Source organism: Arthrobacter sp. sptzw32, from assembly GCF_059089735.1.
In genome coordinates, this window is sequence record NZ_JBNHEZ010000001.1 from 396639 (window position 1) to 454309 (window position 57671).

The window sequence follows — 57671 nt, forward strand, 5'->3', positions numbered from 1 at the left end:
GCCTCAGACCGGCGGATGATTTCGCCGAGCCAGGCGCGCTGCTGCTCTTCGGTGTCAGGAATGTGGTCGTCCAACTGCTGCTGCAGCTTGAACGATTCGGTCATGTGGCCCTTGGCTTCTTCGAGTGCCTTGGTGAAGTTGCCGACGGCGGAGTCGCCGTACTGCGCCTGGGCGAACATGAGTTCCTGCTCGCTGGACTTGATGGCGTCGTCGGCCTCGATGAGGAGGGAACCGCTCTTGCGGCGCAGCTCCTCGATGGTGTGTGACGCCAACGGATCAACTTCGGCACCCTGCGGACCGTAGCTCGCGCTGGACGCCTGAGTGGCAGCTTTCCTGCGCTTGTTGCGGAAGTACAGGTACGCGCCGGCACCGCCAGCAGCCACGACTCCTGTTCCTACCAGGACAGCTGCGCCGGCACCGTCACCCGAGGGGACGTTGCCGCTGCCGCCGCCTGCTGCATCGCCGACTGCCGCAGCAGTGTCGATGGCTGCCTGCGCGAAATCACGCTTTCCGGCACCGAGGTTGGCGGCAATGGCGTTTTGCGAGATGTTGGAGCGCTTCGAGTAGATGGAGCTCGCCGAGTTCGGGGCGAAGTAATACCGCCCCTGATCTGTTGCTATGGCGAGAATGACATCAGCACGGCCCATGCCTTTTGCCTTGGCTACTTCCTGGCCCCAGGCGGCAGGATCGGCCGGGTTCTCGAAGGACTTAACCGTGACAACGTAGAGGTTGTACTTGTGGTCCTTCAGAAGCTTTTGTACGGCTTCCTGAACCTCGCCCTTGCGGCCGCCAAGGACATTGGCGTTGTCAACGACGTTTGTTCCGGACGGAATGGTGACCGGCGGCTCAGCCGAGGCCGCACCGGCAGGCACTGCCAGCAGCCCGGTAAGGCCGATCACGGCGAGAATACGTATGAACTTTGACCGCATGTGCAACCCTTCAGCACGCCTGACACCGATTCGGGACGAACCGGTCGTCTCAGAATGCAGCAGCGCCCCCACGCATGTGTGTAGCCGCAGGTCGCTGTGGCAATCATCTTGATTCTATGGTGCACCCCACAGGCCGTCCATTGAGCCGAATATGCCACCAGCGAAACGGTCGGAAACCGGAGGAACAGGCATAGGAACTCCAGCAAGCTCTCAGCAAACATCCGAGCTTGTTACAGGCAGGGAGTCCATAGTTAATTCAGACGAGGATGAAAGGAAGTCCCATGACTGAGAACCAAACCCCCGGCGTGTCTCCTGAGGGCCGCGGACCGGGCGGCCAGGATCCCTGGCAGCAGCCCACCGCCGACGCCGGACGCAGCGCCGGGCAGGTTCCGGGTGCGGATGACGCAGTAGCCTCAAGCCGCGGGAACCCCACCCAGGAACTTCCGGGAGCGCGCCCGGCCTACCCGCAGCGCCAGCCGTATCCCCAGCGCCAGCCGTTTTACGGACAATCCGCTGCAGAACAGGCAAGCCCGGACCAGTCAGCGCACCACGAAGCCCCGGGGTCCCAGACCCACTACGGCTACTACGGCCAGGGCCAGTACAACGCCCAGTACACCGCACCCGGCGGTTATGGAGGCATGGTTCCAAACCCGAAGGACGCTCCGCGCAGGAAGGCGTCTTTTGGCGTCGGCACCCTGGTGGCCAGCATCTTGGCTGCAGGCCTGGTGGGCGGGGGAGTAGCAACCGTTGGCGCCGGTGAATTCTTTGACAACTCCGGTTCCACGGCTGCCACCAGCAGCAACAGCCAGCCTGGAACCGTCATCGTCAACAACCAGGATGACGTGAACGCCATAACGGCGGCCGCCTTGAAGGCCTCGCCCAGTGTGGTGACCATCAGCGCTTCAAGCGGCGGCGCGGGGGGCACGGGTTCCGGCATCATTCTGGACGACCAGGGCCATGTCCTCACCAATACGCACGTGGTCACTTTGGATGGCCAGTCAGCCAACGCCGCCCTCGAAGTCCGGACCAGCGATGGCAGGGTTCTTACTGCCAAACTGGTCGGCACCGACCCTTTGTCAGACCTCGCCGTTATCAAAGTGGATAACGCCTCCGGCCTTACACCTGCCACGCTGGGCGACTCGGGGAAGCTCAACGTCGGCGACACTGCCATTGCCATCGGCTCACCGCTGGGTCTGACGGGCACGGTAACTGACGGTATTGTCTCCACGCTCAACAGGACCATCAGTGTCGCCTCGGCTGCAGCCCCCAAAGAGGGAGACAGCGCCGAGGGCGACGACGAAGGCGGGTTCCAGTTTGCTCCCCCGGGGGGCGGCCAGAGCCAGCAACCGACGGCCCAGAACGACATCTCCATCAACGTGATCCAGACCGATGCCGCCATCAACCCCGGCAACTCAGGCGGTGCCCTGGTCAACAGCAGCGGCGAGATCATCGGCGTCAACGTGGCCATCGCCTCGGCCGGATCTGACTCACTGTCCTCCTCCAGCGGCAACATCGGTGTGGGCTTCAGCATCCCCATCAACCACGCCAAACGGGTTGCGCAGGAGATCATCGATACCGGGAAGGCGTCACATGGGCAACTGGGCGTCAGCGTCAAAGAAAAGCCCGCCTCCAGCAACGGTTCGGGTTTCTCCGTCGGCGCGGATGTCGCCACCCTTGAGCCCGATTCGGCTGCGGCCAAAGCCGGAATCAAAGTGGGCGACGTCATCACCAAGTTCAACGATCTCGCCATCGGTGAACCGGAGCAGTTGACGGCAGCCGTACGCGAACAGCCTGCTGGTGCAAAGGTCAGGATCACCGTCCTGCGCAGCGGTGCAGAGCAAACCCTGGATGTCACCCTGGGGGCCGCAGCCAGCTAGCACCGCGCTTGCAGCAAGGACAGGAAACCAGGGAAGGCTCGACGGCGGTGTCCCCACTTCGGCGGGGACGCCGCCGTCGTCATTTGGGAACACCAGCGGAAAAGCTGATGGCCCTGACACAGGCGTTAACGGAAGTCGGCGCGCGGGCGCGCCTATGTGGTTAGCTAGGACCTACCCGTACGCCGGGCATTCCGCGGCCATGACCTCACCCGGCTGGCTGTCCACAAGCATGGAAGGCTGCTGTCGATACAGTGGAGAAGACATTGAAGATCATCGTCCTGGTCAAGCATGTACCGGACGCCCAGTTCGACCGTCACCTCAACGGGGAGGGGTACACGACGGACCGTGACGAAAGCATTTTGTCCGAACTGGACGAGTATGCGCTGGAGGCCGCCTTGCAGCTGGCCGAGGCGCGCGGTGGCAGCAAGGCAGGCAACCAGGTCATCGCCCTCAGCATGGGTCCCGCCGGTGCGGTGAACTCGGTCAAGAAGTCCCTGCAGATGGGTGCAACCGAGGGCGTGCACCTGTCGGACCCCGCCCTGGCGGGCTCGGACGCAGCCGCTACATCGCTGGCGCTTTCCGCAGCCGTCCGGTACCTGGGCCAGGACGCCCCGGTGGACCTGATCATCACCGGTATGGCCTCCACCGACGGCGAGACCTCCCTGGTACCGGCGCAGCTGGCCGAACGCCTCAACCTTCCCCAGGTCACGTTCGCCTCGTCCTTGGAGGTGGACGGCGGACGGCTCGTGGCCCGGCGCGATGCGGACATGAGTTCCGAAACGGTGGAGGCCGACCTCCCCGCGCTGGTCTCAGTGACCGACCAGATCAACGAGCCGCGCTACCCCAACTTCAAGGGCATCATCGCCGCCAAGCGCAAGACCATCACCACTCTGTCCCTCACCGACATCGGAGTCGATCCTGCCCAGGTGGGGCACGCCGGTTCCTGGACCACTGTGACCAACGCCGAGGAGCGGCCACCGCGCACCGCCGGCACCATCATCACCGACGAAGGCGACGCCGGCATCAAGCTGGTTGACTTCCTGGCCGCCCAGAAGCTGCTCTAAGAGGGAACACCAACATGGCAAAAGTACTTGTTTTCATAGACAACCCCGGCGCCGGGCTCAAGAAGAGCAGCCTTGAACTGCTCACCCTGGCACGTTCCCTTGGCGAAAGCGTTGTTGCCCTTAACGGGGAACTGCACCAGGAAGTGTCAGCTGCGTTTGCGGAGTATGGTGTCAGCGCTGTCCTTCGCCCCTCTGTGCAGGACCTGGACGACTACCTGGTGGCGCCCAAAGCCGCCTACCTTGCGGCCGCAGCCCAAAGCACCGGGGCCACCATCGTGCTGCTCGACAATTCCCCGGAAGGCAAAGAAATCGCCGCCCGGCTGGGAATCCGACTCGCTGCCGGTGTCATTACCGACGTCGTGGGCGTGGATGCCGACGGGACAGCCCACAAATCCGTCCTTGCAGGCTCCTACAACACGTCGTGCAAGGCAACCACACCCGTGTCCGTGCTGACCATTAAGGCCAACAACATTGTTCCGGAGCCGGCCGCCGCACCCACTGCGCCGGAAACCCTTACGGTCGACGTTCCGGTTGGAAGCGCTGAGGCGGCAGCCCGGATTACAGCCCGTGAGCAGAAGGTTGCCAGCGGCCGCCCGGACCTGACGGACGCCCGCATCGTGGTGGCCGGCGGGCGTGGCCTCGACGGCGACTTCGGTCCCGTCGAAGAACTGGCAGACGCACTGGGAGCGGCCGTGGGAGCCTCACGTGCAGCCACAGACGCCGGCTGGATCAGCCACGATGCCCAGGTGGGGCAGACCGGCAAGACCGTTTCGCCGCAGCTGTACATTTCTGCCGGCATTTCCGGTGCGATCCAGCAGAAAGCCGGCATGCAGACGGCAAAGGTGATAATTGCGGTGAATAAGGACGCCGAATCACCGGTGTTCGAGATCGCGGATTTCGGCATCGTCGGCGACCTCTTCGACGTCCTTCCGCAGGCGACGGCAGAGATCAAGAAGCGAAAAGGCTGATTATTGGCTGCCTTCGCTGCGCCCTTCGAGAGCCCGTTCGACCCGGCCACGGACCGGGTTGGGCGGGTGCTCTGTTTTGCGGCGCACCCGGACGACATTGACTTCGGCGCCGCGGGTACCATTGCGGCCTGGACGGCGGCTGGTGTCCACGTCAGCTACTGCATCATGACCGACGGTGACGCCGGTGGTTTCGATCCGGCCCACCGCGCAAACATTATTGCCATGCGCGACGCCGAGCAGCGCCGTGCCGCAGAACTGGTGGGTGTGTCCGACATCCACTACCTGCATCAGCGCGACGGCTACCTCGAACCTTCGCATGAGGTGATGCAGGGCGTGGTGAAGCTCATCCGCGAACTGCGGCCCGACGTCGTTCTTTCGATGCATCCGGAACGGAACTGGCGGCGGCTCCAGAAGAGCCACCCTGACCATCTTGCCGTGGGGGAGGCCGTGACCCGCGCCGTGTACCCCGCCGTGGAGAATCCGTTCGCATACCCGGAACTTGCCGGGGCCGGGCTGGAGGCGTACAAGCTGCCGTGGCTTTGGCTGTACGCCGGCCCGGACGAACGGGAAAACCATTTCGTTGACGTCACCGTGCACGTGGAGGCAAAGCTGAAGGCCATCCATGTCCACGTAAGCCAGCACCCGGATGTCGAGGCCATGGAATCAGCAGTCCGCCAGGGGATGCAGGCGAATGCTGCGCGGGCCGGACTTCCCGAAGGACACAGCGCCGAAGCGTTTCACGTTGTTGCGGTGAACGGACCCGGAACGATCGCCGGTTTTTAGCGTCCGCAGGCCACGAAAAAACGCCCCGCGGCTTTCGTTTCCGGAAGCCGCGGGGCGTTTTTTGCGCGCTGAGCCGGTGCTACGCGTCCAGGCGTGCGGCAGCAACCGTGGGAAGAGTGGGGGACTTGGATCCGCCGGCAGGCTCCACGGTGATCCCGAGAGCGGCGGCAGAGGCAATCCCCTCCACGACAGCAGGCTTGGACAGTGCCTCCGCATCCATGAGCCCCTGTGAGACTGGAGCTGAACCGTCCTTGGGGATCAGCCACATCTGGTAAACCTTGCCCTCGGGCGGGGCAGGAACGTCTTTCATCCTCACCACCGCGGCGTCCCGGGACGAAGAGACCTGGACGGTGGCAGTACCGCCCCCGGCCACGTCCACCGAAGCTTCCCGCAGGTCTCCTGCCCGGACCACCTGCTTCAGGGGGTCATTTTGGTCGGCGATGTAAGACCCGACGCCCACTCCACCCAGCGCCAGCGCTGCTGCCGCCGCGATCCCGGCAAACCAGCGCCGGGCACCGGCCGGACGGCGCCGTTCCTCCCGGCGCTGCCGCGCCTTGGCGAGTTCATCACCAGCGCCCCGTGCGCCCGCTTGAGCGCCGGCCCCGGCTGAGACGGCGGAATCAGGGGACGGCGCTGCACCAGTATCCTGGCGCGCGTCCGCCAGCGGGGTCTGGGCCGGCAGCTGTGCGACGATCTGGTGGAAAAGGTCCGTGGGGGGCTCTTCCTCGGCCGTAAAAGTCCGGGAGAGTGTTTCCCTGGATTGGTTGACACGTTCGTAGAAGGAGTCCCGTTCCGCTGCCGGTGCCGTTGACATGTACTGCTCTATGGTCCGGCGTTCCCCGTCCGTTACCGCATCCAGCGCATACAGCTCGGCGAGGTCAACAGCGCGGCCCGAAGCGAGGTCGGCGGCAACGGTGTCGCCGAAGGCGCCGGGTCGGCCGTTGTGTCCACTATTCATTTCGGTCATCTCAACTCACCCCCAAACAGGTCTTCAAGCGGATCAGTCCGTCGCGGATGCGGGACTTTATGGTGGGAACTGCGGTATTCAAGCGCTCTGCGACTTCGCGGTAGGTCAGGCCTCCGTAGTAGGCGAGGCGGACCGATTCCTGTTGCGTCTCGGTCAGCGTGCCCAGGCATCGGACCACGGCCTCCGCTTCGAGCCTGCTGTCCACCTCGTCGGACACGCTGTCGTGGTCGACGTCCTGGGTACTGGCACCGTAACGGGCTTCGCGGTCAGTGGCCGATTGTGCTGACCGGACTTTGTCCACTGCACGCCGATGCGAGATGGTCATGAGCCAGGAGAGCGGGGTGCCGGCAGCCCTGTCGAACTTCGCCGCATTCTGCCAGACCTGAAGGAACACTTCCTGCGTGGTGTCCTCGCTGAGTTCGGCATCTATCAGGACCCTGCGCGCCATGCCGTACACACGGCGGGACGTCAGCTGGTAGAACTCCGCGAATGCTGCACGGTCGCCCTGGCCTATCTGCTCCAGCAGCGCAGCGAGGCGGTGGCTGGCGTCGGCCGGTGTGTCTGTCACCGTGGCCGGAGCCTCCGAATGAGGTGCGTTGGGAGTTTCCATCACTGACAAGCATAAGTCTCCAAGGGACGGATTCTCTGCGCTCCCACCGGGGATGCGGCGGGATCTCCTGGAATCTGCCCGGAGAAGTGTCACCTGCCGCTCCTTCACCACTGTGGACTGTAATCAAAAGGGATTCGGTACGGCGGCGGTGGTGGATGGGTCGGGGTCCGGAATTGTTTGGCTGGCAGGTCCTGCGGAACGGCAAACGGTACGGCCGCTCTCAGCCAGGTCCCTGGCGTCAGAGCCGCGCCCCGGCGAAGCCCTGCTGACGCCAGGCTTCGTACACGGCAATGGAGGCGGCGTTGGCAAGGTTCAGCGAGCGCAGCGCCGGCAGCATGGGCAGCCGCACGGTGGAGGTGACGTGCGGATCGGTTTTCAGTTCCGGCGGCAGGCCCACCGATTCCCGGCCGAACATCAGGACGTCGCCGGGCTGGTAGGCAATGTCCGTGTAGCTGGCACTTCCGTCAGAGGTAAAGGCATAGACGCGCTCCGGCTGGAGATGCTGCCAGGCCTCCTCGATGGTCCCGTGCACGGTGACGACGGCGAGGTCGTGGTAATCCAGGCCGGCCCGGCGGAGTTTCGCATCCGAAAAGTCGAAGCCCAAGGGCTCCACCAGGTGCAGTTCGGCGCCGGTGATGGCGGCCAGGCGGATGGCGTTGCCGGTGTTGCCGGGAATTTCGGGGGCGTGGAAGAGGATGCGGAACACGGTCCCATCCTAGTCAACGCGGTCAGTGCATGCCGCGCAGCAGCCTGGCCAGTACCGGCACGTTGACAGTGTTGGGAGCCGGCCCGGACGCCAGGAACTCCTTCAGGCCCCGCACCATTCCGGCTGCGTTAACGATCCTGACCGTCTCCAGTGCGCCGGCTGAGCGGCGGTGCTGGTCGATCACCGGCTCGTGCAGGTTTCCTCCCGGGCTGTGCACAACAGTCCAGCCGGTGACATTGAGTTCCGGGAAGATGTCCTGCATGGCCCATACAACGTGTGCCAGTTGCGGCGGGGCTACCGAGCGTCCGCCATGGTTCAAAGTCCTGCCGTCCCAGGCATAGGCGCCCTTGGGCAAAAGCATGGAGCCAATCAGCGCCAGCCGGTAGCCGGACAGCACGGCGTGGTCGATGTGGCTGTTGTCCGCCGGTGACTGGAGCCCGTTGATAAGACGCGCCGCCGGGATGGCGGGCAGCACCTGGCGGGTCAGCAGCTGGACGGTGCGCATTTCCCGTTGGATCCGCGCTTCAGCGCCGAAGATCCCGCGCTTCCGCGGCATGCCGTGGACCTGCTGACTGGCTTCAGACAGCGGGATCAGGGGGACCCCGCCGTCGGCCGTGGAACCGAAGGGCGGGACGTAGACCGGAGGGTCACCGGCGGTGTTGCGGCTGCCGCCCGGCCTGTGGACGGTGGCGGAGGCCCTGCTGCCCGCCGGCGGTGCGTCAAAGTGCGGCTCCGCGTCCGTTTTCGCCCCGGCCGTGCCGGCCGCGTAGGAGCGGTCGTAGGCTTTCCTGCGCTGGGGATCGATAAGGGTTTCGTAGGCGCTGGTTACGCGGCGGAAGGCGGCCGCGTCCCCGCCGTGGTCCGGGTGGGCGGTGCGTGCAGCACGCCGATAGGCCACCTTGATTTCTTTTTCCGTGGCAGTGACTGCCACGCGAAGCACCTGATAGTGGGAGCTGCTCTCGGTCAAGCACTCATCCTTCTGTTGGTGTGGCCATCCGCCGGGCAGCCCTGTGGGCCCAGCTTATCGGCCTTTGCCCTGACAACGATCGCCCCGGTGTTGAGGGTTCCCGGCCTCCGATTCAGGCGGGGCTGCGTCTGGACTCGTCAAGGTTGCGGCCCGCGGCGGCGGGGCATTGGAACGAATCGGAGTGGGGGTGGAAGAGCGGACGACGGCGGGGCGGGCCCCCAGTGCCTGGCCGGGAAAAGCGCCGGTGACGGCATGCGGATCAACCAGTCGGTGCTGGTAAAGGGTGATGACCGCGCGTCCATGGTGGCCCCCCCGCCGTCCAGCCAGCGTGGTGTCGCTAGAATTGGAGGGTGCCCGTTTACCTCGACCACGCAGCCACCACGCCACTTTCTGCCGAGGCGCTGGCTGCCCTGACGCGCGAGCTGGCCCGTACCGGAAACCCGTCTTCCCTTCATGGCTCCGGCCGCAGGGCGCGCAGAGCTGTGGAAGATGCCCGCGAAGACCTCGCCGCAGCGGCGGGCGCCCATCCTTCGGAAGTCATCTTCACCTCCGGCGGCACCGAAGCGGACAACCTTGCCGTCAAGGGCCTCTATTGGTCCAGGACGGGGGAGAACCCGGCACGGCGGCGCGTCCTGTGTTCCGCCGTCGAACACCACGCGGTGATGGACACCGTCGAGTGGCTGGAACGGCACGAAGGCGCGGAGGTCACCTGGCTTCCGGTTGACGCAGAGGGAGTGTTGGATCTGGCCTTCCTCGAAGCGGAGCTATCCCGGGACCCGGACACCATTGCCCTGGTGACCGTGATGTGGGCCAACAACGAGGTGGGAACCATCCAGCCCATCGGGCGCGTAGTGGAACTCGCGCACGCGGCCGGTGTTCCCGTCCACTCCGACGCGGTCCAGGCCTTCGGATCGTTGCCCGTTGACTTCAAGGCCTCGGGCCTGGACGCCATGTCCGTCTCGGGACACAAAATTGGCGGACCGGTAGGAGTAGGTGCACTGCTGCTGGGAAGGTCGGTGATACTTACCCCGGTCCAGCATGGCGGGGGCCAGGAACGCGACGTCCGCTCCGGCACCCTGGACACCGCTTCCATCGCCGCGTTCGCGGCTGCGGCCAGGAGTGCCACTGCGAGCCTCGGCCACGAATCCGCCCGGATTGCAGCTCTTCGTGACCGCCTGATCGACGGCGTCCGGGACCGGGTGCCGGAGGCAGTTTTGCGCGGCCCGGCCGGGAACGGCCGCCTCCCGGGAAACGCCCACTTTACCTTTCCCGGCTGCGAAGGCGACTCTCTGCTGTTCCTCCTGGATTTGGCGGGCGTGGAGTCATCCACCGGGTCCGCCTGCACAGCGGGGGTGCCGCGTCCCTCGCACGTGCTGCTCGCCATGGGGCTGGATGAGGAGACCGCGCGCGGGGCGCAACGCTTCACGCTGGGGCATGCCTCACGGGATGAGGATGTGGACGCGCTGCTGGCGGCGCTTCCCGATGCGTATTCGAGGGCGCGGCAGGCAGGCATGGCCGGCCATGAGTCCTCCATCCAGACCGCCGGCACCGTAGCCCGACAGGGTTTGGGCAGCCGCTGACATTGCCTTCCCGGCAGGCCGTAGAATAGATAGGCGAAGATCGTTTCCGCAAGCGTGCCTGCCTTTCCAACAACCTTTTTGGCAGCACCGGTAAAGCGGTCCGCAGCGCCGGCCACGAGCCGGAAAAGAACCCCAACAGGAAGCCAAAATGCGAGTTCTAGCAGCCATGAGCGGCGGAGTTGACTCCGCCGTCGCAGCCGCCCGCGCCGTCGAGGCGGGACACGACGTCGTCGGGGTCCACCTGGCGCTGTCCCGCATGCCCGGCACGCTGCGCACCGGAAGCCGGGGCTGCTGCACCATCGAGGACTCCCGTGACGCGTGGCGCGCCTGCGACGTCCTGGGAATTCCGTACTACGTGTGGGACTTTTCCGAACGCTTCAAAGAGGACGTTGTCCAGGACTTCATCGACGAGTACGCTGCGGGCCGAACGCCCAATCCGTGCATGCGCTGCAACGAACGGATTAAGTTCGCGGCGCTGCTGGAAAAGGCCATAGCCCTCGGCTTCGACGCCGTCTGCACCGGACACTATGCCAAGGTCATCGAGGACGCCGACGGCAACCGTGAACTCCACCGTGCCGCAGACTGGGCCAAGGACCAAAGCTACGTCCTGGGCGTCCTGACCCACGAGCAGCTTAAGCACTCGATGTTTCCGCTGGCCGAGACCCCCTCGAAGGCTGAAGTGCGTGCAGAGGCGGAACGGCGGGGCCTCTCGGTGGCCAACAAGCCGGACAGCCACGACATCTGCTTCATCCCGGACGGCGACACCGCCGGCTGGCTGGCCGAAAAGATCGATATGTCCACCGGTGACATCGTGGACGAAACAGGCACCAAAGTCGGGGAGCATCCCGGCGCCAACGCCTTCACCGTCGGCCAGCGCCGCGGCCTGAAACTGGGTACTCCAGCAGCCGACGGCAAGCCGCGGTTCGTCCTGGAGATCCGGCCCAAGGAAAACAAGGTGGTGGTCGGTCCCGAGGCCCTGCTGGCCATCGACGAGATCCGCGGCATCAAGGTGTCCTGGGCGGGACTGCCTATCGCGGAGGTGGAGACCGGCGCGGAGTTCGACTGCTACGCCCAGGTCCGCGCGCATGGGGACCCTGTCTCGGCGACCGCCCGCATGGAACTTCCCGAAAACGGGCCGGACGCTGCCGGCGGACAGTTGGTAGTCAGGCTGACCAACCCCCTGCGCGGCGTGGCCCCCGGGCAGACCGTGGTCCTTTACCAGGGCAGCCGGGTCCTCGGCCAGGCAACCATCGACGCCGCGCGCTCCCTTCAGCGAGCCGAACTCTAACCGCACTGGCAGACTCAAACGCCGCCCCGTTCCGCCGGGGCGGCGTTCTTTTTTGCGCCGGTCGCCGGGAAGTGAACAGGGCCCAGGTAAATATTGTGTCTCAACTCACTAAATTAGCGCTTGTGGGGGTTGACTCTCTGATTGAATCTAGCCATCAGCACAGCCCGCTCCCGCCTCAGCAGAGGCACCCTACAGGGGTCGGCGGGGCGCGCACTCATCGAACAGAGAGTTCACAGATGACGAAGAGCAACAGGACACTGCACGGCGCGATCGCGCTGGCAGGTATCTCGGCACTTGCACTGACGGCCTGCACGGGCCCCTCAGGCGGCGGCGGAACATCAACCGGCGAGGCCGGCGGCGGTGCCATCACCTACGGAACCACTGACAAGGTCGTCACGCTGGATCCAGCCGGTTCGTACGACGGCGGCTCGTTCATGGTGATGAACCAGATTTACCCCTTCCTGCTTAACTACAAGCCCGGTACCGCCGACGCCAGCCCCGACATCGCCGAGTCAGCGTCCTTCACCAGCCCCACCGAGTACACGGTGAAACTGAAGCCGGGCCTGAAGTTCGCCAACGGAAACACCCTCGACTCCTCGGACGTCGTCTTCTCCTTCAACCGCGTGAAGGCCATCGACGATCCCAACGGCCCCGCCTCGCTCCTCTCGAACATGGAGAAGATTGAGGCGACGGACGCCAACACTGTCGTGTTCACCCTCGCCGCCGGAAACGACCAGGTGTTCCCGGGCGTCCTTGCCTCCAACCCGGGACCGATCGTGGACGAGCAAGTCTTCCCCGCGGACAAAATCATGGACGACGACGCGATCGTTGCCGCGAAGCCGTTCGCAGGCCAGTACACGATCGAAAGCTACAAAAAGAACGAGCTGATCAGCTTCAAGCCCAACCCTGACTACCAGGGCCTTCTGGGTGCGGCCGCCAACGACGGCGCCACACTTAAGCACTATGCTGACCCGAACAACCTGAAACTCGATGTCCAGCAGGGCAACATCGACGTCGCCGGCCGCATCCTCACCGCCACCGACGTCTCGGACCTGGAAAAGGACTCCAAGGTCAAGGTCCACAAGGGCCCCGGCGGTGAGCTCCGCTACATCGTCTTCAACTTCGACACCATGCCCTTCGGCGCGAAAACTCCGGAGGCTGATCCGGCCAAGTCCCTGGCCGTCCGTCAGGCTGTCGCGCACCTCGTTGACCGCGATGTCATCGCCTCCCAGGTTTTCAAGAACACCTATACTCCCGTGTACTCGTATGTCCCCAAGGAATTCGAGGGAGCCACGGAGCCGCTGAAGAGCCTCTACGGTGACGGCAGCGGCAAACCCAGCCTGGACAAGGCCAAGAACGTCCTGGCCGACGCCGGCATCACCTCGGTGGTTGACCTCAAACTGCAGTACACGGACCGCTACGGCACATCCGCCGCGGACGAGTACGCCCTCGTGAAGGAACAGCTCGAGAAGTCCGGCCTCTTCTCCGTGGACCTCAAGTCCACGGAGTGGACCACGTACACCAAGGAACGCCGGGCTGACGCCTACCCGGCCTACCAGCTCGGCTGGTTCCCGGACTACTCGGACGCGGACAACTACCTGACCCCGTTCTTCATTCCCGGCAACTTCCTCGGCAACCACTACGAAAACGCCGCCGTGACGGACATTGTGAAGAAGCAGCTGGTGACCACCGACAAGGCGGAGCGGAGTGAACTGCTGGGCCAGGCCCAGGAAGCCATCGCCAAGGATCTGTCCACGTTGCCACTGCTGCAGGGTGCCCAGGTGATGGTGGCGGGAACGGATGTCCAGGGAGTCGAAAAAACCCTTGACCCCTCGTTCAAGACCCGTCTTGGCGTGATGTCGAAGTAGGTCAACCGCCGGCCGGTTATGACCGCACGCGGGGCGGGACGCCTGCACGGCGTCCTGCCCCAACGTGCTGGCTGCGGTCCCGCACTCCTGCGCCGCTGTGCCGGCAACCACAACCTTAGGTACCCATGACAACACTTATCGACGCGCCCCCAAACGCGGACGGCCTGCTCCCGCCCACAAAGAAAACTTCCGGCGGAGGGCTGGGCCAGTACATCCTGATCCGGTTCCTGCTGATCTTCCCTACGATCTTCATCCTCGTGACCATGGTCTTCTTCCTGATGAGGATCACCGGTGACCCCATTACGGCAGCGATGGGAGGCCGGCTCCCCGAGGACCAGCTCCAGGAGCGCATCCAGGCGGCCGGCTACGACCGGCCCCTCCTGATCCAATACTTCGAATACCTCGGCCAGCTGGCCACCGGCAACTTCGGCCGCACCCTCACGGACAACCGGGCTGTCGTCGAAATGCTCACCACCTATGGCTCGGCGACCCTGGAACTGACCATCAACGCACTGCTCGTCGCCCTCCTGGTGGGGATCCCCCTCGGAATGGTTGCTGCTCACCGCCGGGACAAAGCACCCGACGCCGTCCTGCGGGTTTTCGCCATCCTTTGCTACGCCACTCCCGTGTTCTTCGCGGGCATGCTGCTCAAGCTCACCTTCTCCGTCTGGCTGGGCTGGCTCCCGGTGGCAGGAAGGGCTAAAACATCCAGCGAGCTCGCCCTGACGTCACTCGAGGCGCCCACCGGGATCTACTGGCTGGACGCGCTTCGCAGCGGAAACGTGGCTGCGCTTACGGACGTCCTGGCCCACGCTGTCCTTCCCGCGGTGGCACTGGGACTCCTGACAGCGGGAATCTTCCTCCGCCTTGTCCGGACCAACGTGATCGGAACCCTCGGCAGGGATTACGTGGAGGCCGGCCGGTCCAGGGGAGTCAGCGAATTCCGCCTGGTCACCAAGCACGCCTACAAGCCCGCCCTGATCCCCATCATCACCGTGATGGGCCTGCAGATAGCCGTCATGCTCGGCGGCGCGGTGCTGACGGAAAAGACGTTCGAATGGAAGGGCCTGGGCTTCCAGCTGGCCAACTACCTCACGGCCCGCGACTTCGTCGCCGTCCAGGGCATCGTGGTGCTGCTCGCCATCATCGTGGCCATGACCAACTTCATCGTGGACATCATCGCCGCGCTGATCGATCCCCGCGTGAGGTACTGACCATGAGCATCCCAGCTGTACCCGTCCCCATGGAAAGTCCCCGGGCCCCCTGGTACCGGCGCCTTCCGGTCATTTCGCATTACAACAAGAGCGTCGGGCTCCAGCGCGGCATGCTGGTGGCGGGACTGGTCCTCACCGGAGCTTTCATCCTGACCGCTCTCTTCGCCCCGCTGCTCGCGCCTTACGGCTTCTCCCAGCTTTCCGACGCCGACGGCAACTTCCCCACGCAGCAGGCACCGGGCGGCAAGCACCTCCTCGGAACCACCGTAGGTGGCTACGACGTCCTCTCCCGGGTGGTCTGGGGAGCGCAGACGGCGATCCTGGTAATCGTCGTCGCCGTGGCCATGTCCATCGTTGTGGGTGTCGTGCTTGGGTTGGTCAGCGGCTACCTGGGCGGGTGGCTGGACCGGATCCTGGTAGTAATCGCCGACGCCGTTTACGCCTTTCCGTCGCTGCTGGTGGCCATCGTGATGGCCATCGTCATCAGCGGCGGCCAGTCCAGCCTCATCGGCGGCATCTTCGCCGCAGGCACAGCCATCACGCTGGTATTCATCCCGCAGTATTTCCGCGTCATCAGGGCCGAGACCGTCAGGTTGAAGGCCGAGCCGTTCGTTGAGTCAGCCAAGGTGGTGGGGGCCTCAAACGTCCGCATCATGAGCCGCCACATCTACCGGAACGCCACCCGTACCCTGCCGCTGATCTTCACGCTCAACGCCTCCGAAGCCATCCTCACCCTTGCCGGACTGGGGTTCCTCGGGTTTGGTATCGAACCCAGCTCCGCCGCGGAATGGGGCTTCGACCTCAACAAGGCGCTCGCCGACACCACATCCGGGATCTGGTGGACCGGCCTGTTCCCCGGCCTGGCCATCGTGCTGAGCGTGGTGGGCCTGACCCTGGTGGGTGAGAGCATCAACGACCTCAACGATCCGCGCCTCCGTGGCCGCAAGAGCACGGGCGGCAGCCCACCGGCGCCCGCGGACACCAACGCTATTGAAACAGAAGTGAGGGCATCATGACCGTCAACCTCGACCCGTTGTCCGGCAGGCAGCCTGGCGAACACGATTCCGGTGGCGGCCGCCCGGTCCTCGACATCAACCACCTCCAGGTCACTTTCGCCACCGACGGCGGCCCGGTTCACGCCGTCAAGGATGTCAGCCTGGAGGTTCGAAAGGGGGAGGTGCTCGCAATTGTGGGAGAGTCCGGCTCGGGAAAAACGGTCACAGCCAAGACGATTCTGGGGCTGCTGCCGGAAACCGCCAGCAGTTCCGGTGCCGTTGTGATCAACGGGGCTGACGTCATCAGCGTCAGTGCTTCCCGCCTGCGCCAGATCCGGGGCCGTGACGTGGCCATGGTTTTCCAGGAACCGTCCACGGCGCTGAACCCGGTATTCACCGTGGGCTGGCAGATCGCCGAAGGCATCCGCGCGCACGCGGGTGGCGGCGGGAAGCGTGTTTCGGCCAGGGACGCCAAAATGCGGGCCATTGAAGCGCTGCGCAAAGTCGGCATCCCGGATCCGGAGCGCCGCGTCAACTATTACCCGCACCAGTTCTCGGGCGGACAAAAGCAGCGGGTGGTCATCGCCGCGGCGCTGGCCCTGAATCCCGGGCTCATCGTCGCCGATGAACCAACCACCGCGCTGGATGTCACCGTTCAGGCCGAGATCCTGGAACTCCTCCGGGACCTGCGGGACAAGTACGGCACATCCATCGTGCTCATTACCCACAACATGGGGGTGGTGGCAGACCTCGCGGACCGCGTGGTGGTGATGTACCAGGGGGGCGTTGTGGAGGAAGCGCCTGCCCGGACCCTGTTTGCGGAACCGCGGCAGGACTACACCCGGAAGCTGCTGGCCGCGGTACCGCACCTGGGGCACCACTCCGCTTCGAAAGGCCTGACCAGCCGGGCGCACCAAAATGAGGAAGTCCTGGTGGAAGCGGGCAACCTGACCATCGAGTACCCGGGCCGGCTGGGAACACCGGCTTTCAAGGCCGTCGAGGGGGTCAGCTTCACCCTGTCCAGGGGAGAAGTGTTTGGACTGGTGGGGGAGTCCGGTTCCGGAAAGACCACCATCGGCCGCGCCATCGCAGGGCTCAACAGGACCACCGGCGGCAGTCTGCGCGTGCTGGGCTACGAGATGCTGAACCTCCGCGAGCGCACCTTCAAGCCGCTCCGCAAGGACATCGGCTTCGTGTTCCAGGATCCGGCGGCCTCCTTCAACCCGCAGCTGACCATCGGGGACTGCATCGCCGAACCTATGGTCATCCACACCAGACCCAGCCCGGCGCAGGCACGCAAACGCGTCGGCGAGCTGCTTGAATCAGTCCAGCTGCCGGCGTCGTACGCAGGACGCTACCCCCATGAACTGTCCGGCGGCCAGCGCCAGCGGGCCTCCCTTGCACGAGCGCTCAGCCTGAATCCGCGGCTGCTCATAGCCGATGAGCCCACTTCGGCCCTGGACGTCTCGGTGCAGGCCAAGGTCCTGGAGCTGTTCAAGGACATCCAGCAGGAGTTCGGGTTCGCCTGCCTGTTCATCAGCCATGACCTGGCGGTGGTGGACACCCTGTCCTCCTGGGTGGGCGTGCTGTACAAGGGCAGGATGGTGGAGCAGGGGATCGGCAGCGACGTCATGGGCAGTCCGCAGCACGACTACACACGGCGGCTCATCGCGTCCCTGCCCGTACCGGATCCGCAGGAACAGGCCAGGCGGCGGGAACAACACCGGGCGCTGCTCGGCATCTGAGGCGCTGTTGCCCCGGGTTCAGGTCAGCGCCGGTGCCGGGCCCCGGCGCCGGCGCTTAACACCCGGTCGAAAGCGGAGCCCTCCCATAGACTTGAACCATGACGCAGCACAACCTTCACACTCCTGGCTCCGATGACTTCGACCCCTCCGCCAGCTCACTGGCCGGCCAGGTGGACAACTCGGTGATGGCTGAACTGCTCTCCATCCGCTCCAGTATCGACAACATCGACGCCACCCTGGTCTATCTCCTGGCCGAACGTTTCAAGGCCACCCAAAAAGTGGGGTTCCTGAAAGCAACACACCGGCTGCCGGCCGGCGACCCTGGCCGCGAGGCAGCCCAGATCGCCCGGCTCCGCAGGCTGGCAGAAGACGCCCACCTGGATCCCGCGTTCGCGGAGAAGTTCCTGAACTTCATCATCGGTGAGGTGATCCGGCATCACGAGGCGATTGCCGAGGACCATGAAGCCGCGTCCGGTCAGCACCCGCAGGCATCAGCGCTCGCGTGAGCATCAGTGAACGGCATCAGGCAGGTCCCCGCGCCGCCGGCGGGAACCAGGCACCGCCGCAGGAAGTAACAGCAACCGGGCTGGGGCCGTGGCCAGGCGAAGATCCGGTGGAGGCAGCGAAAATCATCCGCGGGGAGCTGGGCAGCCCCCACTTGCCGTTCCTCGCCGAACTGCCGGACCGTGGCGTCGGTTCAGATGCAGTGGGGCGCACCGCCAGCCTCCTGGTGGAGTTGGCGGTGGACGTCCAGCCCTACGGTTGGCGCCTGGTGGACCGGCCCGGCAAGGACTTCCGCCGCGCCGCTTCAGCCCTTGCCACTGACATCAACATTCTGGCCGATGTAGCGGGGGCCGAGGAAAAGCCGGCGGACGAGGTCAAGGTCCAACTGGTGGGTCCGCTCAGCCTCGCGGCCAACCTCCACCTGCACAGCGGCGAGCGCGCCCTTCTCGACTACGGGGCACGCCGGGACCTGGCTGCTTCACTTGCTGCCGGCGTCGGGCTCTATCTGTCGCGGGTGTCGGCGGCTGTGCCTGGTGCCCGGCTGGTGGTACAGGTGGACGAGCCTGATATCGCAGCGATCCTGGCCGGCACCATCCCCACCTCCAGCGGTTACCGCACCCTGCGCGCCGTAGGGGCTTCGGAGGCGCGGGAGTCCTGGCGGGTGGTACTTGACGCTCTGCGGTCCGCCGGTGCCGCCGAGATCGTTATGGCTGTTCCTGAGATTGAGGCGCCCTTTGAACAGATCCTGGCGGCCGGAGCTGACGGTATTGCCGTTCCGTTGAAGGCCCTGACTTCCCGGCAGTGGGAACAACTGGCAGGCGCCGTGGAATCCGACAAGCGTCTGTGGCTTGGCGCCCTGGACGTCACGGGGAGCTCCCTGCCGAGGGTGGCCGACTGCGTGGAGGCAGTGTGGCGCCCCTGGCGGCAGTTGGGCCTGCCGGCAGAATCCCTCAGCGCCCTGCGCGTCACGCCGTCTGCCGGACTCGCCGGGGGCAGCCCGGCCCAGGCCCAGGCAGTCCTTGGCCGCCTCACCCAGCTGGCTGACGGGCTGAACCAGGTGGCCCAGGGGTAGCGGCAAAACACACTGCCAGTGCAGGCAGGGGAGCGGGGCTCAGATCCGGTTTTCCCAGCGGTCCGGCTGGGCGTACCACGGCAGGAAGCTTTCCGCGGAGCTGCCGCCGGTGTAGCGGCGCAGACGGTAGTCGAAGCTTCCGGCGTAGACCAGCACCAGGCCGATCTGGGGCTGGATCACCTTGACCTGGATATGGTGCCTTCCGTTGTCGCCGTCGGCCGGGTCCCACCACTGTTCCGCGTAGGCTTTGGCGTCCAGGGCCGCGGGAAGGGGAATGCGGAGGGGGCCAAGGAAAAGCCGGGAAGCTTCGGAAACACCGCGGAGCCGCCCCTCCGGCGTTACGCCCAGATTCAGGTCCGTCACGAGCCGCCGGTACCGGCCCACGTAGTCCACGAGCTGCGGCTCCCCGTTCCTGCGGGTCACGCTGGTGGTGTCCTGGAAGATCCTTTTCCGGCCGGGGAAACGGATCTCACGGCGGGCCGTCAGGCTGGAACGGCCGAAGGGGTCCTGGTGGGCGTGGTTCTCGATCCGGAACGGAATGTTTTCACCGTACTCGGGGAAAAACGCTTCTTCTCCGCCGGTGAGCCGCAGCAGGGGACGCAGCCAGTCCTGCCTGCAGCCGACGACGTCGAAGGTACCCTCGCCTACGCCGTAGTGGCCGCTGCCTGGAACCAAGGAAAAGTACTCCTGCAGTTCGGGCTGCAACCGGTGGAAGTCCGTTCCCAGGGCCTGCTGGTAAATCGGTAAGTTCATGAAGACCTCCTTCTAAGGGGCACGGACAGCAATGGTGACTTCACAATCTACCTGCAGCCTTGAGCCTGATGTACATGTCAGCCAGCCGGGGCGGCAGTTCCTGCGGCTCGGCGTCGACCACCTCCACGCCGTGGTGCCGGAGTTCGGCTGTTACCGCGGCGCGCTGCAGAAGGGTCCGCTCGGCAGCGGCGGCGCGGAAGACGCCCGCGGCACTGTTCCGCTCCCGCAGCATCAGCCCGAGCTGGGGGTCCCGGACTGCTGCGACCACCACAACGTGCCGTCGGGCCAGTTGCACGGCCGTTGGAATGAGGCCTTCCTCGGGCGCACCGCCATCCAGGGCGGTCAACAGCACCACCAGCGACCGGTGGACGGTGACGGCGCGGATCTGGCCGGGGATCGCTGACCAGTCCAGTTCAATGAGTTCCGCCTCCAGGGGGGCCATGGCCTGGACCATTTGACCGAGGAGATTACCCTGTCCTGCAGTACCCGCCCTGGCCCGGGTTCGGCGGTCAAAGGCCAGGAAGTCCACCCGGTCACCGCCCCTCTCCGCGAGGACTCCCAGCAGGAGGGCCGCTTCCATGCCCGTATCAAGCCGCGGCTCGTCGTCGATCCTTGCCGCAGACGTCCTGGACGAATCGAGCACCATCACTACCCGACGGTCCCGCTCCGGCCGCCAGGTACGCACCACCACCCCAGACCGGCGCGCTGTTGCCCGCCAGTCGATGGAGCGGACGTCGTCGCCGCGGACGTAGTCACGCAGGGAATCGAACTCGGTGCCGGCGCCCCTGATCTGGACGGCAGCCTTGCCGTCGAGTTCGCGCAGCTTACGCAGTTTGGACGGCAGGTGGCGCCGGGAATGAAAAGGCGGCAGGACCCGCAGTAACCCGGGGCAGTCGAGGGTCCGCTGGCGGGCGGCCAGCAGCAACGGGCCGAAGGAGCGGATGGTGATGTGCGGGGCTTTGAGGTCGCCGCGGCGGACGGGCTGCAGTCGAACGGTGACGCGCCGGCCTTCCCCGGCCGGAACGTTGATGGCCTGCAGAGGATTTTGTGCCCCGGCGGAGGGCTGCCAAGCGTCCCGCAAAGTCCCGCGAACCCGGCGCCGTCCCTCGTTCCGGACAGTGACCCCCGGGACCGCTGTCCCATGCAGGGTCACGTTGCCGGCATCCTGGCGCGCAACGTGGACCTGGCGAAGCGAGCCGGCCAAAATTAGGTCCCCGGCCGCCAGTGCCAGCAGAAGGCCGGTTGTGAGGAGGACAGTTCCCCACCCGGGCAGCAACAGGACCGGCACCAGGCCCAGCAGCACCAGAATTACAAACCGCCCGGAAACGGCCATCAGCGCGGGACGGGCACGGAGGCGAGGATGGTGGCCAGGACGTCGTCTATCCGGACCCCGTCCATCTGCGCCTCGGGCTGCAGCGCCACCCGGTGCCGGAGGCAGGGCAAGGCCAGCGCCTTAACGTCATCCGGGGTGACGAAGCCCCGACCCGACAACCATGCCCAGGACCGGGAGGCGTTAAGCAGCGCAGTCGCGCCGCGGGGTGAGACGCCCAACTGGAACGAGGGCGCCGAACGGGTGGCACGCACCAGGTCCACAATGTAGCCAATGATTTCGGGCCCGACCGCAACGGTAGCCACAGCGTGCCGGGCCCGCTCCAGCGCCGCGGCCCCCGCCACTGCCCGTACACCGGCGGCGGCCAGGTCCCGGGGGTCGAATCCGGCTGCGTGACGCCTGATGACTTCCATCTCATCCCCGCGCTCCGGCAGCGGCATGGTGAGCTTGAGCAGGAACCGGTCCAGCTGCGCTTCGGGGAGGGGATAGGTGCCCTCGTACTCCACCGGGTTTTGGGTGGCGGCCACGAGGAAAGGTGAGGGCAGCGGGCGGGAAACGCCGTCCACTGAAACCTGCCGCTCCTCCATGGCCTCGAGCAGCGACGCCTGCGTCTTGGGCGGTGTCCGGTTGATCTCGTCAGCCAACAGGAGGTTCGTGAACACGGGTCCTTCCCGGAACGAGAACTCCGAGCTGCGCGAGTCGTACACCAAAGACCCCGTGACGTCCCCCGGCATCAGGTCCGGGGTGAACTGCACACGCTTGGTGTCAAGGCTCAAAGCTGCGGACAACGCCCGGACCAGCAGGGTCTTTGCCACGCCCGGCACTCCTTCCAGCAGCACATGCCCCTGGGAAAGCAAAGCAACCAGCAGGCCGGTGACGGTTGCGTCCTGCCCCACCACAGCCTTTGCCACCTCATGGCGCACGTCCAGCAGCGCCTGCCGCGCCGCATCATGGGTGTTGTCAAGGACCCGGGGGCCGCCGCCTTGTTCGCTCATCGGCAGTTGACCTCTTTCTCTAAGGCGTCCAGTTCCTGAGACCAGGCCATCAGCCTGGACTCGGTGCCCGGACGTTCGTCAAGGAGTTGTTTGATGTCATGGGGCGGCCGGTCCAGGAACCGCGCCGTGGCCTCCGCCGCCTCATCGGCGGTAGCACCCGGCCCCAGCCGCAGCTTCCGCGCCAGCCGCACCAGGGTTCCGGCCCGAAGGTTGTCCCGTGCCTGTTCGACCGCATGCGAGTCGTGGTACAGCCGCGCCCTGCCCTCTGCAGTCTCCACGGCCTTGACCACCACCGGCAACGGCTCGAACACCAGCGGGCCATGGCGCCGGCCCCGCCACACGATCGCAGCCAGGGCCACCAGGGCGAGCCACAGGCCAAGGAAGCGTGCCCAGGCCGGCGCGAGCTCATCGAGCGTTTTCGGGGATACCGGGGTATCCAGGTCCGCCACGGACGGCAGGTACCAGACCAGGTCCTGTGAGCTGCCGAGGGTCCGGATTCCGAGGGCTGCGTTGCCCAGTTCATCCAGCCGTTCGTTACTGAGGATCGCCGTGCTGCCCAGGACTGTAACGTGCCCGTCCCCGCTGACGGCGAGCAGCCCGGCAGGGGACGCGGCCGGCCGGTAACAGGACGTCCCGCCGTCATACACAAAACCTGACCCGCTGTGAACCGGGCCCGCCGCTTCCGCATCAGCAAAGGAACAGCCCGGTTCCAGCACCGAGGACGCCTCAGGTACAACACCGGCCTGGCTGATCCCGGTGCCGAGCGCGGCAAGTGTCTGCAGCCGGGGCGTCACAACCACCAGGCGCTTCGCCGCGGCGGACAGTTCGCGCAGGCGGGAGTCATCAAGGAACCCATCCGGGTCGTACAGCAGGAGCGTGGGGGAATCACCGGCAGCCAGGGCGCTCATCGCTTCTTCGAACGTGGCAGTGTCCTGGATATGGACTCCGTGACGGCCCAGGATTTGGCCGACAGCCCGAGCCCCGTCCGGTCCGGGGTTATGGATGGACAGTGGAGTTCCGTCGCCGTGAGGCGCCAGTTGCCCCCAAATGACCAGTCCCAGCGCCGCGGCCACAACGGCTGCGAAGGCCCAGCACCGGCGGAGCCACCCGAACGTACTCCGGCGGGCAGTTCCGGATCCGCTTGTGCTGCTTTCTGTGCCGGGGACCGTAGAAGTCATCACAGCGCCGCCCGATCCTGCTGCCTGATGTCATCCTGCCGGCCGAGGCTTTTGGCGGGCCTCTGTACCTCGAGATCCTGGTCGAGGCCGGCCATGGCCTGGTAATCATCACTGGCCGCTGCCCAGTTGCCGTAACGGACCGCGTCAAAGATGCCGGCGGCCTGGTTCAGGCGGGCCGCTTCCGCCGGGAAAGGAACGGACAGGGCGAGCACCACCTCATCGGCGGTGCGGCCCGGCTGCGGATCCAGCACAGTACGGTCTTCCGCCGAGCGGACCAGCGCACGGAAACGGTCGACGACGGCGTCCCCCCACTTGCCTGCCGCGGCTGAAGTCTCCGCACACTTCCGGTAGTCCGCAGCGGTCAGTTCGCTGTCGGGCTCGAACACTTCCGTCCGGTGCCGGGTTTTTGGGTTTAGGCGGGGCCGGGCCAGGATCACGGCGGCGGCGATAATTACTGCGATGACGATCCCGATCACCGGGCCTGGTACCGGACCCGCTTCGCCTGAAGGTCCGTCCAGGGTCAGCAGCCAGTCAAGGAAACTGCGCCACAGCGAGTCGAGCCAGCTTGGTTCAGCGTTACGGTATTCGGCTTTGGCAAGTTCCTCGACCGCCCATCGCCGGGCTTCCCCGGCGTCGGGGAGCACCGGAGCTTCAGCGTCCATCCGGCCAGGCTCCGCCGCGGCCCGCCCCGGGAAACATGCCCGGCCCCGGTGCAGCCATCCCGCGCCCCGGGATGCCTACAGGATCTGCGCCCGTTTCGAGCAGCCGGAGCAGGGCGAGGTCCAGTCCGTCCTTCCGCATCCGAAGATCCATGTAGAGCAACGCCATCACCGATGTCTGGAACGCAAAACCGACGGCACCGATCAGTGCAGCCAGGACGGCAGTCGCCACCCCCACCGCAACCGCCATGGCGACTTCCTGTCCCGTGCCGCCGTGCGGGGAGATGACGCCGCCAAGGAAGGTTGGCAGCAGGCTCACCGGAATCATCACCACCTGCCCGATGACGCCCACCATGATGCCCACCACCAGGGTGATGCCGAAGATCCGCCACCAGTTTCCCCGGGTCAGGGACCAGGAGCGGCGCAGGGCGGCAACCGCTCCGAGCTCTTCGATGACGACGGCGGCCGGCGCCACCATCAGCTTGATATAGACCCATACAAACATGGCAAAGAAGGCCGCCACTACGGGAATGAGCAAAAGGGCGCCGGTGCCTTCCAGGCCGGCGGCCAACGCAACTGCCATGCCGGCCAGCACCAGGAAGGAAAGCAATCCCGCCGCCATCATCAGGGCGGCCAGACGGACCAGCGCCCATGCACGGGAACGGGCAAGGCCCCACATCTGCCGGAACCCTGTAGGGCGGTTGAGAATGGACCGGGCCACCGGTACCACCATCGCGCCCTGGAGCACTGCCGAGATAAAAAGCGTCAGGACTACCACCACCAGGACGGCGGCCACAAACCCCAGGGCGAGTGACGCGAGGCCTGCGGGGCCAGCGTCCTGCGCCCAGGCCTCGACGGAGACCAGGGATGTGGCTGTCACGGCCGTGATGACTGCGGCGAGGATGGCGGCGAGCGATTGCGCCAGCACGGCCGCGCCCAGCATTGCTTTTGCGTTGCGCCGGATTGTGTGGAAGGACCCGTCCAGGATTTCGCCGAACATCAGGGGGCGCAACGGGACGATGCCGGGTTTGGGCGGGGCCATATAGCGGGGCTGCCCGTAGGCCGGTCCTTGGTATGAGGGCCGGCCGTAGGGTGGGCTCTGCTGCGGGGGCAGGGGAGTGCCCTGCTGCCCTGGCTGCAATCCCCAGGAAACCTGGCCACCCCACTCAGGCTGACTGCCCCTGGCCTGCGGCGTTCCCCACTCCGGCTGACTCCGCGCTGCGGGCGGCACACCCCACCCGGGGTGCCGGCCCCACGCTGGGGGCGTACCCCATTCCGCCTCCCTTGCGGGGCGCGCGGGCTGGCCGTTTACGCCGGAAACACGTCCGTCGTCGTCGTGAGCATCGGCGCCAGGGCGGCCCTTGAAGCCGGGGTCCGTGCTGTGCGGGCCGCCATTGCCGGCCGGCCCCTCCCCGCCCAGGGGCTGCTGCGCGCCCGGTTCCTGTTGTGACACCCGTGTTCCTTCCCCCTGTACCAGTACCTCAGCCGCCGGCGCCCATGGATTAGCAGGCAGGGACGCCGGGGAATACCCAGGCATGAGGCCAGCCTATAGTTCGGCAGGCAGGCCTACCTAGCGTTCCGCCATGCCGCAACGCCCTGAACAGGACAAAGCCTGCCTGATAAGGGAATATATAACTATGAAGGCACGCATTCTGGTGGTAGACGATGACGAAGCGCTGGCCGAAATGATCGGGATTGTTCTTCGCAATGACGGCTTCGAGCCGGTCTTCTGCGCCGACGGCGCCAAGGCGCTCGACATCTTCCGTTCATCCCGGCCGGACCTGGTGCTGTTGGACCTTATGCTTCCCGGCGTGGACGGTATTGAGGTCTGCAGGCAGATCCGCTCGGAGTCTGACGTGCCCATCGTGATGCTGACCGCTAAGGCGGACACGTCGGACGTCGTCCGCGGCCTGGAATCCGGCGCCGACGACTATGTGCCCAAACCGTTCAAACCGGCCGAACTCGTGGCGCGCGTCCGCGCGCGGCTGCGGCCCGGCGACCAGAAAGCCCCGGAAACGCTGCGGATAGCCGACATCACCATCGATGTCGCCGGTCACACCGTGAGCCGGGGCAGCGAGCGGATTTCCCTGACGCCCCTGGAGTTCGACCTCCTGGTGGCATTGGCCCGCAAACCATGGCAGGTTTTCACCCGCGAACTGCTGCTCGAGCAGGTTTGGGGATACCGCCACGCCGCCGACACCCGGCTGGTCAATGTCCATGTCCAGCGCCTCCGTTCCAAAATCGAGCAGGATCCGGAAGCGCCGGAAGTTGTGTTAACGGTGCGTGGTGTCGGCTACAAAGCAGGGGCCTGACCCCGCAGTTCCCCAGGGGGGACCTGCCAACGCGCCCGGAGCGGAACAATCCTCGGAACCGCACGGCGCACCTGACGGGCCCGAGCCCGGCACGTCTCTGGAGCACAAGGCCCTGCACAACGCTGCGGAGCACACCGACGCCGTAACCGGCAGCTTCCACAGGTTGTCTTTCCGTACCCGGATCTGGCAGCGCCGCGCTTTGATCGTGACCCTCAGAGTAGCCCGGCTGGTCCGCACAGGATTCCGGCGGTTCCTTCCGGCACTCCGCTACCTGGGGCAGGTCCTGCACCAGCGGTGGCGCCGCTCCCTGCAGTTCCGTACCGTTCTCACCACGCTGCTCCTCGCGGTCACCTCGTTTGCGGTGGTGGGCGCGTACCTGTCGAACCAGATCGCCAACAACCTTTTCCAGGAGCGGCTAACCCAGGCCGAGTCGGAGACACGCTACAACGTCAAGCAGGTCCAGGACACGTTCGACGGCGCCCAGGTCACCGACCAGTCCAGCGTGATCACCCTGGTGTACGACACCCTCAACGCCGTGGAGGGCCGCGGCTCGGTGATCCAGCGCAGGTATGTCTTCGAGGCCATGCCCGAACAGACAAAGCCCCGGAACCGGTGGGTGGAGTCACGGGCCTCGGATCAGCTGACGGTCAGTGTTATTCCGCCCGAACTGCGCAAAGCCGTACAGGAGTCCGGAAAGGACCAGTACTGGGCCTCCACCGTGATCCCGGTTGGAACCGAGGACCGTCCCGGCATCGCCGTGGGCAACAAAGTGACCTTCAACGGAACCGTGTATGAGCTGTACCTGATTTACGACCTCAACACCGCCCAGCAGACCCTCGACGAAATTCAAAGCGTGCTGTGGGCCGGCGGCGCCGTGCTGGTCCTGATGATCGGCGCCATCGCCTGGTATGTCACCCGCAACGTCGTCAGCCCCGTCAGCCACGCTGCCATGGTCTCCGAGAAACTGGCGGCAGGCCAGCTGCAGGAGCGCATGGTGGTCCGCGGCGAAGACGAGGTGGCCCGCCTGGGCGCCTCCTTCAACCACATGGCAGCCAGCCTCCAGGAACAGATCACCCAGTTGGCCACGCTGTCCCAGATGCAGCAGCGCTTTGTGTCCGATGTTTCCCACGAACTCCGGACGCCGCTAACCACCGTCCGGATGGCCGCGGAAGTGCTTTACGACGCCAGGGAAGAATTCGATCCCATCAACAAACGTTCCGCCGAACTCCTCTACAACCAGGTGGAGCGGTTCCAGTCCCTCCTCTCCGACCTGCTGGAGATTTCCCGCTTCGATGCCGGCGTGGCCATGCTCGACGCCGAGCCGGAGGACATCCTGCAGGTGGTGGCCCACGTGATTGAAGGAGCGGCTCCCGTCGCCGCCGAATACGGCTCCGAGATCATCCTGAGCGCCCCTTCCGGTGCCATCATTGCGGAAATGGATGCCCGCAGAATTGACCGTATCCTGCGCAACCTCATCCTCAACGCTGTGGAACACGGCGAAGGGAAACCGGTGAGGGTCACCGTGGCAGCGAGCCAGACCGCCGTCGGAATAGCCGTCAGGGACTATGGAATTGGCATGGCGCCGGCTGAAGCGGCCCGCGTCTTTGACAGGTTCTGGCGCGCAGACCCTGCCCGTGCCCGCACCACCGGAGGAAGTGGACTCGGCCTGTCCATTGCCATGGAGGACACCAAGCTCCACAACGGCTGGCTGCAGGCGTGGGGGAAGAAGGGCAGCGGAGCGAACTTCCGGCTGACGTTGCCCCTCCGCCAGGGCGAGGACATCGATAAGTCGCCGGTCCAACTGGAACCGGAGGACATCACTATTCCCGGCGAAAGGGACAACCGGAACATGCTGGTGCTGGAAGCCGGCGGAGCGCCGCTTGCTCCGGCGTTGCCGTCGAAGGAGACCACATGACAGGCCACGCCCCCCGCCGGGCCAAGCCCGTAGCTTTACTGCTGGTCCTGCTGGTGGCACTGCTGGCCGCATGCGCCCGCATTCCCACTTCCGGGCCGGTGGGCAAAAGCAGCGAGGGAAGCGCCGGCAACCTCAGCGCGCCCGTGTTCCTGCCGGCGGCGCCGCAGGCAGGCGCTGCGCCCGAAACCATCATCGACTACTTCTACCGGGCCGGCAGCGGCTACGAGGACGATTACGCCGTCGCACGGCAATACCTGACCCAGGCATCGTCGGTTTCCTGGAAGCCGGACCAGCGTGCCCTTGTCTACCGCGAGGCCAGGGTGGTGGCAGCGGAGGCCGAGAATGTCTACAACTACGAACTCGACGTCGCCTACACGGTCGACGCGGACGGCATCGCCACCCAATCCCCGCAAGGAACGGTGGAAAAGATCCCGGTAACGGTCACCCAGGTGGACGGGGAATGGCGCATCTCCGCCCTTCCGGACGGGACGGCTATTGCTGAAGAGACGTTCAAGGTTATTTACGGCGCCTACCCCATTTATTTCTATGACCCGAGCTTTACGTACGCGGTGCCGGACGTGCGCTGGTTCATCAAGAACAAGACAGTGAAGGCCATGACCAGCGCGCTGCTTGCAGGGCCCGCCCCGTACCTTCGTGGTGCCGTAGTAAGTGCCTTTCCTTCGGGGATAAAGCTCGCCCGCGAGTCCGTGCCGGTCGTCTCAGGGGCGGCCCAGGTGGACTTGACTGCCAAGGAACTGACAGAATCTTCGCCCGAGGACCGCCTGCGGATGCAGATGCAGCTGACCCTGACCTTCCGCAGCCAGCCGGACGTGGTCAACGTGGAGCTGCGCGCAAACCAGGACCTGATCCGCGTGGAGGACAACGGCTCGGTGCTGCCGCCCACGTTGGACAAGAGCGTGCCACCGCGCCAGATCGCGGTCAGCGGCAACGAACTGGTGCGGTACGAGAACAACCGGGTGTCGCCACTGCCGGACATACAGCCGGTGTCTTCCCTCAATCCGCGGTTCCCCGCAGAATCCCAGGTATCGCAGACCGCGGCCTTCCTCAACGACAGCCGTACCACTCTTTACAGCATCAGTCCCGGCCAGCCCGCACGGGCCCTGACCACGCGGAGCACCCTGACCGGGCCGTCCTTCGGGCCGAATGACTGGGTGTGGTCTGCGGGGCCGGGAGCATCGGGGGAAACCGAAGTTGTTGCCTACCGCCCCACCGGTGTGGCCGAGGGAGCCAACGTTCCGTCAGTGACCCTGGCACCTGCCTGGCTGGCTGGACGAACCGTGAAGGACCTCCGGATTTCGCGCGAAGGAGTGCGGGCGCTGGTGATTTCCGAACAAAACGGGAAAACCCGCGTGCAGGTGACCGGCATTATCCGGGCCGGGGACGGAACTCCCCGTGAGCTGACACCGCCGGTCACCCTGGCCACCGACAGCGAGCCGGACCAGGGCGTTTGGGTCAGCGACACCACTATCGCGGTGATGAGGGGGGCGGCGGCATCAAACGTTACTCCCGAACTGCTTTCCCTCACGTCGGGACAGCCCCAACAGCTGGCCCCGTGGCCCGGACTCGTGGCACTGAGCGCCGGCAACGGTCCCGAGGAGATCTACGCCCAGTCCGCCGAAGGCATCTTTCAACGGTTGGGCAACGGCTGGTCCCCGCAGATCAAGGGTCCCATCGACCCGTCCTTCCCCGGCTGATGCCGTAACCCCAGCGGGCTTTGAGACGCCCGTCACCCAGGGCGTTGTCCACATGGACGGGGGAACGGACTGTACTGGGAGCAAGTTTGGGCCGAAGCTTGTCCGCGTGAGGAACACAACCATCGTGGCGGCCGGAGCGCGAACAAGGATGCGGCTGGACCCGGACCTTTTACCCGCAGAACCGTCTGCTGCCCACCGCGCCGAGTATCAGAGCCCCCTCCTGCGACTGGTGGATTCCGCCGCCGGAGCCGTGACAGACCTGCTGGCGCTCGCAGTACCCGTGGACTGCGTGTGCTGCGGAGCCGAAGACCGGGCCCTCTGCGTACAGTGCGACCGCCACATCCGCCACCTGACGCGCCACCCCTTCCGGGCTGAAAGCGGAGCACCTGCCCTGATGGACGTCGGCGGGACCGTCCTGCTGCCGGTCGTGGCTGCGGGTGTATACCGGGACGAGCTGGCACAGGCCCTGTTGTCCTTTAAGCGGCACGGCCAGTTTCAGCTCAGGCGCAGTCTTGGCCGGGCGCTCGGCGGCGGCGTCCGCTCGGCAGCGCCGGGAAGGGAGGTGGCATGGCTGGTTCCGGTGCCGAGCAGCAACGCCGCCTTCCTGAAGCGCGGATTCAGCCCTGTCCACCTGCTCCTGCACGAAGTGTCACGGCAACTGCCGGGTTTCAGCGTGCAGGACGTGCTGGAAAAATCCGGATCAGGCAGCCTGCAGCTGCCCGGAGGCCAGAAGGGGCTGGACCGCGGAGGCCGCGCCAAGCGCGTGCGCGGTTCCATGCGGGTTCGCCGCCGCCGGAAGGAGGACATGGTTGGAAAGCGCTGCATCATCATCGACGACGTCCTGACCACCGGCGCCACACTCGCCGAAGCCGCCCGCGCGCTGCACCTGTCAGGAGCCATTGTGGCCGGCGCTGTGGTTCTGGCAGCGACACGCCCGCCTGACTCTTATGGGCCGGTGCCGCCTCCGCTGAACTTCGGGTAACCGCGCATGACTTTCGAAAAAAATAAACCAGGAAAGGATGAATAACATGTGGCTATGAACTAACGTCGGGTGTGGGTACCAAGAACAGAATGTACCTGTCGATGGCGGCTCGGAGAGGGGCTCGACTGTCAAACAGATCGGCCCCGGGAAGTGCTGCCATCGTGTCACCGAAGTCATTTGGAGGGCACCATGGAGTTTATGATCAGCGGACGAAATCTGACAGTTTCAGACCGGTTCCGCGAGTATGCCGGGGAGAAGATCTCGAAAATCGAGTCGCTGGGCGACAAAGTCCAGCGCGTTGATGCCAAAGTTTCCAAGGAGACCAGTTCACGGCAGACCGGCGACCAGTTGACAGTCGAGGTGACAGTTCTGGGCAAGGGACCGGTAATCCGCGCCGAAGCTAGCGCCGCTGACAAATTTGCTGCATTCGACCTCGCGTACAACAAGCTGCTTGAGCGGCTCCGCCGGGCCAAGGACCGCAAGAAGGTTCATCACGGAAGGCACACGCCTAAAGCTGTCCGTGAAGCAACTGCAACACTGGAGCCCGCCAGCACCCACGAACCCCTTTATGTCGAAGCGAGCCACCGGAACGAAACCACCGAGCCCCCTGCAGAGACATCACCCTACGATGTTGACAACGACATCCCCGCCGGTGATTCCCCGGTCCTGATACGGCGCAAGGTTTTCCCCGCCGCCCAACTTTCCCTCGACGACGCGGTGGACAACATGGAGCTCGTCGGCCACGATTTCTACCTTTTCGTGGACAAGGCTACGAATACGCCGTCCGTCGTTTACCGGCGCCGCGGCTGGACGTACGGCGTCATCACCCTGGACCATGAGTGCGAACCGGGTGACACCGTGGTCGAAGAAAAAATCATCGCGTACCGTTCGGATGACGCAGCAGCCAACGCCTAGGGTGGTGAACACCATCCGCAGAGAGGACTGACGTGCCAGCGACGCTGAGCCTGAACCAGGCCCGGCGGATCGCCCTGGCGGCACAGGGACTCGACAAAGGACGGCCCACCGGCCCCGTGACTTCACGGACGGTGGGCCGCACCTTTGCCCGGCTCCAGCTCGTCCAGATTGATTCCGTCAACGTGTTAGCCAGGAGTCACTTCCTGCCTTTCTTCTCCCGGCTGGGGAACTACGACCGCACCATCCTTCAACGGATGTCCGGTACCCATCCCCGGCGCATGGTGGAGTACTGGGCGCATGAAGCCAGCTATATCCGCCCCGAACACTTTCCGGACCTCCGGCTGTGGCAAAAAAGGGCCTGGGTAGGCGCCGCCGGAATGGACCCGGGCGTGCGTTCCGCCATATCTGCCAGGATCCTGGAAACGCTCGCTTCCTCACGCCCCATGACTGCTGCCCAAATTGCGGCCAGGATCGGTCACGTAGAGGAGAAACAGACGGACAACTGGGGCTGGAACTGGAGCGCCGTCAAGCGCGTCCTGGAACACCTGTTCGAGGAGGGCCTGGTTTCGGCGGCCTCCAGGACTGAGCAGTTTGAGCGTAAGTACACACTGACTGCCAGGGTGCTGCCGCATGTGTCCCTTGCAGACGATGGTGAACCCGATCCCGGCCCAGCGCTGCATCGGCTCATCGACGCGGCGGCCCAAGCACACGGCATCGGAACCGTGCGCTGTTTCGCCGACTACTTCCGCACTCCCGTCAAGGCCGCGGCCGCCTCCGTGGAATATCTTGTGGATTGCGGGCGGCTGGAGCGCGTGACCGTGACCGGCTGGAACCGCGAAGTGTTCCGCCACGCCGAAGCCAAGCTGCCGCGCAGCGCAACCGGCCGGGCACTGGTGAGCCCTTTTGATTCCCTGGTCTTTGAGCGTCGCAGGCTGGAGGAACTCTTTGGGTTTCACTACCGGATTGAGATCTATACCCCGGAGGACAAGAGGCGTTACGGGTACTACGTCCTTCCTTTCCTCCTGCGCGACTCGTTGGTGGCACGGGTGGACCTGAAGGCTGACCGCTTAGGCGGGAAACTGCTGGCTAAATCAGCCTTCGCCGAACCATGCGCCCCGGCGGACACCGCCGTCGAACTCGCCGCAGAGCTTCGGTTGATGGCGGCGTGGCTGGGACTTCCCGATGTGGAGGTGGGCTCGCGCGGCGATCTGGCCAACGCCCTGGCAGAGGCCGTAGCCGGCACTCAACCCGTATCCGCTCTCAGGGAACAAACAGGCCGCGGGGCCGCGTGTCTCCCGTAGACTAAAAACGCCAGAATTCGGCGGCATCAGACTGGGAGCAACTTCACGTGGCATCACTCATCGAAAAACTTCTCCGCACCGGCGATAAAAAAACGCTCCGGCAGCTGCGGAACTATGCCGACTCCATCAACGCCCTGGAAGACTCATTCAAGACCTTCACGGACGCCGAACTCCGTGAAGAAACGGACCGGCTGCGCGAGCGCCATCAGGAGGGCGGGGAGAAGCTTGATGACCTGCTTCCCGAGGCCTTTGCCGCTGTCCGGGAAGCTTCCTCACGAACTCTGGGCATGCGCCACTTCGACGTCCAGCTGATGGGCGGCGCGGCCCTGCACCTGGGCAACATCGCGGAGATGAAGACCGGTGAAGGCAAAACTTTGGTGGCAACTGCTCCTGCCTACCTCAATGCGCTCACCGGCAAGGGCGTCCACGTCATCACCGTCAATGACTACCTGGCCGAATACCAGTCCGATCTTATGGGCCGCGTCTACCGTTTCCTCGGACTGACCAGCGGCTGTATCCTCGCCAACCAGGACCCGGCCGTGCGGCGCCACCAGTACGCCTCAGATATCACCTACGGCACCAATAACGAGTTCGGTTTCGACTACCTCCGCGACAATATGGCCTGGGACAAGTCCGAACTGGTTCAGCGCGGGCACAATTTCGCCATCGTTGACGAAGTCGACTCCATTCTCATCGATGAAGCCCGTACCCCGCTCATCATTTCCGGTCCCGCCCAGGGAGACACCAACCGCTGGTACAGCGAGTTCGCCAAGGTGGTCCTGCGGCTCCAGCCGGAGAAGGACTACGAGGTGGACGAAAAGAAGCGCACCGTTGGTGTCCTGGAAAGCGGCATCGAAAAGGTGGAGGACTACCTCGGGATCCAGAACCTATACGAATCCGCCAACACCCCCCTCATCGGTTTCCTGAACAACGCCATTAAGGCCAAGGAACTTTTCAAGCGGGACAAAGACTACGTCATCCTCGACGGCGAAGTCCTGATTGTTGATGAGCACACCGGCCGCATCCTGGCCGGCCGCCGCTACAACGAGGGCATGCACCAGGCCATCGAGGCCAAAGAAGGCGTTGAAATCAAGGCTGAGAACCAGACGCTGGCCACTGTGACCCTGCAGAACTACTTCCGTATGTACGGCAAGCTCTCGGGCATGACCGGAACTGCCGAAACCGAGGCAGCGGAATTCATGAGCACCTACAAGCTGGGTGTGGTGGCCATTCCCACCAACCGGGACATGCAGCGGATCGACCAATCGGACCTGGTCTTCAAGAACGAGACAGTGAAGTTTGACGCCGTCGTCAAGGACATCGCCGAGCGGCACGAAAAAGGACAGCCCGTTCTGGTGGGCACCACGAGCGTTGAAAAGAGCGAATACCTGTCCCGGCTTCTTGCCAAGGAAGGCATCCGCCACGAAGTTTTGAACGCCAAGAACCACGCCCGGGAAGCAGCCATCGTGGCGCAGGCAGGCCGGAAGGGCGCTGTTACCGTGGCAACCAACATGGCCGGGCGCGGTACGGACATCATGCTCGGCGGCAACGCCGAGTTCACTGCAGTGGCCGAACTCGCCAAGCGCGGGCTGGATCCTGAAGAAAACTCCGAGGAATACGAGTCGGCGTGGCCTGCGGCCCTCGAAGCTGCCAAGCAGTCTGTCAAGGACGAGCACGAGGAAGTCCTCAACCTGGGCGGCCTCTATGTGCTCGGAACCGAACGGCACGAGTCGCGCCGCATCGACAATCAGCTTCGTGGCCGTTCCGGCCGCCAGGGCGACCCCGGCGAGTCCCGTTTCTACCTGTCGCTGACCGACGACCTCATGAGGCTCTTCAACTCCGGTGCGGCGGAGCGCCTGATGAACAGCTCGGTGCCGGACGACGTCGCGCTGGAATCCAAGCTCGTCTCCCGTGCCATCGCTTCAGCCCAGGGCCAGGTGGAAGGCCGAAACGCCGAACAACGCAAGAACGTGTTGAAGTACGACGACGTCCTGAACCGCCAGCGCGAAGCCATCTATGGCGACCGCCGGCGGATCCTCGAAGGAGATGACCTGCACGAGAAGGTGCAGTTCTTCGTGGAGGACACCATCACCGCCCTCATCGATGCTGCAACGGCCGAGGGCAACGGCGACGATTGGGACTTCAACCAGCTCTGGACCAACCTCAAGACCCTGTACCCGGTGAGCGTCACCGCCGATGAGATCATCGAGGAAGCCGGCGGAAAGTCCAGGCTTACCGTGGAGTTCCTGAAGGAGGAGCTGCTCTCTGACGCACGCCTGATGTACCAGGCCCGCGAAGAAGCCATCGGTTCCGAAAGCATGCGCGAGCTGGAGCGCCGCGTGGTTCTGTCAGTCATCGGACGCAAATGGCAGGAACACCTTTACGAGATGGATTACCTCAAGGAAGGCATCGGCCTGCGCGCAATGGCCCAGCGTGATCCCCTTGTTGAGTACCAGCGTGAGGGCTTCACCCTGTTCCAGAGCATGATGGAGGCCATCAGGGAGGAAAGCGTAGGATTCCTCTTCAACCTCGAAGTGGAAGTCACCCCCGCGCAGGACGTCGTGGTGGGGGACGATGAGGGTGGACATACCGAGCACGTGGAGCCGCAGGTCCGGGCAGCCGGGCTGGAAGCGCCCGCTCAGCCTGCTCAGCTGCAATACACCGCTCCGCGTGAGGATGGCGGCACACAGACGCGCGTGGAAACCCGGTCTTCAGGCCGGTCAGGCAACCCCGCGAAGGCTGCGGCGCAGGATCCGACCAGGCGGCCGGCCAAGAAGAAGAAGCGCTGACCCGTTACGGGTAAAGGCTGGTATCCGAAGTTGGAGCAGGGCCGGGAGTTGTTCCCCGGCCCTGTCCCGTCTCCGACCGAGTCAGCCTGCCGCTGCCGCTGCCGCGCGCCGTCAGCCAATGACAAGCTCGGTCACCCGCCACACTTGTTTGCCCCGCTCGAGCCGGACAGCAATCGCCCGGGCGCGGACATCGTCCACCACAACGGTGCTGGCCTCATAGATACCGTCCGCCACTTCGCAGACGCGCACTGAACGGACGACGGAGTTCCTGTGCAGCCGTGCCAAGGCTGGGTTCCCGCTTCGTGTGATTTCGCGCCTGATGAGGGAAGCACGGTGCTGCAGCGCTGCCAGGCAACGCGGATCAAGCCGCCGTGCCAGCTGGTGGACGGGGCGGATTCCTGCGAGCACCTCCATGGCCGCCTGGACGGTGCTGCGGGTGACCGCCCGCACCTCCGATAAGTCATCAAGAGGACGCACTACCGGAGGCTGGGTTCGGGTATGCGCTGCAGGGGAAGTGGCCGCCGGAGGCTGCGGTGGAAGCCGCCGGGGTGAGTGATTAGCCTGGCGCGCTTGTGGTGGGAGGGCTCGAACAGGTATGGCTGCAGTCATGACTTTCCCCTTGGCTGGTAGCTGGTGTTGGTGTGAATCGTTTGGGGCCGGCCCTGCTTAGGAGGCCGCCGGCGGCTGCAGAACTTGTCCTGGGAGCAGCACATCGGGATTGTGGCCGATGACTGACCGGTTGGCTTCGTACCACCGGGGCCATTGGGTGGCAATTTCAACATCCGAGGCCCCTGGCCCCATTGCCTGCGCTGCAACGTCCCAGAGTGTGTCTCCCGCCAGCACTGTGACGGCAGCGGCATTGCCCGTAGCGCCCGAGGCGGTGCGTGCAGCAGGGGCCGTCAGCAGTCCCGGGTCCGATGGCGGGGCAGACGGCTGCCAACCCGGATGAGTCTCGGATGCCGGAACTTTAGGGTCGGGGCTGCCGTCCTCCATTGAAACTGGAGCTGGGTCGCTCCCGGTGCCCCCCGCACCGGGAGGGGAGGCTGGAGCCGCGGCTCGAACCGATGCAACCTGGTCCTGGGTAGGATTCCATTCCGGTCCGGGTAGCCCGGTATGCGCAGTCGCGGCGGGGCCTGTTACCAGGTGGATCGAAAGTACGCCCAGGACCAGCCGCTGCATCAGGGCAGGTGAGAAGTTCGCGGTTAAGGAAGCCGCGCGGGTTTTGCCCTTCCGTTCGAGGAGCGTGGTGGCGCAGGCGAAGAACAATCCAAGGAACCACCAACCCACCAGTACAGCGCCGGCGGCCGCCGCGGCTGCCCCCAACAGGTGCTCAGCATCGAGTTCCTGGTGACGGGCTGAGGACTCCTTCCATTGCTCCAGAATCCCTGAACCCGCGGCAAAAAGCAGGATACCCAGGAGCAGTATGGTTGTAGCGCTTACGGCGTCAGTCCACCGGACAGGCTCTGGCGATCTCGTCATCAGATTTCCTTTTGATGCAGTTTGATGCAGATTGATGTTGTTATGCCCAGTGTGCACCCGTCCTTCATTCTTTGTCCAGACGTTGGACTGAAGTAGGAACCGTTATTGACGTCCGATGGTGCGGGCCCTACTCTGGCCGAATGCGCTGGGATTCACTCTTCGATGATCTCGAGAGCCAAATTGCAGAGACGGACCGGCTGGCCCTGGACGCCGAAGTCAACGAGCGGATCCGGGCGGAAATGGTTGGCCTGGAACTGGTCGACCGGTTGCGGGCAGGTCTGGGCTGCCGGCTGACTGTCCACGTTGCCGGCGGTGAGTCTTTTTCCGGGGTGCTCACCCACGCCGGTGGAGACGCCCTGGTGCTCGACGAGGAACAGCATCAGTTGCTCATTCCCTACGCGGCAGCAGTGCGCTATATGGGACTCGGCCGGGTGTCGCTGGCTGAAGCGTCCTCCGTGCGCCGTGGAATTGGGCTGGCGAGCGCCCTTCGCGTCATGGCCCGGGACCGGGCGGAACTTTCAGTTCTGACCGGGAATGCCGGCGGCATAGTTCGGCTGGCAGGAGTCATAGACCGGGTGGGACGGGACTACTTGACCTCGCTGTCCTCGCCCCGGGCGAGGCGCGCCGCAGCCACCACGTTGGCCAGATTGCCACTATCCCCTTCGCCGCATTGGCTGCCATCAGGTCGCGGCGGGCGGACGGGATCTGACCGCCGGCGGGCCGAGCACCAAGGGAGACCGGAGGAACAAGCCCGTGAGAGTCAGACCGACTTGGACTTTGATTCCTGAATCATCCGGCTTGCTTCGGCGTACCGCTCCTCGATGTACTGCTCAAGCATCTTTTCCTCGACCCGCCACTGCCCGCGGCCGCCGACCTGAATAGCCTTGAGCTCACCGCTTCGGACTAGGGCATATGCAGCCGGAGAATTAATCTGCAGCTGCTCGGCAACATCCGCGAGTGTAAGAAACCTGGGCATACACCCATTTTGCCCCACAACCGAGCGTTTTGCTGGTGTTATCCACAATTTGGCCTTGTTTGGCCTGATGACTTTCGTTCCTGCGTCCCTGCCGTAACAATGAGGGAGTCCGGACACACACAACAGTCGCGGTGCGCATAGGGGGAGAAACGGTAATGGTTCCTGAATCAGCTGCCACTGCGGCAAGGTTGAAACGGCCTTCATGGAAGGACCCCCGCTTACTGGTAGGTGTTCTCCTCGTGCTGGCATCCGTGGCTGGCGTCGTTGTCCTGGTGGGGAGCGCGGACCGGACCGCGGAGGTTTATGCTGCCCGTGATGGCATCGCCGTGGGCGAAAAGCTGACCTCGGAAAACGTGGTCCGTGCCAAGGTGAGGCTCGGGGAGACCGAGGCGCAGTACGTCACGGCCGAGTCGGGCCTGCCGGAGAATATGGTGGCGGTGCAAAGGATTGGCAAGGACCAGCTCGTTCCCCGGGCAAGCCTTGGCGCAGTAGATGAATTGGACCGCAAGCCGGTTGCCTTAACCATCGAGGAGACCTTGCCGGCGCAGGCGGTTGCAGGTGCCAGGGTTGATGTCTGGGTAGCCCAGCCGGATGCCCGAAACGGCTTCAGCGAACCGAAGCTTCTGCTGCCGGGAGCTGAAATAGCCGAGGTGACGGAAGGTTCAACAGCCCTTGGATCCTCCCGCACCACGGTGTTGATGGTGTTGGTGGAGGACAGCCAGATGCCCGCCCTGCTGGGCGCACAGGCAAACGAAGCGAAAATCTCTGTCGTGTGGAACCCCGGGGGCGGCACCCGATGAGTATTCCCGTCGTCACCGTCGGACAGAGCCGTGAGGACCTGGTTGGCGGCCTCGAACGCTTGCACGGTCCGGTTACCGTGGTTCGGAGATGTGCAGAACTGGCCGAGCTGCTGGCGGCATGCCAGAGCGGACTGGCACGGGCCGCCGTGGTTGCCGAGGGTTCCGAAGGCTTGACCGCGTCCCTCGTCGATCGGCTGGGAGCGGTCGGTGTCGCTATTGTCGCCCTGACCGATTCCCCGGAAGAGGCTGCGAGACTCCGGGGGATAGGAGTTGCCTCGGCCCTGACAGGCGTGGAATCAGCCATGCTATCCGACAGGATTACCGAGGCCGTGGCCCAGCTGACGGGCGGCGGGCAACTGGGCACGTACTGGAGTAATGCCGCCGATACCGGGGCTGCCCTCCAGCCCGTTCCGGCGGAACCGGAAAGCAGCCCCGACGAGCCCGGCCCGGGACGGATCATCGCTGTCTGGGGCCCTGCGGGGGCACCCGGGAGGACTATCGTAGCGGCGAATATCGCAGGCGAACTCACCGCCGAGGGAAAGACAGTCATCCTCGTGGACGCCGACAGCTACGGTGCGAGCATCGCGGCTGTGCTGGGCCTGATGGATGAGTCCGCCGGCCTGGCCCAGGCATGCAGGCTCGCAGACCAGGGGCTCCTGAATGCGGAAGCACTAAGAAAAGTAGCAACGCCAGTCACCACTAAACAGGGTACTTTCCGCGTCCTCACCGGGATCACCCGTGCAGACCGGTGGACGGAGCTCAGGGCCTCGGCACTGGCTCTCGTCCTGGAACGGGCGAAACAGCTTGCCGAGGTGGTTGTGGTGGATACCGGATTCTGCCTTGAGGCTGACGAGGAACTCAGTTTTGACACCATGGCCCCACGCCGCAACGCCGCCACTTTGCGCTCCCTCGAACTGGCCGACACTGTTTACGCTGTGGGCGCCGCGGATCCTGTCGGAGTGCCAAGACTCGTGCGGGGGTTGGCCGAGCTTGTGACCGCCGTTCCACAGACTGCCCCCATTGTTGTGATGAACAAGGTGCGGGCCTCCTCGGTAGGCCGGAGCCCTGAACGGCAACTGCAGGAAGCATGGCAGAGGTTCGGACCGGCAACGGAGCTGAAAGCATTCCTTCCTGAAGACCGCACCGCTGCCGATGCAGCTCTGCTCCGAGGATCGCTGTTGCTGGAGGCTGCACCGGAGTCGCCCCTTCGCCGGGCCATTGCGGAGCTTGTTTGTGCACCCGCCCAGCGAAATGCAAAAAGCTCTGTATTTTCTTCCACAGCAGCCCGGAAGCTAAAAGACTAGGCTCGCGGTAAGAGCTGCAAGGAAGCAGCGGAAATCTTGTGATGGAGGCGTGTGTCGATGTCGTCTGGATCCAGCGTGGAGGATCAGCCCCTTTCCATTGAAGGCCAGGAAGGCTTCATCGGGGACTACTATCAACACCTAGCCGATGAGGATGCACGGAGCTATCCGGCAGACACCCTGACAGCGCGGGCGGAAGCGCACCGGAACGTGGCGTCGGTGCGGAAGCCAGGCCAGGCCCTCGTTTCGATTCTGGACGAGGAAGACAGCAGCGTGGTCTTCGTTGTCACGGACGACATGCCGTTCCTGGTCGACTCCGTCAATGCGGAGCTCGTCCGCCAGCATGCAGCCATCAGGCTTGTGGTGCACCCTCTTTTCGTGGCTACCCGTAACAGGGACACCGCGGCGCTGGTAAAGGTGAACAAGGTGCCTTCGCATCTGGGCATCTCCAGTGGTGATACCGCTGCCATGCCCAATCTGTCCCACCTCATAGCGCAGGGTGAAAACGCCTCGCATATGGAGTCCTGGATCGCCGTCGAAATCAACCGCGTTTCCGAGGAAGCGAAAGCAGCGCTGCTCGAAGGTCTGCAGAGGGTACTGAGCGATGTCCGTGCAGCCGTTGAGGACTGGCCGCAGATGCGCCAGAAAGCGCTGCAAATCGCGGAAAGCCTCGACAAGGTTGCGAACCCGGCGCAGATCGCGGAGCTCCGCCAGGCGAAGGACCTCCTGCACTGGCTTGACGACGGGAACTTCACGTTCCTGGGGTACCGCGAGTATGACCTCATCAACGTGGACGGGGAAGACGTCCTCGAGCTGCGTGAAGACAGCGGCCTCGGGCTGCTGCGCGCTGCGGCAGATTCTCCGCACATCCAGCACCTCACGGACACGGGCAGGAAAAAGGCGCGCGAAAAGCGCGCGCTCGTGATCACCAAGGCCAATTCCCGTTCCACCGTCCACCGCTCTGCGTACCTGGACTACATTGGGGTCAAGAGTTTTGACGCCGCCGGCAATGTCAACGGAGAGCGTCGCTTCATCGGACTCTTTGCCACCAGCGCCTACACCGGTTCCGTCCGGAATATCCCGATTATCCGGGAAAAGGTCGATGCGGTCCTGGGCAGCGCAGGTTTCCCTCCGGATTCCCACTCGGGGAAGGACCTCCTGGGAATCCTGGAAACCTACCCCAGGGATGAGCTCTTCCAGATCGAGGTCCCGGACCTCGCAGCCACAGCCCTCGGCATCCAAAAACTCCAGGAGCGGAGGCGGACCCGGCTCTTTTTGCGCCCGGACATCTACGGGCGGTTTATGTCCGCCGTCGTCTACCTTCCCAGGGACAGGTACACCACCAACGTCCGACTCCGCATTGAGCAGGAACTACGCGAGACGTTCCAGGCCGTGTCAATCGACTATGAAGCGCGCATGACAGAGTCGGCACTCGCCCGGCTGTTCTTCCGTATCCGCCTGCCCAAGGGGGCGGATTTCAGCAACGTCAACACCGAGGAACTGGAGAAGCGGCTGGTGCGTGCCGCCCGTTCCTGGAGTGAAGGCATCGCGGAAGTCCTGCGGGAAGGGCGGGACGTTGCAGAGGCAAAGGAGCTAGCCGCCATCTGGTCGGAGGCCTTCCCCGCAAGTTATCGCGTTGACTACGAAGTTGAGGACGCCCTGGAGGACATCGCCCGCTTCGAAAGATACGGCGCGACGGCGGAACGGACTGCCGGCACCAAGCAGGAACGTCCCGGCGTCCATGTCTACCTCCCTGAAGGAGCGGGGGCGACACTCGAGGAGGACGCCCGCGTCAAGCTCTACATGCTGGAGCCCAAAAGCCTGAGCCAGATCCTGCCCTTCTTCCACAACCTTGGCCTGGAGGTCCTTGACGAGCGGCCGTTCGAAATCGAGACCGCGGACCGCAGGGATTTCTTCCTCTACGACCTGGGCCTCAAGTATCCGGCCGGAGTTGATCCTGTTTCCACCGGCCAATTGCTGGCTGATTCGTTCTCAGCCGCAGTCACCGGCGCCGCTGAATCGGACGCCTTCGACCGGCTCGTCCTGCGGGAGGGCCTGCAGTGGCGCCAGATCACGGTGCTGCGTGCCTACGCCCGCTACATGCGGCAGATGGGCAACGCCAACTCCTTCGGTTTCATGGCCGACACCTTGCTGGCCAATCCCGATGTGACGAAGGGGCTGAGCGCGCTTTTCGCTGCCCGCTTTGATCCTTCCCTGAACGAGGAAGAACGGCTGGAGGCGCAGGCGTCCGTCCGCGAGGGTCTGGCAGCGGCCATCGAAAAAGTTGCGACTCTTGACGCCGACAGGGTGCTGCGAACCTTCGTGAACCTCATCGAGTCCACGCTTCGGACCAACTTCTACCAGTACAAGCCACACCTGAGCTTCAAGCTCAACCCCGCAACAATTGAAGGGCTGCCCTTCCCCCGCCCCATGTTCGAAATCTGGGTCTATGCACCACGCGTCGAGGGCGTTCACCTCCGCTTCGGCAAGGTAGCCCGGGGCGGGCTGCGCTGGTCCGACCGCCGCGAGGATTTCCGCACCGAGGTGCTGGGCCTGGTCAAGGCACAAACGGTCAAGAACGCCGTCATCGTCCCCACCGGAGCCAAGGGCGGCTTCTTCGCCAAGCAGCTTCCCGACCCTACCCTCGACCGCTCCGCCTGGATGGCCGAAGGCATTGAAAGCTACAAAACCTTCATCCGCGGTCTCCTCGATCTCACTGACAACCTCGTCACTGGGGGAGACGGCGAAAGGCTGGTGCCGCCGTCGGACGTTGTAAGGCACGACGACGACGATTCCTATCTCGTGGTGGCGGCAGACAAGGGAACCGCGACCTTTTCCGACATCGCCAACGGCCTGGCGCAGGAATACGGGTTCTGGCTCGGCGACGCGTTTGCCTCCGGCGGGTCGGTTGGATACGACCATAAGGCGATGGGCATCACCGCGCGCGGCGCCTGGGAATCCGTGAAGCGCCACTTCAGCGAGCTCGACCTGGACACCCAGACCCAGCCCTTCACGGTGGTCGGGGTGGGCGACATGTCCGGCGACGTGTTCGGCAATGGCATGCTCCTCTCACGCCACATCCGGCTTGTCGCCGCCTTCGACCACCGCCACATCTTCCTCGACCCCAACCCGGACGAAGAAACCTCCTTCGTGGAGCGGCAGCGGCTGTTCGAATTGCCGAGGTCCTCATGGGACGACTACAACAAGTCCCTCATCAGCGAAGGCGGCGGCGTCTTCGCCAGGCAGGCCAAGTCAATTCCTGTTTCAGCCCAAGTGCGGGCCGCCCTGGGCCTTCCCGCTGAAACCACCGAGCTCAGCCCGCCGGAACTCCTGCGTGCAATCCTGCTGGCTCCTGCCGACCTGCTGTACAACGGCGGAATCGGCACCTACGTCAAGGCGAGCACGGAGACCAACGCTTCCGTAGGGGACAAAGCCAATGATGCCATCCGTGTTGACGGCAAGGACCTGCGCGTGAAGGTGGTGGGCGAGGGTGGAAACCTGGGGATGACCCAACGCGGCCGCATTGAGGCAGCTCTGCAGGGGGTCATTCTCAACACCGACGCCATCGACAACTCCGCCGGTGTTGACTGCTCGGACCATGAGGTCAACATCAAGATCTTCGTGAACCGGATGGTTGCTGCGGGGAATCTGTCGGCAGAAGAGCGTGCAGGTTTCCTTGCCTCCATGACCGATGAGGTGGGCCGGCTGGTGCTGGAGGACAACATCGACCAGAACATCCTGCTGCTGAACGACCGGACCAAGGTGGCAGAGTGGAGTCCCAGCTATGAGCGGCTGATGGACTGGCTGGAGAAAAAGGCTGACCTGAACCGTGAGCTGGAGGCGCTTCCCACCACGGCAACCCTGCGGGAACGGTTGCAGCAGGGACAGGGACTGACGTCGCCGGAGCTGTCCGTGCTGGCCGCCTACGCCAAGATTGAGCTGGCGTCCGCACTGCGGGACAGTGATTTGGCTGATGACCCGTGGTTCAGGAAAACGCTGCGGGCCTACTTCCCCGAGCAGCTGCGCGACCGGTTTGACGCGGAGCTGGACACCCACCCACTGCGGCGCGAGATCATCGCCACAGTCGTGGCCAACGACATGATCAACATGGGCGGCATTACTTTCGCTTTCAGGACCATGGAGGAAACTTCGGCCTCGGAAGTGGCTGTGGCCAAAGCGTTTGTTGCCCTGCGGGAGGTGTACGAGCTCGACGTAATGGTCGAGGAGCTGAACAACCTGCCGGCATCGTTCCCCACCGAGCACTGGAGTACCGTCCACCTGGACATCCGGCGGCTGCTCGATAGGGCCGTCCGGTGGCTGCTGGGGCAGGGCAGCGTTTCGCGGCCGATTGCCGAGGTCGTCGGTGAATTCAAACCCCTCGTGGATCCCATGTGCGCCCGCCTGCTGGACTACCTGCGCGGCGATGACCGGGACCGGGTTGCCGGCTGGCTGGAAAATGCGCGCGATTGGGAGCTGCCCGAAGGGCTCGCTCTCCGCTGGGCTGAGCTTTTCGAGAGCTTTGTCCTGCTGGACATCGCAAAGATTGCCCGCGTCCGCAAGGATCCCGTGGAGGAAATAGCTGCCGTCTACTACACCGCCTTCAACCGGTTCCACGCAGATTCGCTGTTGGAGCGCATCAGCAGCTTGCCGCGGCAGGACAGGTGGCAGGCGTTGGCCAGGGCAGCCCTGCGGGATGACCTGTACTCGACTATTTCGGACATGACGACCGCGGTGCTGGACGCCACCAGCGCAGCGCTCTCGCCGGAGGCGCGCCTGAAGGATTGGGAGGCCCTGAACGCGGAGCAGTTGGGCCGGGCCAAGAGCATGTTCGATGAGGTCAATGCGCTTGAAGCCGACGACATGGCCTCACTGTCGGTAGCATTGAGGCTCTTGAGGTCAATCGTTCGACGCTAGCGAGTCCGGCGTCGCAAATGGAGGTGCAGTGGCAATCTTTACGGACCCCATCAGGGAACATGCTGATTTCGGGCCGGGCGATGCCGAATGGCTGCACCTCCTGGTGGGGGACTGGCAGATGGTTGCGGACCTGGCGTTCGCGGACCTCGCGCTCTGGTTCCCCCACCCTGACCACGGCTATGTGGCACTGGCGCATGTCCGGCCATCCACCACCCACACGGTGTTCCACGGTGACTTCGTGGGGGATCCCATCCGCTCCGATCTCCAACCGCTGGTGGACAAGGCATGGAACAGCCGCTCTATTGAGCGTTCCAGTGAAACCAACTGGAACAGCGACATGGCGCTGCGGGTGGAGGCCGTTCCCATGGTGCGGAACGGCCGCACGCTGGCCGTAGTCACCACGCACATGGATCTCTCGAGCTCGCGTATGCCGTCCCGGCTGGAGCTGACGTACCGGCAATGCGCGTACGACCTTCTCAGGATGGGCACCCTGGGCCTGTGGCCGGACTTCGCGTCTCCCACGGGTTCCCGCCGCGGTGCCCCGCGTGTAGGCGACGGGCTGATCCGGCTCGACGCCGAGGGCATCGTGCAGTACGCCAGCCCCAACGGTGTCTCCGCTTTCCGGCGCCTCGGTGACGGGGAATCGCTGGAGGGGCGGTCGCTGGCGGAGGTCACGGCAAGCCTGCTGAAGGACCGGCGCATGGTTGACGAGACGTTGCCCCTGGTGGTGACCGGCCGGATGCCGTGGCGCAGCGAGATTGAATCGCGCGGGGTGAGCCTGTCCCTGCGCGCGATCCCGCTGCGGGATGAGCAGCAGCGCTTCGGCGCCCTGGTTCTCTGCCGGGATGTTTCCGAACTGCGACGGCGGGAAATGGAGCTGGTGACCAAAGATGCGACCATCCGCGAGATCCACCACCGCGTTAAGAACAACCTGCAGACTGTTGCGGCGCTGCTGCGGATGCAGTCCCGCCGCATGGTGAGCGACGAGGCGAAGCAGGGCCTGGAGCAGGCGATGCGCCGCGTGGCCACCATCGCGCTGGTCCACGAGACGCTGTCCCAAGGTCTGACGCAAAGTGTGGACTTTGACGAGCTGATCGGGCGGCAGTTCCGGCTCTCAGCAGAGGTCGCCTCGCCGTCGCAACAGGTCCGGACCGAGCGCTCCGGCATGTTCGGCGAACTGCCCAGTGACTTCGCCACACCCTTGGCCCTGGTCATCAATGAGCTGGTTACCAATGCCGTGGAGCATGGCCTTGAGGGGCGTACGGGAACAGTCTGGCTGTTGGCTGACCGCTCCGAAGGGGAAGAAGGCGGGGAAGAGCTGACTGTCACTATCGCCGACGACGGCGTGGGGCTTCCCGAGACGCCTCACGTTGAGGGGCTTGGCCTGCAGATCGTTCGTACCCTGGTGACCAGTGAGCTCGGCGGCACCATCCAGTGGCAGCCGCGCGAAGGCGGCGGCACTGCCGTTCAGATCCGTCTAAGCCTCGAAGCCAAATAGTCGGGGGACAGCAAAAGGCCCCGGCGGCAACCTTGCGGTTGCTGCCGGGGCCTTTTCTTGAAAGCTTGTTGGTCGGTGTGCCTAATGGAGTCAGGAGGCCCGGCGGGCGCGGGCTGCCCGGCGCTTGAGTGCGCGGCGCTCGTCTTCGCTCATGCCGCCCCAGACACCGGCATCCTGGCCAGACTCGAGGGCCCACTGCAGGCAGGTGTCCACCACCGGGCAGCGGCGGCACACGCTTTTCGCTTCCTCAATCTGCAGGAGCGCCGGGCCTGTGTTTCCAACGGGGAAGAACAGTTCCGGGTCCTTTTCAAGGCACGCTGCGCGGTTACGCCAATCCATGCTGATCAGTTGCTCCAATTCTGGGAAAAGCTCTTTGTGAAATTATTCACTAGTAGCTACAAAGGAAAGGGGCCCGACAGGGCCCCGTTGGTCATCTGCATCAAGCCTGTCATGTTAACGCTGTGTAAACAAGAGGTAATAAGGCTTGAAATCCCGGGAACGCTGAGCGATGCATCACAGTAGCGGCAGCGGCCCTCACCACTGTCCGACTATGTCCGGTAGGGTGCCAATGTGTCAAGACCTCCCGAGTACCCCACCGACCCTCCGAGCGGCTCAGGCAGCGCAGGCAAAGGTCCTGAGGAGGCTCCGCCTGGACCGCATACGCGTAGCACCCACGGGGGCCGGCCCCCGGCTGTCCTCGTGGTGGCGCTGGTTGTGGCGGCGGAGGCGACAGCCCTGCTGGCAGCCGCGGCCTGGTACGGCTACCAGTTGGCGGCCGGCAGTCCGGTCCTTTCATTTTGGGGCGCAGTCTTTACCCTTGTGCTGCTGCTGGCCTTCTCTGCTTGGTTGTTCGCGGTAGCTGTGTTCCTTTACCGGGGATACCGCTGGACCAGGGCGGCCGCGCTGGTGGCACAATTGTTTGCTTTGACCATCGGTTTTCCCACTCTGACTGGCGGTCTGCCGTTGGCTGGGCTGGCCATCCTGGTCCCGGCCGTCAGCGCCATCGTGCTGCTGTTCCATAACAAGGTCATCAGTTTTGCCTCCCGGACCGGAAGCACAACCCCGGCCCTCTGACCGCTTGTCCGGCAGCACCTGTGTGCGGGCCTGTCTGCATGTCCTGGCCGGCATCCTTCAGCCTGTCTTTTTTGCGAGCTTCCTGCCATGACTCTGGCTACTGGTTCTCGGGGCCCTTTACTAGCGTTCCCGCGGATCATGCTTGGAGATGGGTCCAGCCCAGCCGACTTGGATATTGCGGGCGTGGCCCTGGGCGACGAGAACGCCCCTGCCGGGCGGTGCGTCGGCATCTACGTCGAACCTGATTCCAAAAAGATCACCATCCTGTAGTGAACGTGGTGCTAGCAGGAGTCCCGTCCCGGCCGAGCGGGAGTTTATGACCAGCGGCACACGTTGGATGAGCAAGGAGCTGTAGGACGCGGTGAGGACCACGGGGTAACCCAAGGCGTGCATTTCCGATAAAACCCGGATGGCCTCGGCGGGGAGAAGATCGGCATCATCGGCCAACGCGACGGTTCCCTTTGGTGTTTCGCCTGCCGCTGCGACGGCCAGTTCCCGCTGCCAGAAGTCAACCGGGTCCGTCCCGTCTTCCGGGAAGAGCCAAGGGCCGCCGCCGGGGTTCATCAGCGGCAGCGCGCGAAGGACATTGGTTTTTCCCGATCCAGATCCTCCCAGGACGGTGAATACTCCTGCCGCCGGCAGCCTGAAGGACATGGGGACTAGTTCATCACCGCCCACACCCACGAGGACCTCGCGCGGAGTGGTGCTGCCCCGCGCGGGTCTTAATTGTCGCCCACGGGTCAGGGCTTGTTCCATCCCGAGTGGCTCCGTGCTGGATCGTATTTCTGTGGCCACCACCAAGGCCGGCAATTGTTCAACTTTGAACGGGCGCGTACTTGCTGGGCAGCTCGAGTTTCCCGCACTACTCGCGCTTGCATGGCTGTCCACGTCGTCCGCATTGTCCATGCTGGTTATGTTGTTATTATTCATGCTCGCTGCTGGTCCGGACTCCCAGGACTGGTTAGGGGCGGCGCTGTACAGCTGGCAAGTGGCCGGACCGCCACGCGCGATGGGACCAAATGCTACGGCGCGGCCTCTAACCTCGGCCGTAGAGGGCATTCGGGGCCACGCTATCCGGCTGTCCGGATTTGAACCGGTGGGGAAGTAAAGCCGGTTGGGAAGTGCCGGGAACGCCCTTGAGCTGACAAGTTCGCGGTCGCCCGAAACAAGCACAATGATCGTTGCACCTGCGCCGTCACGGGTCAGGTCCTGGACAAGGTCTTCGGCCCAGGACAAAGGCCCGGCACGGAATGTTGAAAGCCACGAACCCCAGCCAGAGATGACGAGGAGCAAAGGCACTTTGTCTTGTTCACCGGATTTGCTTAGCCGGCGTGACATTTCCTTTTTCAAGCGTTCCAACACGCGGACGGCCCGCCGCGGGTCGTGCAGGCCCACATATGCCCCGATACGGGCATGATTGGCTGTGCGATGAAGGGTGCCCCCTGCATCCAGGATGTAGCCGTGCGTTTCAAAGGGGTGCGAAAGCACTTGCATCACTGCCAGTTCCAAGGCATCTGTGCCCCCGGAGGATGGGGCGCCGATGAGGGCCAAGTGACTGTCCTCAGCAGGATTCCACGTCAGTGGCGCCACTCTTTGCTGTTCCGGCAGGTCCAGCAGGCCGAGGGTCATCGATCCTGCCACGCTCGTGCGACTGCCTGCCGGAGTTGCTGATATCGCCTCGTGGGGTCCCCTCAGATCCGGTGGGAGGGGACGGGCGACTGGCCGCCTCGGCCTCCGGCCCATCCGATCACACCAGAGGTCCTGCATCATAGCCACGAGTGGTGCTGCAGCCTGCGCGGGTGATTCGGCAGCGGGGACACTTTCAGAGCCACCCGTCTTGTCGAAGGCAAGACAATCGATGGCGGGCTGCACGATGACGGCGGCGCTCGTGCCGAACGTGCACCGGGTTGGTCCCGCGGAAGCGGCCTGAAATTCCTGGGGAGCTTCCGTGCCGCGCGCCAGGAAGGCGCGCCCAGGGGCATCAATGCTGATGGCCGCCGCAACCTTGGAATTGATGATGTCCAACGACTCCATCTCCGACTGAACCCGAAGCGCGATGCTTGAAGTCACATTGGCCCGAATGTCCGCTGTCAGTGCTCCTTGCGGGCGCTGGGTGGCCATGACCAAGTGGATTCCCAGCGAGCGGCCAATGGCCGCTATCCGCATCAGTTCCCGAAGTACTTCCGGGGCATCGTCCACTAGCATGCGGAACTCATCGATGACAATGACCAGATGGGGAAGTGGGAAGTCATGTGCCGCAGGGGTGGACTCGTATGCCGCTAAGTCCGACACCCCCGCGGTAGCCAGCGCTTCCTCCCGCAGGCGGATTTCCGCACGGAGGGAAGTAAGGGTGCGTTCGAGCTCGTAGGCGGACAGGTCCGTCAGGAGCCCGACGCAATGCACCAGTTCCGCTAGGGGCCCGAGCCCGGACCCGCCCTTGAAGTCGATGAACAGGAAATTAACCCGCTCCGGTGGGTGGCTGAGGGCCAAAGCCAGGGTGAGGCTGCGGAGGAGTTCCGACTTGCCGGAACCGGTGGTACCGGCGACCAGCAGATGGGGGCCGTCTGTCTGAAGGTCCAGAGTGCGTGGTCCGGTGGTACCCAGACCTAGAGGAAAGTGAAGACGTCGTTCCCGGGCGCTGGCATTCCAGCGGGCGGCAGTTTCATGGGGCGAGAGCGGCAGCACGTCCTGGAGTGAGCACACCTCGGGGACAGCAGACTCCTCGCTTTCCCGTGGTTCCGGATGGGATGCCAGGTGCCGGCAGAAGCTGAGGAAGACACTCTCTGGTGCCAAGTCAGGGACAAAGGTTATGTTGCCGGCGGCGAGCCGCAGCAGTGATTTCTGCTCGGATAGTTCCACATCTGCACCCGCACCTTCCCCGGCCGCGAGGAACTCAAGGACCTGCCAACCGAGCGCCGCAGCACTTTCGCAGACTGCGCCGTCGTCGCCCGCTGCAGCGGCAGGATCCAGCAGCAGGAGTACGCCGTGCCGGTAGTTCCGCCCGAAGCCCTCATCCAGGACACGGAATACGTCCGGTACAGAAGCGGTGAGAGTGACAGCAGCTAAATACCTGGCACCCAGAGGAAGTCGGTCTGCTTCCCCAAAGATGATGATTCGTGTGCCCTGGCCCCTGGGATAGCCCGCAAGCTGCATGACGAGCGAACGGACGAGGCCGTCCGTCTCTGCCCGTGGTCCGCGGAACGTGGTTTTGATGGATGCCGGGTCCAGCGATACCGGAACAGCGGCCAGGGGCGGAAGGTGGATGGAGGAGATGGAAGGCTCGACTTTCACGTTGGCGGGTTGCGGAGCCTCCCCAAGCCGCAGCCAGACTCTTTCCTCGCTGGAGCAAATAGGGTTGCGGCCCTGTCTCTGACTGACGACCAGCACGAGGACCGCCAGTGATGGGCCGGCCCGCCGTCGTCGTTTTTGGTCTTCTGCCATAGCGGCCATGACTGCTTTTGTCAGGTCCCGGTGTTGCCTGCGATGTGAGGCGACGGGCACGAGGACAGACACCGCGGAGGCGGCAGCAAAGGCCAGGAACATCCACATACCGGTGAGCACGGCAAGTCCTATCCCAACCAGCAGGGGAAGAATAGCAGCCAGTAGGAGGGCCGCCCTGTTGGCTGTATCCATTCGGCCGGGGACGGTGAAGGGCTGACGGGTGGAGGCGCCGGCGTCGGCTAGTTCTTTATCCGTTATGTCCATAAAGACCAGCGACATGCTTGTGTTGCCGCAGGTGATAATTGAGCCTGTGGAAATGACGGCGACGCGGACCCGTTCGCCGTCGATGCGGATGCCGTTGGCGCTGTCCAGGTCGATGATCATGATGGCTGTGTCTGTAACGTCGAGGCGGGCGTGCTCCCGCGACAGTTCGGGGTCGGGGATCACGATGCGGGTGCCGCTTCGCCCAATTGAGTAGGAACCCCGCCGCAGCGGGACAACGGTGCCCGCTCCCACTCCGGTGTGGACCGCCAGTGCGAGGTGCGCGTCCCCGGCCGTCGCCCGCCGTTGAACTTTGCGGGCATTCCGCTGGGTAGGCCCATCGACAAGGACGGCGCCGTTAACCAATGGGGCCAAGCCCACGGTCATCAAGCGGATGTCTTCGCCGTTGATAGTGACCGGCCCTGTTCCGAAGTGCTGAATCAGCTGGGCATGTACATGTTCACCGGCGGTCCCCTCAGGTGCATCTATGGTCAGCTCCCGGGGTAGTTCCTGCAGCCCCGCACTTGGGCTGCGGACCAGCGTGAAATGAAATTCCATGGGTACGAATCCTTACGGCCTTTTCGCCCACGCTAGTGAGCGCTGCGACGCGTTGCCCGGGTCAGTGTCCGTATGTGGACAACGTTCGGCGCCCCTTGATGAGGATCACCACAAACCGCCTTGGCCGCGCTTGATTCGACGGGCGCCATAGTGCCTCGGGTAGGCTAGAGCAGCAGACAATGCGCACCATTGCGCTGCCCGCATTCAAACCAGGAGATTTTGTGACCGCTGACCTTGTCATCGTAGGGTCCGGCTTTTTTGGCCTGACAATCGCAGAGCAGGCCGCTACTGAGCTCGGCTTGAAGGTTGTCGTTATCGACCGCCGCCACCACATCGGCGGCAATGCCTACAGCGAAAAAGAAGAGCAAACGGGTATCGAGGTGCACCGCTACGGTGCCCACCTGTTCCACACCTCGAATGAGCGCGTGTGGGAGTACGTCAACCGGTTCACCACCTTCACGAACTACGTTCACAAGGTCTATGGCGTGCACAAGGGCGAGGTTTACTCCCTGCCTATCAACCTGGCCACCATAAACCAGTTCTTCCGTGCCAACTTGACTCCTGGCCAGGCCAGGGACCTCATTCAGGAGCAAGCCGGTGAGCTTGCGGGCACCGATCCGCAGAACCTCAATGACAAGGGCATTCAGCTGATCGGGCGGCCGCTGTATGAGGCATTCATCAAGCACTACACCGGCAAGCAGTGGCAGACGGATCCAAAGGACCTGCCGGCGGGCATCATCTCGCGGTTGCCTGTTCGCTACAACTACGACAACCGGTACTTCAATGACAAGTACGAGGGTTTGCCCACAAACGGTTACACCGCGTGGATCGAAAAGATGGCCGAGCACCCGAACATCGAGGTCCGGCTGAACACCGACTTCTTCGACGAGTCGCACGAGTACAGCAAGAACAAGGTCGTGGGCAACATCCCGGTAATCTACACGGGTCCGGTTGACCGTTACTTTGACTACGCCGAAGGCGACCTCTCATGGCGCACCATCGACTTCGAGGAGGAAGTTCTCGAAGTGGGGGACTTCCAGGGCACATCAGTAGTGAACTATAACGACGACGACGTGGCGTACACGCGCGTTATCGAACCCCGCCACTTCCACCCGGAGCGGGACTACCAGACGGAGAAGACCGTCATCATGCGCGAATTCTCACGCTTCGCGGAGAAGGGCGACGAGCCCTATTACCCGATCAACACCTCCGCCGACCGCGACCGGTTGCTCAAGTACCGCGACCTGGCGGCAGCAGAGAAGGACGTCCTGTTCGGCGGACGCCTGGGTACCTACAAATACCTGGACATGCACATGGCCATTGGGTCCGCGCTCAGCATGTTCGACAACAAGATCCGGCCGCATTTTGAAAGCGGCGCAAAGCTGGAAAGTGGAGGCGTGGACGCATGAGCGTGTCAACCGAAAGCCAGAAGAAGGCCACTGCAGCGGTGACCGAGACGCCGTCCGGAGAATGGGCCACTCTTCAGCGGGTAATCCTGCCCAGCGTAAGCCAGATGGACACGGTACCTCTCTACATGGATATGGGGACGGCCACCGGTATCCAGCTGCCAACTATTGGTGACAGGGACGCAAACGCCTCCAAGGCTCGCACCATCAGCAGCCCGACAAAAGAAGCACACGTGGAGGACTTCCTTTCACGGCATTCAACCTCTGTCCGGTCCGGCGAGCGGGTGTCCTTCGGTACCTACTTCAATGCATTTCCCGCCAGCTATTGGCGCCGCTGGACCACCGTGGATAAAGTCCGTCTGCACGTGCGGACCCAAGGCGCGGGCTCGGTCATCGTTTACAAATCGAACGCCCGTGGATCCTTGCAGCGCGTCGACACACGCCGCGTCGAAGGCATAGCGGAAAACTTCTTCGAACTGTCGCTGGCCCCTTTCGGTGACGGTGGATGGTATTGGTTTGACCTGGTGGCCGGTTCGGAACCCCTGGTCATGCTCGACGCCGAATGGCAGGGTCCTGCTGGCAAGAGCGCCCCAGGGTCGGTAACCCTCCAAATCACCACCCTTAACAAGACAGACTTTTGCCTCAACAACCTCCGGCTTCTCGCAGAAAGTGAGGAGGCCCTCGCGCACGTGCAGGAAATCCTCATCGTGGACCAAGGCACTCAAAAGCTTTCGGAGGCGGACGGATTCAACGACGTCAAGAAAACGCTGAACGGAAAGCTTCGCATTATCAACCAGTCCAACCTCGGCGGTTCTGGCGGGTTTGCGCGAGGTATGTTCGAAGCTGTCGAAAACGGCAGTGACTATGTGCTGCTTATGGACGACGACATCGTCGTTGAGCCGGAAAGCATCATCCGTCTGCTGACCTTTGCGGACCGATGCAAGACCCCCACACTTGTGGGCGGGCATATGTTCGATTTGTACAATCGGACTGTCCTGCACACCTTCGGAGAAGTGGTCAATCCCTACCGCTTCCAGCCGTCCCTGCCCAGTGATGACATGATTCTGGGTCATGATTTTATGTCGTCCAATCTGCGGCAGACGCCGTGGCTTCACCGGCGCTGCGATGTTGATTACAACGGCTGGTGGATGTGCCTGATTCCTACTAAGGTCATCCGCGAAATTGGACTCTCGCTGCCCCTTTTCATCAAGTGGGACGACGCTGAATACGGCTTGCGGGCAAAGGTCAACGGCTATCCCACGGTTTCGTTGCCCGGTTCTGCTGTGTGGCATGTTTCATGGATCGACAAGGACGACCTGGTGGGGTGGCAGGCCTACTTCCATTCCCGGAATCGACTCGTGACCGCGTTGTTGCACAGCCCCTACGAATTCGGGGGCGAGGTCGTGAAGTCTTCACAGTACGGTGCGGTGAAGCACTTGGTGTCCATGCAGTACGCCACCGCACAAGGCAGGCAGTGGGCCTTGGAAGATGTGCTGAAAGGCCCAGCAGCCCTGCCAGACTTGTTGTCTACCAAGCTGCCCCAAATTCGGGAGATGATGGCGAAGCATTCCGATGCAGTTTTTCGTCCTGATCCAGACGACTTCCCTGCACCGAAGATGGATAAGCCCCCGCGTCGCGGCCACGGGCCGTCCCAGCCGACACGGCTCACGCTGCTGCCTTGGGCAGCCAAGACTGTTGTCCGTCAGTTGCTGAGCCCCGTCCATGGAACCACTGCCGAGCGGCCGCAGACGACCGTTGCCCACCAGGACAACCGGTGGTGGCGGATGGCCCAGTATGACAGCGCCGTTGTTTCAAACGCTGAAGGAACAGGGGCGTCCTGGTACCGGCGTGACCCCAAACAGTTGAGAAAGATGCTCGCCGAAAGCGCCCGCCTTCACTCTGTCCTGATCAAAGACTGGCCGGCGCTCAGCAAGAAGTACAAAGCCGCTGTGGACGACCTGACGTCGATTGAGTCATGGAGGAAGACCTTCGAGAAACACACGCAGAACGAGATCCGGTGAGCGCAGTCACAGCCGCTGATCTGACAACCCCAGGGTTAGGCCGTGGCCTACGGGACATTCGGCAGTCGAACTTTCTGCTGAAGCTCTTGGTGCGGAAAGAACTCAAAGTACGTTACCGGGGCTCTGTTTTAGGCCTCCTATGGTCCTACGTCAAACCCGGCGTGCAGTTCATCGTTTTTTATATTGCCTTGGGTGTTTTTCTTGGGCTGGAACGAAGTGCCCGGAACCCGGATGGGCTGGCCAACTATGCCGTCTATCTTTTTTCCGGAATCGTTCTGATTAACTTCTTTTCAGAAGCACTAGGGAATGCGGCCCGGTCCATTGTCCTGAATGGAAACCTGATCAAAAAGATATACCTTCCCCGTGAGCTGTTTCCTATAGCCTCGGTGTGGGTATCCGCTGTCCACTTTTTCCCGCAACTGGTTGTTCTCGTCGTCGCATGCATTTTCGCGGGTTGGCAACCGAGCGTCCTTCAATTGCTCTCAGCGGTGGCCGGCTTTATCATCGTGGGCCTGCTCGCAACAGGACTGGGCCTCCTGTTCGGGGCCGCCAATGTCTACTTCCGCGACTCTGAGAACCTCGTCGACATGCTGCTAATGGTCGCGACCTGGGCTTCCCCTGTAATGTACGCGTGGTCCATGGTGGAGGAGAAGCTCGGTAGTACAGCGTTTGCCATCTACCAAGCGAATCCGATCACTATCGGCGTAGAGCTGTTCCATTACGCGTTTTGGTTCCCCACCACGGACGGTTCGGCTTCTATGCCGCCCAATCTCTTCAGTCTATGGCTGCCTGTCGGATTGATAGTAGCCGTCGTGATTATCATCGTGGGTCAATTTACGTTTCGGCGCCTTGAGGGCCGTTTTGCGCAGGAGCTTTAGTGGTCACGGCGATAGAAGTTTCAAATATCAATAAACAGTTTGTTCTGCGTCATACCAGGTCCCTGAAGGAGGCTATGGTGTGGCTGGCTAAGGGCCGCAAAGGCGATCTGTCTGAAAAGTTTCACGCACTGAAGGGCGTTTCCCTTGAGGTCAAGGCGGGTGAAACGGTGGCGCTCTTGGGACTTAACGGTTCGGGTAAGTCAACTCTGCTCAAGCACATTTCCGGCGTCATGCTGCCCGACACTGGAACTGTGAAGACGAGGGGAAGAGTAGCCGGCCTTATCGAGGTGGGTGCAGGTTTTCATCCGGATCTTTCGGGCCGGGATAATGTTTACCTGAATGGGGCGATTCTGGGCATGACGGAGCAGCAAGTCAAAGACAGGTTCGATGACATTGTTGAGTTCTCGGAAATTGGGCAGTTCATCGATACCGAGGTCAAGTTCTATTCCTCCGGGATGTACCTCCGCCTTGCGTTCTCCGTGGCTGTTCATACAGATCCGGAGGTGTTCCTGATCGATGAGATTCTCGCAGTGGGCGACGAGCCGTTCCAGCGGAAATGCATCGATAAGATTCAAGAGCTGGCGCGCGACGGAAAGACGCTTGTGGTCGTGAGTCATGACCTGGATTTGGTCTCCCGCATTTGTGGTCGCGGGATTCTTTTGGAGCACGGTAACGTCAAGTTCGACGGACCCATTCACGAGGCCGTTTCGATTTTGCGAGCCTGACTATAAGCAGCCGGCAGCTGGTCTGCGTGTGCCTGTGATCCCTAAATTGACAACTTGTGGCACATGATGCCGCCATGGCCATGGTGCCACTTACGATTCGGAGGATTTTTGTCCTGGTTTGACGCGGTCCCACAATTCCTGCTCGCAGTGGCACTGTTCTTCATTCCGGGCCTCGCCGTTGCCACCGCAGCCAAGCTCAGAGGATTACGCTTGTTTGCTGTAGCTCCGGGCATCAGTGTGTCGATAGTAGCCATCGCCGCCATCGCGGCACCGTTCGCAGGAGTTTCGTGGTCGCTGTTGCCTGTTCTGGCTGTGACCGCAATTGTTGGCGGGTTAGCCTTTGTAGCCTCCCTTGTCA

The 57671-nt window shown here is 63.8% G+C and carries 46 protein-coding genes (2 of these 46 cut by a window edge); 30 read left to right on the forward strand and 16 right to left on the reverse strand.

The window, feature by feature from the left end:
- Positions 1-929: the beginning of a TPM domain-containing protein gene (locus AC5RVN_RS01880; protein WP_494136903.1), read on the reverse strand. Its footprint begins 1120 nt before the window's first position; the window shows 929 of its 2049 coding nt (coding positions 1-929); it begins with the start codon at positions 927-929; its stop codon lies off the left edge, out of view.
- A 281-nt stretch (positions 930-1210) separates the two neighbouring features.
- Here AC5RVN_RS01880 and AC5RVN_RS01885 point away from each other — a divergent pair, with 281 nt between their 5' ends.
- From AC5RVN_RS01885 to AC5RVN_RS01900, 4 genes are all read left to right on the forward strand, one after another.
- Entirely contained in the window at positions 1211-2806 is a 1596-nt protein-coding gene (locus AC5RVN_RS01885; protein WP_494136904.1) for a S1C family serine protease, read from the forward strand.
- Between the two features lie 263 nt (positions 2807-3069).
- A complete protein-coding gene (locus tag AC5RVN_RS01890; RefSeq protein ID WP_494137088.1) occupies positions 3070-3870 on the forward strand; it encodes an electron transfer flavoprotein subunit beta/FixA family protein in 801 nt (266 codons plus the stop codon).
- A gap of 14 nt (positions 3871-3884) precedes the next feature.
- On the forward strand, positions 3885-4838 hold the full coding sequence (locus AC5RVN_RS01895) for an electron transfer flavoprotein subunit alpha/FixB family protein (protein ID WP_494136905.1): 954 nt from the start codon (positions 3885-3887) through the stop codon (positions 4836-4838).
- A 3-nt stretch (positions 4839-4841) separates the two neighbouring features.
- Positions 4842-5621 (forward strand): PIG-L deacetylase family protein, encoded by a 780-nt coding sequence (locus tag AC5RVN_RS01900; RefSeq protein WP_494136906.1) that lies wholly within the window; start codon positions 4842-4844, stop codon positions 5619-5621.
- A gap of 79 nt (positions 5622-5700) precedes the next feature.
- Here AC5RVN_RS01900 and AC5RVN_RS01905 read toward each other — a convergent pair whose 3' ends face one another.
- The 4 genes from AC5RVN_RS01905 to AC5RVN_RS01920 form a co-directional block, all read right to left on the reverse strand.
- Positions 5701-6579: an anti-sigma factor gene (locus AC5RVN_RS01905; protein ID WP_494137089.1), complete on the reverse strand. Its 879-nt coding sequence runs from the start codon at positions 6577-6579 to the stop codon at positions 5701-5703.
- Positions 6580-6589: 10 nt separating this feature from the next.
- On the reverse strand, positions 6590-7198 hold the full coding sequence (sigK, locus tag AC5RVN_RS01910; protein ID WP_494136907.1) for an ECF RNA polymerase sigma factor SigK: 609 nt from the start codon (positions 7196-7198) through the stop codon (positions 6590-6592).
- Positions 7199-7436: 238 nt separating this feature from the next.
- Positions 7437-7904: a tRNA (cytidine(34)-2'-O)-methyltransferase gene (locus tag AC5RVN_RS01915; protein WP_494136908.1), complete on the reverse strand. Its 468-nt coding sequence runs from the start codon at positions 7902-7904 to the stop codon at positions 7437-7439.
- A 22-nt stretch (positions 7905-7926) separates the two neighbouring features.
- Positions 7927-8871 carry a J domain-containing protein gene (locus tag AC5RVN_RS01920; protein WP_494041789.1) on the reverse strand — a complete coding sequence of 315 codons (945 nt, stop codon included), beginning with the start codon at positions 8869-8871 and terminating at the stop codon, positions 7927-7929.
- A 350-nt stretch (positions 8872-9221) separates the two neighbouring features.
- Between AC5RVN_RS01920 and AC5RVN_RS01925 the strand changes: the two genes are divergently transcribed.
- The 8 genes from AC5RVN_RS01925 (at position 9222) to AC5RVN_RS01960 (ending at position 19137) form a co-directional block, all read left to right on the forward strand.
- Positions 9222-10451 (forward strand): cysteine desulfurase family protein, encoded by a 1230-nt coding sequence (locus tag AC5RVN_RS01925; RefSeq protein WP_494041788.1) that lies wholly within the window; start codon positions 9222-9224, stop codon positions 10449-10451.
- Between the two features lie 148 nt (positions 10452-10599).
- Positions 10600-11739, forward strand: coding sequence for a tRNA 2-thiouridine(34) synthase MnmA (mnmA, locus tag AC5RVN_RS01930; RefSeq protein WP_494136909.1), 1140 nt, complete (start codon positions 10600-10602; stop codon positions 11737-11739).
- 236 nt (positions 11740-11975) lie between these two features.
- Entirely contained in the window at positions 11976-13607 is a 1632-nt protein-coding gene (locus AC5RVN_RS01935; protein ID WP_494136910.1) for an ABC transporter substrate-binding protein, read from the forward strand.
- 125 nt (positions 13608-13732) lie between these two features.
- Positions 13733-14821 (forward strand): ABC transporter permease, encoded by a 1089-nt coding sequence (locus tag AC5RVN_RS01940; protein ID WP_494136911.1) that lies wholly within the window; start codon positions 13733-13735, stop codon positions 14819-14821.
- Positions 14822-14823: 2 nt separating this feature from the next.
- Complete coding sequence (locus AC5RVN_RS01945) at positions 14824-15837, forward strand: ABC transporter permease (RefSeq protein ID WP_494136912.1); 1014 nt, start codon at positions 14824-14826, stop codon at positions 15835-15837.
- Positions 15834-17561 carry an ABC transporter ATP-binding protein gene (locus AC5RVN_RS01950; protein WP_494136913.1) on the forward strand — a complete coding sequence of 576 codons (1728 nt, stop codon included), beginning with the start codon at positions 15834-15836 and terminating at the stop codon, positions 17559-17561. The genes AC5RVN_RS01945 and AC5RVN_RS01950 overlap by 4 nt, the downstream gene beginning before the upstream one ends.
- Before the next feature lie 98 nt (positions 17562-17659).
- Positions 17660-18067 carry a chorismate mutase gene (locus AC5RVN_RS01955; protein WP_494136914.1) on the forward strand — a complete coding sequence of 136 codons (408 nt, stop codon included), beginning with the start codon at positions 17660-17662 and terminating at the stop codon, positions 18065-18067.
- Positions 18064-19137, forward strand: coding sequence for a uroporphyrinogen decarboxylase/cobalamine-independent methonine synthase family protein (locus AC5RVN_RS01960; protein WP_494105420.1), 1074 nt, complete (start codon positions 18064-18066; stop codon positions 19135-19137). Before AC5RVN_RS01955 ends, AC5RVN_RS01960 begins: the two co-directional genes overlap by 4 nt.
- A 39-nt stretch (positions 19138-19176) precedes the next feature.
- On the opposite strand, the gene AC5RVN_RS01965 is transcribed toward AC5RVN_RS01960, so the two are convergent.
- Genes AC5RVN_RS01965 through AC5RVN_RS01990 form a run of 6 tightly spaced genes read right to left on the reverse strand, consistent with a single transcriptional unit; the run spans position 19177 to position 25505 of the window.
- Entirely contained in the window at positions 19177-19890 is a 714-nt protein-coding gene (locus AC5RVN_RS01965; protein ID WP_494136915.1) for a DUF4166 domain-containing protein, read from the reverse strand.
- Between the two features lie 40 nt (positions 19891-19930).
- Positions 19931-21223: a DUF58 domain-containing protein gene (locus AC5RVN_RS01970; protein WP_494136916.1), complete on the reverse strand. Its 1293-nt coding sequence runs from the start codon at positions 21221-21223 to the stop codon at positions 19931-19933.
- A complete protein-coding gene (locus AC5RVN_RS01975) occupies positions 21223-22215 on the reverse strand; it encodes an AAA family ATPase (RefSeq protein WP_494136917.1) in 993 nt (330 codons plus the stop codon). The genes AC5RVN_RS01970 and AC5RVN_RS01975 overlap by 1 nt, the downstream gene beginning before the upstream one ends.
- Positions 22212-23393, reverse strand: a complete 1182-nt coding sequence (locus AC5RVN_RS01980) for a DUF4350 domain-containing protein (RefSeq protein ID WP_494136918.1) — start codon at positions 23391-23393, stop codon at positions 22212-22214. Before AC5RVN_RS01980 ends, AC5RVN_RS01975 begins: the two co-directional genes overlap by 4 nt.
- Positions 23393-24055, reverse strand: a complete 663-nt coding sequence (locus tag AC5RVN_RS01985; RefSeq protein ID WP_494136919.1) for a DUF4129 domain-containing protein — start codon at positions 24053-24055, stop codon at positions 23393-23395. The genes AC5RVN_RS01980 and AC5RVN_RS01985 overlap by 1 nt, the downstream gene beginning before the upstream one ends.
- Positions 24045-25505 (reverse strand): DUF7847 domain-containing protein, encoded by a 1461-nt coding sequence (locus AC5RVN_RS01990; RefSeq protein ID WP_494136920.1) that lies wholly within the window; start codon positions 25503-25505, stop codon positions 24045-24047. Before AC5RVN_RS01990 ends, AC5RVN_RS01985 begins: the two co-directional genes overlap by 11 nt.
- A 184-nt stretch (positions 25506-25689) precedes the next feature.
- On the opposite strand from AC5RVN_RS01990, the gene mtrA reads away from it, so the two are divergent.
- The 7 genes from mtrA to secA all read left to right on the forward strand — a co-directional run bounded on the left by mtrA (position 25690) and on the right by secA (position 35981).
- Positions 25690-26364, forward strand: a complete 675-nt coding sequence (gene mtrA / locus AC5RVN_RS01995) for an MtrAB system response regulator MtrA (RefSeq protein WP_494041774.1) — start codon at positions 25690-25692, stop codon at positions 26362-26364.
- 163 nt (positions 26365-26527) lie between these two features.
- Positions 26528-28279, forward strand: coding sequence for an MtrAB system histidine kinase MtrB (mtrB, locus tag AC5RVN_RS02000; protein ID WP_494137090.1), 1752 nt, complete (start codon positions 26528-26530; stop codon positions 28277-28279).
- Positions 28276-29994 carry an LpqB family beta-propeller domain-containing protein gene (locus AC5RVN_RS02005; RefSeq protein ID WP_494136921.1) on the forward strand — a complete coding sequence of 573 codons (1719 nt, stop codon included), beginning with the start codon at positions 28276-28278 and terminating at the stop codon, positions 29992-29994. Before mtrB ends, AC5RVN_RS02005 begins: the two co-directional genes overlap by 4 nt.
- 106 nt (positions 29995-30100) lie before the next feature.
- A complete protein-coding gene (locus AC5RVN_RS02010) occupies positions 30101-30976 on the forward strand; it encodes a ComF family protein (protein WP_494136922.1) in 876 nt (291 codons plus the stop codon).
- Positions 30977-31165: 189 nt separating this feature from the next.
- Entirely contained in the window at positions 31166-31891 is a 726-nt protein-coding gene (gene hpf / locus AC5RVN_RS02015) for a ribosome hibernation-promoting factor, HPF/YfiA family (RefSeq protein ID WP_494041771.1), read from the forward strand.
- 32 nt (positions 31892-31923) lie between these two features.
- Complete coding sequence (locus AC5RVN_RS02020; protein ID WP_494136923.1) at positions 31924-33192, forward strand: winged helix-turn-helix domain-containing protein; 1269 nt, start codon at positions 31924-31926, stop codon at positions 33190-33192.
- Between the two features lie 47 nt (positions 33193-33239).
- Positions 33240-35981, forward strand: coding sequence for a preprotein translocase subunit SecA (gene secA / locus AC5RVN_RS02025; RefSeq protein ID WP_494136924.1), 2742 nt, complete (start codon positions 33240-33242; stop codon positions 35979-35981).
- 111 nt (positions 35982-36092) lie between these two features.
- Here the strand turns inward: secA and AC5RVN_RS02030 are convergent, their stop codons facing one another.
- Both AC5RVN_RS02030 and AC5RVN_RS02035 read right to left on the reverse strand, forming a co-directional pair.
- A complete protein-coding gene (locus AC5RVN_RS02030) occupies positions 36093-36458 on the reverse strand; it encodes an Rv3235 family protein (RefSeq protein ID WP_494136925.1) in 366 nt (121 codons plus the stop codon).
- A 189-nt stretch (positions 36459-36647) separates the two neighbouring features.
- Entirely contained in the window at positions 36648-37460 is an 813-nt protein-coding gene (locus tag AC5RVN_RS02035; protein ID WP_494136926.1) for a LysM peptidoglycan-binding domain-containing protein, read from the reverse strand.
- A 140-nt stretch (positions 37461-37600) separates the two neighbouring features.
- Here AC5RVN_RS02035 and AC5RVN_RS02040 point away from each other — a divergent pair, with 140 nt between their 5' ends.
- Positions 37601-38248, forward strand: a complete 648-nt coding sequence (locus tag AC5RVN_RS02040; protein ID WP_494136927.1) for a hypothetical protein — start codon at positions 37601-37603, stop codon at positions 38246-38248.
- On the opposite strand, the gene AC5RVN_RS02045 is transcribed toward AC5RVN_RS02040, so the two are convergent.
- On the reverse strand, positions 38221-38436 hold the full coding sequence (locus tag AC5RVN_RS02045) for a helix-turn-helix domain-containing protein (protein WP_045729765.1): 216 nt from the start codon (positions 38434-38436) through the stop codon (positions 38221-38223). The two genes, AC5RVN_RS02040 and AC5RVN_RS02045, sit on opposite strands and share 28 nt — an antisense overlap.
- A 155-nt stretch (positions 38437-38591) precedes the next feature.
- Between AC5RVN_RS02045 and AC5RVN_RS02050 the strand changes: the two genes are divergently transcribed.
- Genes AC5RVN_RS02050 through AC5RVN_RS02065 form a run of 4 tightly spaced genes read left to right on the forward strand, consistent with a single transcriptional unit; the run spans position 38592 to position 46949 of the window.
- Positions 38592-39236, forward strand: a complete 645-nt coding sequence (locus AC5RVN_RS02050) for a hypothetical protein (RefSeq protein WP_494136928.1) — start codon at positions 38592-38594, stop codon at positions 39234-39236.
- A complete protein-coding gene (locus tag AC5RVN_RS02055) occupies positions 39233-40540 on the forward strand; it encodes a CpaE/TadZ family protein (protein WP_494136929.1) in 1308 nt (435 codons plus the stop codon). Before AC5RVN_RS02050 ends, AC5RVN_RS02055 begins: the two co-directional genes overlap by 4 nt.
- Before the next feature lie 57 nt (positions 40541-40597).
- Positions 40598-45451, forward strand: a complete 4854-nt coding sequence (locus tag AC5RVN_RS02060; protein WP_494136930.1) for an NAD-glutamate dehydrogenase — start codon at positions 40598-40600, stop codon at positions 45449-45451.
- Between the two features lie 28 nt (positions 45452-45479).
- Positions 45480-46949, forward strand: a complete 1470-nt coding sequence (locus AC5RVN_RS02065; protein WP_494041762.1) for a sensor histidine kinase — start codon at positions 45480-45482, stop codon at positions 46947-46949.
- A 90-nt stretch (positions 46950-47039) separates the two neighbouring features.
- Here the strand turns inward: AC5RVN_RS02065 and AC5RVN_RS02070 are convergent, their stop codons facing one another.
- Entirely contained in the window at positions 47040-47288 is a 249-nt protein-coding gene (locus AC5RVN_RS02070) for a WhiB family transcriptional regulator (protein WP_015937605.1), read from the reverse strand.
- A 363-nt stretch (positions 47289-47651) separates the two neighbouring features.
- Between AC5RVN_RS02070 and AC5RVN_RS02075 the strand changes: the two genes are divergently transcribed.
- Positions 47652-48023 carry a hypothetical protein gene (locus tag AC5RVN_RS02075; protein ID WP_494137091.1) on the forward strand — a complete coding sequence of 124 codons (372 nt, stop codon included), beginning with the start codon at positions 47652-47654 and terminating at the stop codon, positions 48021-48023.
- 120 nt (positions 48024-48143) lie between these two features.
- Here AC5RVN_RS02075 and AC5RVN_RS02080 read toward each other — a convergent pair whose 3' ends face one another.
- Entirely contained in the window at positions 48144-52283 is a 4140-nt protein-coding gene (locus tag AC5RVN_RS02080; RefSeq protein ID WP_494136931.1) for an FtsK/SpoIIIE domain-containing protein, read from the reverse strand.
- A 221-nt stretch (positions 52284-52504) separates the two neighbouring features.
- On the opposite strand from AC5RVN_RS02080, the gene glf reads away from it, so the two are divergent.
- From glf to AC5RVN_RS02105, 5 genes are all read left to right on the forward strand, one after another.
- A complete protein-coding gene (glf, locus tag AC5RVN_RS02085) occupies positions 52505-53692 on the forward strand; it encodes a UDP-galactopyranose mutase (protein WP_494136932.1) in 1188 nt (395 codons plus the stop codon).
- Positions 53689-55710: a glycosyltransferase gene (locus AC5RVN_RS02090; RefSeq protein ID WP_494136933.1), complete on the forward strand. Its 2022-nt coding sequence runs from the start codon at positions 53689-53691 to the stop codon at positions 55708-55710. Before glf ends, AC5RVN_RS02090 begins: the two co-directional genes overlap by 4 nt.
- Positions 55707-56588 carry an ABC transporter permease gene (locus tag AC5RVN_RS02095; protein ID WP_494136934.1) on the forward strand — a complete coding sequence of 294 codons (882 nt, stop codon included), beginning with the start codon at positions 55707-55709 and terminating at the stop codon, positions 56586-56588. Before AC5RVN_RS02090 ends, AC5RVN_RS02095 begins: the two co-directional genes overlap by 4 nt.
- Positions 56588-57313, forward strand: coding sequence for an ABC transporter ATP-binding protein (locus tag AC5RVN_RS02100; protein ID WP_494136935.1), 726 nt, complete (start codon positions 56588-56590; stop codon positions 57311-57313). The genes AC5RVN_RS02095 and AC5RVN_RS02100 overlap by 1 nt, the downstream gene beginning before the upstream one ends.
- Positions 57314-57421: 108 nt before the next feature.
- On the forward strand, positions 57422-57671 hold the 5' portion of the coding sequence (locus AC5RVN_RS02105) for a DUF6541 family protein (protein WP_494136936.1). 1772 nt of this gene lie beyond the right edge of the window; 250 of the gene's 2022 nt are visible here — the first part of the coding sequence; it begins with the start codon at positions 57422-57424; its stop codon lies beyond the right edge, outside the window.

What these genes read in the sequence shown, in the direction of transcription:
- hpf (WP_494041771.1), top strand. Translation starts at nt 31,166, where the DNA reads ATGGAGTTTATGATCAGCGGACGAAATCTGACAGTTTCAGACCGGTTC.
- AC5RVN_RS02005 (WP_494136921.1), top strand. Translation starts at nt 28,276, where the DNA reads ATGACAGGCCACGCCCCCCGCCGGGCCAAGCCCGTAGCTTTACTGCTG.
- AC5RVN_RS02040 (WP_494136927.1), top strand. Translation starts at nt 37,601, where the DNA reads ATGCGCTGGGATTCACTCTTCGATGATCTCGAGAGCCAAATTGCAGAG.
- AC5RVN_RS02055 (WP_494136929.1), top strand. Translation starts at nt 39,233, where the DNA reads ATGAGTATTCCCGTCGTCACCGTCGGACAGAGCCGTGAGGACCTGGTT.
- AC5RVN_RS01885 (WP_494136904.1), top strand. Translation starts at nt 1,211, where the DNA reads ATGACTGAGAACCAAACCCCCGGCGTGTCTCCTGAGGGCCGCGGACCG.
- AC5RVN_RS01985 (WP_494136919.1), bottom strand. Translation starts at nt 24,055, where the DNA reads ATGGACGCTGAAGCTCCGGTGCTCCCCGACGCCGGGGAAGCCCGGCGA.
- AC5RVN_RS01895 (WP_494136905.1), top strand. Translation starts at nt 3,885, where the DNA reads ATGGCAAAAGTACTTGTTTTCATAGACAACCCCGGCGCCGGGCTCAAG.
- AC5RVN_RS01940 (WP_494136911.1), top strand. Translation starts at nt 13,733, where the DNA reads ATGACAACACTTATCGACGCGCCCCCAAACGCGGACGGCCTGCTCCCG.
- AC5RVN_RS02090 (WP_494136933.1), top strand. Translation starts at nt 53,689, where the DNA reads ATGAGCGTGTCAACCGAAAGCCAGAAGAAGGCCACTGCAGCGGTGACC.
- AC5RVN_RS01980 (WP_494136918.1), bottom strand. Translation starts at nt 23,393, where the DNA reads ATGACTTCTACGGTCCCCGGCACAGAAAGCAGCACAAGCGGATCCGGA.
- mnmA (WP_494136909.1), top strand. Translation starts at nt 10,600, where the DNA reads ATGCGAGTTCTAGCAGCCATGAGCGGCGGAGTTGACTCCGCCGTCGCA.
- AC5RVN_RS02080 (WP_494136931.1), bottom strand. Translation starts at nt 52,283, where the DNA reads ATGGAATTTCATTTCACGCTGGTCCGCAGCCCAAGTGCGGGGCTGCAG.
- AC5RVN_RS01945 (WP_494136912.1), top strand. Translation starts at nt 14,824, where the DNA reads ATGAGCATCCCAGCTGTACCCGTCCCCATGGAAAGTCCCCGGGCCCCC.
- AC5RVN_RS02050 (WP_494136928.1), top strand. Translation starts at nt 38,592, where the DNA reads ATGGTTCCTGAATCAGCTGCCACTGCGGCAAGGTTGAAACGGCCTTCA.
- AC5RVN_RS01975 (WP_494136917.1), bottom strand. Translation starts at nt 22,215, where the DNA reads ATGAGCGAACAAGGCGGCGGCCCCCGGGTCCTTGACAACACCCATGAT.
- AC5RVN_RS01905 (WP_494137089.1), bottom strand. Translation starts at nt 6,579, where the DNA reads ATGAATAGTGGACACAACGGCCGACCCGGCGCCTTCGGCGACACCGTT.
- AC5RVN_RS01965 (WP_494136915.1), bottom strand. Translation starts at nt 19,890, where the DNA reads ATGAACTTACCGATTTACCAGCAGGCCCTGGGAACGGACTTCCACCGG.
- AC5RVN_RS02070 (WP_015937605.1), bottom strand. Translation starts at nt 47,288, where the DNA reads ATGGATTGGCGTAACCGCGCAGCGTGCCTTGAAAAGGACCCGGAACTG.
- AC5RVN_RS01935 (WP_494136910.1), top strand. Translation starts at nt 11,976, where the DNA reads ATGACGAAGAGCAACAGGACACTGCACGGCGCGATCGCGCTGGCAGGT.
- AC5RVN_RS02045 (WP_045729765.1), bottom strand. Translation starts at nt 38,436, where the DNA reads ATGCCCAGGTTTCTTACACTCGCGGATGTTGCCGAGCAGCTGCAGATT.
- AC5RVN_RS01955 (WP_494136914.1), top strand. Translation starts at nt 17,660, where the DNA reads ATGACGCAGCACAACCTTCACACTCCTGGCTCCGATGACTTCGACCCC.
- sigK (WP_494136907.1), bottom strand. Translation starts at nt 7,198, where the DNA reads ATGGAAACTCCCAACGCACCTCATTCGGAGGCTCCGGCCACGGTGACA.
- AC5RVN_RS02035 (WP_494136926.1), bottom strand. Translation starts at nt 37,460, where the DNA reads ATGACGAGATCGCCAGAGCCTGTCCGGTGGACTGACGCCGTAAGCGCT.
- AC5RVN_RS01950 (WP_494136913.1), top strand. Translation starts at nt 15,834, where the DNA reads ATGACCGTCAACCTCGACCCGTTGTCCGGCAGGCAGCCTGGCGAACAC.
- mtrA (WP_494041774.1), top strand. Translation starts at nt 25,690, where the DNA reads ATGAAGGCACGCATTCTGGTGGTAGACGATGACGAAGCGCTGGCCGAA.
- AC5RVN_RS02060 (WP_494136930.1), top strand. Translation starts at nt 40,598, where the DNA reads ATGTCGTCTGGATCCAGCGTGGAGGATCAGCCCCTTTCCATTGAAGGC.
- AC5RVN_RS01970 (WP_494136916.1), bottom strand. Translation starts at nt 21,223, where the DNA reads ATGGCCGTTTCCGGGCGGTTTGTAATTCTGGTGCTGCTGGGCCTGGTG.